The sequence below is a fragment of the Streptococcus pseudopneumoniae genome (assembly GCF_001073085.1).
In the GTDB taxonomy this organism is placed as follows: Bacteria; Bacillota; Bacilli; order Lactobacillales; family Streptococcaceae; genus Streptococcus; species Streptococcus pseudopneumoniae_M.
This window is the reverse complement of sequence record NZ_JVFV01000041.1, coordinates 1-55,757: the sequence shown is the minus strand read 5'-3', so window position 1 is coordinate 55,757 and position 55,757 is coordinate 1. Positions and strand designations below refer to the sequence as shown.

Below are 55,757 nucleotides of genomic sequence, written 5' to 3'. Positions count from 1 at the left end.
GATGAACCATTGCGCAATAGCTTGACTGAGTATTTCCGTGTTGATAATCTTGAAAATATTGATGAAGTTAAACGTGCAGTTGCCTTTCTCTTTTATAAGCATGGTCCAATTGACCGCATCGAATCTCACAATGAATACTGGCTAGAGTTGGATGCTGCTCTTCGTGAACAATTTAATGTCTTTGGTGCCAAACCAGACGACCTCAAAAAGACCAAGTTCAAGTCTGAAATGAAGAAACTCTTCAAAAAAGCTGGAGTTCCAGTGGTTCCAGGTGCTGTCATTGAAACTGATGCAGATGTTGACAAAGCTGTGAAAGAAATTGGCCTTCCGATGATTGACAAACCTGACAATGGAGTGGGAGCGGCAGCAACCTTCAAGCTTGAAACAGAAGAGGATATCCATCATTTCAAGGCAGAGTGGGACCATTCAACCGTTTATTTCTTTGAAAAATTTGTCACCTCTAGTGAAATCTGTACCTTTGATGGTTTGGTAGATAGAGATGGAAATATCGTCTTTTCTACGACCTTTGACTATGCCCATACACCGCTTGATCTCATGATTTACAAGATGGACAATTCTTATTATGTTCTTAAAGATATGGATCCAAAACTTCGTAAATATGGTGAGGCTATTGTCAAGGAATTTGGTATGAAAGAACGATTCTTCCATATCGAGTTCTTCCGTGAGGGTGATGATTATATTGCCATTGAGTATAACAACCGTCCAGCGGGTGGCTTCACCATTGATGTTTATAACTATGCCCACTCTTTTGATTTGTACAAGGGCTATGCAGCGATCGTTGCGGGTGAGCCATTCCCTGCTTCACAATTCGAGCCCCTGTACTGCTTGGCAACATCTCGTCGCGCCAATGCCAACTATGTTTATTCAGAAGAAGACTTGCTTGCCAAATACGGTCAGCAATTCAAGGTCAAGAAAATCATGCCTGCAGCCTTTGCTGAATTGCAAGGAGACTTTCTCTATATGCTAACGACACCAAGTCGTGAGGAAATGGAGCAGATGATTCAGGACTTTGGACAACGTCAAGAATAATCAAAATTTTGACCTAACAAACCTAGTTTGTTAGGTCTTTTTTTAAGAACCAAAATAAAAGCGTTTTCCCGCAGTATTCTTTTAGAAAATCTGTTGCTAAAAGGCTTAAAAATTGATAGAATAGGGATTGTCTAAAAAATATTAAGGAGAATCTATCAATGGATTTCGCATGGGCAGTCAAATATGCCACTGAATTTTTGGGAACAGCCATCTTGATCATCTTGGGAAATGGTGCAGTTGCCAACGTTGAACTTAAAGGTACGAAAGGTCACCAAAGTGGCTGGCTCGTTATCGCTGTTGGTTACGGTATGGGGGTTATGATCCCTGCCTTGATGTTTGGTAATGTTTCTGGTAACCACATCAACCCAGCCTTCACTCTTGGTCTAGCAGTTAGCGGACTTTTCCCTTGGGCACAAGTAGTACCATACATCGTTGCACAAGTCTTGGGAGCAATCTTCGGACAAGCCTTGGTTGTTGCAACTCACCGTCCATACTACTTGCAAACTGAAAAAGCAAACAATATCTTGGGAACATTCTCAACAATTTCAAGTATTGACCAAGGTACAAAAGAATCACGCTTTGCAGCAACAGTTAACGGTTTTATCAACGAGTTTGTTGGTTCATTCGTTCTCTTCTTTGCAGCACTTGGTATGACAAAGAACTTTTTTGGTGCTGAAGTTCTCCAATACATGAAACAAATGGCTAGCCAATCTGGCCAAACACTTGACTTATCACAAATCGCTGTGAAAGCACAAGTGGCACCACATACAACTGCAGGTCTTTCTGTAGCTCACTTAGGACTAGGTTTCTTGGTTATGGCATTGGTTGCCTCTCTTGGTGGACCTACAGGGCCAGGTTTGAACCCAGCTCGTGACCTTGGACCACGTCTCCTTCATGCCTTCCTTCCAAAATCAATCCTTGGTGAACACAAGGGAGATTCAAAATGGTGGTATGCTTGGGTACCAGTAGTTGCACCGATTGCGGCTGGTATTACAGCAGTAATGCTCTTCAAGTTCCTTTATATGTAATCATTAAAAAACTGGGAATTCCCAGTTTTTTCTTGTTTTAAAAATGGAGTAACCTTCAGCTAATCAATGCTAAAATCGTCAGATTTTTTTCATTTTAATACTAAAGGTGAAAATGTGGCGAAAATATGGTAGAATAGAGTATTAAGTAATCGTTGAAAAGGAAGATTATGCGTAAAGAAATTGCACCCGAATTATATAATTACAATAAATTCCCTGGTCCCGAATTTCAACTGACTGGAAACAGAGTGGAAGCTGAAGATTTTGTTTTTACTCTAGTTGAAAATAGCAAGGATGCTTTTGATGCAACAGCTTTTACTCAACGTTTTTCAGAAGTTTTGACCAAGTTCGACTATATCGTAGGAGACTGGAGTAATGAGCAGTTACGCTTACGGGGATTTTATAAGAATGAACGAGCTGAAGAATCTTTAGAAAAAATCAGTCGCTTGCAAGACTACCTACTAGAGTATTGTAGCTATGGATGTGCCTATTTTGTTCTAGAAAATGAAGTTCCTAAACGAGCACCATTTGACCAAAAGATGCGCAAAAAAGAGGAAGAAAAGGACTCTCGCAAAGGGAAAAAGACTTCTCAAAGTAAGAAAAAAAATCATACAGATAAGAGAAATAGACGCCGTTCAAAAGAACAGAAATCTCAGAAAGAAGATAAGGGGCAACGTCATTTCGTTATCCGTAAGAAGGACTAGAAAATAAGGAGAAAAGATGAAACCGTCGATTTATAGTTTAACACGTCAAGGAATGCAAGAGTGGGTCTTGGAGCAAGGAGAAAAGAAATTCCGTGCTGATCAAATCTGGGAATGGCTTTACCGTAAACGTGTTCAATCATTTGAAGAAATGACCAACTTGTCTAAGGATTTGATTGCCAAACTCAATGATCAATTTGTGGTAAATCCTTTGAAACAACGCATTGTGCAAGAGTCAGCCGATGGTACTGTCAAGTACCTCTTTGAGTTGCCAGATGGTATGCTAATTGAGACAGTGCTTATGCGTCAGCACTATGGTTTATCAGTCTGTGTAACCACTCAGGTAGGATGCAATATCGGTTGTACCTTCTGTGCATCAGGCTTGATCAAGAAACAACGTGACCTCAATAATGGAGAAATTGTTGCCCAAATTATGTTGGTTCAAAAGTATTTTGACGAACGTGGACAAGATGAACGTGTAAGCCATATCGTTGTAATGGGTATCGGAGAGCCATTTGATAACTACAATAACGTCTTGAACTTTATCCGTACTATCAACGACGATAAGGGAATGGCTATCGGTGCTCGTCATATCACTGTTTCAACTTCTGGCTTGGCTCACAAAATCCGTGAATTTGCTAATGAAGGAGTACAGGTTAACCTTGCTGTTTCTCTTCATGCTCCAAACAATGAACTGCGTTCAAGCATCATGAAGATTAACCGTGCCTTTCCGATTGAAAAGCTCTTTGCAGCTATCGAGTATTACATCGAAACAACCAACCGCCGTGTAACTTTTGAGTATATCATGCTAAATGAAGTCAATGACGGAGTAGAACAGGCACTTGAGTTGGCAGAATTGCTTAAGAACATTAAGAAATTGTCTTATGTCAATTTGATCCCTTACAACCCAGTTAGTGAGCATGATCAGTATAGCCGAAGCCCTAAAGAGCGTGTCATGGCCTTCTATGATACACTCAAGAAAAAAGGTGTCAACTGTGTCGTTCGCCAGGAACATGGTACAGATATCGATGCGGCTTGTGGACAGTTGCGTTCAAATACCATGAAGCGTGATCGTCAAAAAGCAGTAGCTGAAGTAAATCCATAAGATGAATCGAAAAACATTACTAAGCTTTGGAGTGCTTTTATACAGTCTTAGTATCGTCTGTTTTTGCTTTACTCCCCAACCTCAACTTCCTACAGGAGTGGAAACTCCAGGTATTCAACATCTTGGACGCCTGGTTTTTCTTTTGACGCCTTTTAACTCCTTTTGGAAACTTGGAGAAGTAACCAGCCTTTTACAGCTGTTTTGGATTTTTTTGCAGAATGCCTTAAATATCCTCTTGCTTTTTCCATTGATTTTCCAGCTTCTCTATCTCAATCCTAGATTAAGAAAAACAAAGAAAGTGATTTTGTTAAGCTTTTTATTGAGCTTAAGCATCGAGTGCACACAGCTAGCTTTAGACTTTTTCTTTGATTTTAATCGGGTCTTTGAGATTGATGATTTGTGGACCAATACTTTGGGTGGCTACCTAGCTTGGATCCTCTATAAACTACTACATAAACACAAGATAAGGAATTAAAATGAGTATCTTAGAAGTTAAAAATTTGAGTCACGGTTTTGGTGACCGTGCGATTTTTGAAGACGTGTCCTTCCGTCTCCTTAAAGGTGAACACATCGGATTAGTTGGTGCTAACGGTGAAGGAAAATCAACCTTCATGAGCATCGTAACTGGTAAAATGTTACCTGATGAAGGTAAGGTGGAATGGTCTAAATATGTGACTGCAGGCTACCTTGACCAGCACGCTGTGTTAAAAGAAGGCCAAACCGTGCGTGATGTCCTTCGTACTGCTTTTGATGAGTTATTTAAGGCAGAAGCACGTATCAATGAACTCTACATGGAAATGGCAGAAGAGGGAGCTGATATTGATGCATTGATGGAAGAAGTTGGTGAACTTCAGGACCGTTTGGAAAGTCGTGATTTCTATACCTTAGATGCAAAGATTGATGAAGTGGCGCGTGCTCTTGGTGTCATGGACTTTGGGATGGATACGGATGTAACAGCCTTGTCAGGTGGACAAAGAACCAAGGTATTATTAGCGAAACTCCTCCTTGAAAAGCCAGATATCTTGCTTCTGGACGAGCCAACCAACTACTTGGATGCTGAGCATATCGACTGGCTCAAGCGCTATCTCCAGAACTATGAGAATGCCTTTGTTCTTATTTCACACGATATTCCTTTCCTCAACGACGTTATCAATATCGTCTATCATGTAGAAAATCAGCAGTTGACACGTTATTCAGGCGATTACTACCAGTTCCAAGAAGTCTATGCTATGAAGAAATCGCAATTGGAAGCAGCCTATGAACGTCAACAGAAAGAAATTGCGGATCTCAAGGATTTCGTAGCCCGTAATAAGGCGCGTGTTGCTACTCGTAACATGGCCATGTCTCGTCAAAAGAAATTAGACAAGATGGATATCATCGAACTCCAAAGCGAAAAGCCAAAGCCATCCTTTGAATTTAAATCTGCACGTACACCAGGTCGCTTTATCTTCCAAGCTAAGGACTTGCAGATTGGTTATGATCGTCCTCTTACTAAACCATTACATCTTACCTTTGAGCGCAATCAAAAGGTTGCGATCATCGGTGCCAACGGTATCGGGAAAACAACCCTCTTGAAGAGTCTTTTGGGGATTATTCCACCTATTGCTGGGGAAGTTGAGCGTGGTGACTACCTAGAACTTGGCTACTTTGAACAAGAAGTGGAAGGTGGCAATCGTCAGACACCACTGGAAGCAGTCTGGAATGCCTTTCCGGCACTCAATCAAGCAGAAGTTCGTGCAGCTCTTGCCCGCTGTGGCTTGACGACTAAGCACATCGAAAGCCAGATTCAGGTCTTGTCAGGTGGGGAACAAGCCAAGGTTCGTTTCTGTCTCCTGATGAATCGTGAAAACAACGTTTTAGTGCTGGACGAGCCGACCAACCACTTGGATGTGGATGCTAAGGATGAGCTCAAACGAGCTCTAAAAGAGTATAAGGGCTCAATCCTTATGGTTTGCCACGAACCAGACTTCTATGAAGGCTGGATGGATCAAATTTGGGATTTCAATGAGCTAACATAAATAGAGAAACTCGCAAAACTAGAATAGGAAAAAGCCAAGTCTGTGTGACTTGGCTTTTTGGCTAGTAATTCAAATAGGTTTCAATATCAGATTTTTGGATTTCTTTACCGTAGTGACAAATAGGGCAAGAAACGAAATAAGTTTTTCCGTAAGGAAAGAGTGGAATCCAGTAAAGAGTAAACTTACGTCCAGTTTCTGAAATTTCCCAAGTGTCGGTATTGTTACAGTGACCACACTCGATAGTGGTTTGAGTATGTCCTAAGACCTTTTGGTAACCTTTCGAACCCCAGAATAAAATCATTGTCTCATCTCCTTATTTTGGGGTCATCCTATTTTTTACTGAAATCGTAGTCCTTAACAATTTCGATACTGTCAATAGTGATAGCAGTAGTTGGTTTGTCTTTTTCGTCTTTTTCAGCCTTGGCAATCTTGTCAACAACATCCATACCGTCGATGACTTGACCAAAGACAGGATGCTTACCGTCTAGACTAGGATTTCCACCTTCTTTGTAGGCTTCGATAATTTTCTTTGGATAGCTACTTGTAGGGAGTTTGGCAGAAATATCCGTCGTATTTTGGTTGATGAAGAACTGGCTACCGTTTGAATTTGGTTGACCAGTATTGGCCATAGAGAGAGAACCACGAATGTTATAGAGATACGGAGAGATTTCGCTCTTGAAACCAGTTCCCTGGTCTTTAGTCTTATCCTTATCATGCCAGATGGATTCACCACCAGTACCATCCCCTTTTGGATCACCAGTCTGGACCATGAAGCCATCGATCACTCGGTGGAAGGTAACACCATTATAGTAGCCTTCTTTTGCGTGAGTTAGGAAATTTTCAACCGCAAGTGGAGCTAGCTTTGGAAAGAGTTTGATACGGATATCTCCTTGACTGGTGTGGAGAATGACTTCAGCTTCGTCTTCAGCAACTTCCTTAGAGAGTTGTGGGAAGTTAGCATTCTCATTTGTCAAGGCGTCTTTGAGATCCTTGGCAGATTGGGCAGCTGCTTTGGAACTTTCTTCAGCAGCCAAGCTAGAATCTACATAGTCATCCCCTCGGAGACTACGTTGGATACTGCTACATCCAGCGAGGGCAAAAGTTGAGATTAATAGAAGTGTTGCTATTTTTTTCATGGTAATCCTTTCAAAAATCATTTCTACCATTGTACCCTAATTGAAAGTGGATTTCAAATATTCAATTGTGATCATTCCGATAGTACATACAATTTTATGGCCTTACTTACCCCATTTTGATCATTAGAATCTGTTACTTTATTTGCACAGACTTTAACATCTGTAGGAGCATTTCCCATTGCAACACCAAGTCCAGCGGTCTCTATCATTGGAATGTCGTTATAATTATCTCCAATACTCATAATTTCAGTGAGTGATAGTTGATAATAGTTGGCTAATTCTAACAGAGCTTGTTTTTTTGAGACTTGATTATGTGTGACTTCAAGATAGTTATCCTTCGAAAGGTAAAAGTCAGTTTGAGGGAAATCTATTGTTGCTAATGTCTCTTTAAGTTTCTGGATGGTAGCTGCGTTATCTATTAGTAAAAGTTTATGAATAAGATTCTTTTCTTCCTGAAGAAAATCTGCTAGTGAAGTAACTTTTGGGCTCTCTCCAGTAATCTGTGCTTCAATTTCTACCCATTTATCTAAAGCATTTACGTACCAATTTTTTCCAGAATAAACATTAATTGAAACTGTCGGAAATTCTTTTGTTAAAAAATCATGTAGTAAGAGTAATTCCTTTTTATTAATAGTATGCTGACTCAGAATTTTATCTCCTATACTAATGAGAGCACCATTATAACTTGCCATTGGAAAACTTGTAATCCCCAGTTCTTTCGAAATTGGCGCTATACCGAGAGGAGATCTAGCAGAAGCTAAAACAAAAGGAATTTCACTTTGTTTCAAAAGTGGCATAAGCTCTAGTAAATGAGAGTCTAATTGGTGATTTTGGTCTAAAATGGTACCATCGATATCACTCATGATTAATTTTATTACTGACATATGTTTCTCCTTTTTAAAATAGAATAGTTGTTTTACCATCTAAAGATTGTTGAATTTCTATGTCGGGTTCTTTGTCTGTAATCCAATAATCAAAATCAGTAAGTTCGGAAAGAATATAATGAGAGTGTTTGTTTATCTTGCTGGTTTCAGCTAACAAGACGCGAATTTTACTGGTTTTAAATGCTCTTTTTTTCATTAGAACATCTTCTTGATCCTCAAAGCTAACTTGTCCGTCTGAAAGACTAGCTGCACCAAAAAATGCTAAGTCAAATTTAATTCTATTCAAAGATTCGGATTCTTCTAATGAGTAATAGAAACGATTCTTTTTATGAAATCGTCCACCGATAATGTGAAAAACGACATTTTCATTTTCTCCTAAGACCAGTGCATTATCCAATGAATGGCTGAAAATAGTAACTTTTTTATCTGTTATTTTTGCTAACTCAAGTACAGTTGTTGAAACATCATAGAAAATTAATTGTGAATCAGAAATAAGTTGGGTAGCTAAATGGGCAATTTTCTCTTTTTCTTTGGAAGACTGTTCTGCTCGACCTTTATAACCAAGAATCCTTTGCTTTGGGATTGGCAATAAACCTCCATGAGTTCTTTTTGCTCGTTTCTCCTTTGCGAGAATAGCAAAATCTCTACGGATGGTATCTTTGGAAACATGGAAATGGTCAACCATTTCTTTTGCTGATAGACTTCCTCTATCCTCTAAAAGTTTAATGATTTCTTCTAATCGTTGTTCTTGGTACATATGAATTCCCTCTTTTAATACTAATATACCTCTTTCGTAAGTGATTGTCAATAAATGTAATGATTTATAAGTGTTTTAAATGATTTACAAAAAAATCAACCTGACTTGGTTGATTAAAGATTCTTCTTAGGATGGCGGTCAATGATTGCTTGATGGTCTTTGAGAGCTTGTTCACCTTTTGGAGTTAGTTTATAACCGCGAATCGAAAAGTGACCAGCTAATTCTTCTTCTGAAAATGGTCATGAAGGGCTTGATTCAGGTCGGTAGCCTTCATTTTAGAAAGTCCAGTAACTCCCTTCTTCTTCAGGATATTCTTTTTCATGGTGCTATTTAGATGGTCAAGTAAGTCAAAGGCGGTTTCGATGGTAGCATATCCTTTTTCAATAAGTTTTTCTAAATGTTTTGGTGCATCAATTCCATAAGTATACTCAAAATACTTTGGAAACCAGGTCTAAAGAAAGCTCGTAAAGCATCACAATTTAGTAAACGTTAAAACTTATTTACATTTATTGAAAGCATTTCGTATCAAAAATACGGGATGCTTTTTCTCTTCCCCCAAAATTTTTGTAACTAGGTGATACTTAAAATTGATACAAATTTGGTTGTTCTTGATAAATCTAAGCAACAATAAGTGATCAAGTGAAAAGGGAGGAATTTGAAAGAAAATGTATCTTTGATAGTAGTCATTTATTGTGAAATATGTTAAAATTTATTAATTAGATGGATGAATATTTCTAAAGTTAAATAAGATATGACAGATACATTTTTTTAGTGTATCTTGTTTGTACTCAAAGTATGAAATGAATATCTAATATTTAAGATTAATAAATATTATACGATGAGATGGAATGCTACAAAATGAAAGGCGATGTAATCTGATGAAGAAAGATAGATTAATTGCATTGACAGATGCGGTTCTAGCAATTATTATGACCATTTTGATTTTAGAGTTAGAAAAACCAACGACACCAAGTCTTCAAGCTTTTTGGGATTTACGGCAAAATTTCTTTGCTTATTTTCTTTCCTTTTTCTGGTTGGGATCGTTATGGATGGCACTAAATACATTGTGGGAAAAGGTTGAGAAAATTTCTCAACAAATTGTTTGGTGGAATTTATTTCTTTTATTTTTTGTTTCATTTATGCCCTATGCTACTGGAATAGTTAGTAGTCATTTCATGAATCATACGGCACAGCTCTTTTATGGACTGATCGTTATTGTTTCAACGGTAGCAAACTGGTTTTTACATAAAGTAATTGATAAACCCAATATAGATCAGAAAGAATTACTTGAAGCTACCGCACAATATAGAAAGTTATTGATACCTGACCTAATAATTAAAGGAGTGGGATTGATTCTATCCTTAATTGTCTATCCTCCGATTATGATGTATAGTGTTTTAATTGCGGCATTTTACATCATAACTTTAAAAACACTATCTGAAAAAAGAGTGAATAACTAAAAAATGGTGACCAAAGTTAGGTGTATTATTTTAATGATTACAGAACTAAATTATTCCCCTATTTAGAATCTATTAATTCATGTTTTATAATTTAATTAGTAGATATCGTTCTTAAAATCCTTGATATTTCGCTGTTTTTAGTCCAATTAAAATCTATACTTTCCAAACCAGATCTTAAGAAAGCTCGTAAAGCTAGCCAGTTCTCTAAACGTTAAGAACTAGCTACAATACAGCATTTACAACACTTCATGGTTCACACCATTTAATTGAAAGTTATTTAAATTAGATGAAAATTTGTTTTCTGAAAAAGTGGGAAAACATTGATTTTAAGCGGATTTTGAATCATATTCGAATGGGAGTTTTTAAAATCATGTTTCGGTTGTAAAAGTGCCAAACTGGACTCTCCATAGGAGGGGATATCACCTGCCAGGAGATTGTCTTCTAATAATTCCATATTTCGCTTGGAAACAGGCTTGGGATTTAGTAGCCAAGCCTCTATATCACGATCAGGAGAGATATAAGGCTTAACCTGATGGTCTTTGTAAATGTTCTCTAGACTAGTATTCATAAAATTTCTCTTTCTAATTTATCTCTATTAGTCTAACAAATTTCTAAAAAATTTAAAAATTTTAAAGTCTGTCAAGTTTTTTTCTTGACACCTCTTAGAAATCTGCTATAATAGAACATGTGCTAAATAGCTCAGCTATTTCACCGAACTAAAAAAATAAAAGAAAAGAGATATTAAAAATGGCAGTAAAAATCCGTTTGACTCGTATGGGTTCTAAGAAAAAACCTTTCTACCGTATTAACGTAGCAGATTCACGTTCACCACGTGACGGACGTTTCATCGAAACAGTTGGAACTTACAACCCACTTGTTGCTGAAAACCAAGTAACCTTGAAAGAAGACCGCGTTCTTGCATGGTTGGCTGATGGAGCTCAACCTTCAGATACAGTACGCAACATCCTTTCAAAAGAAGGCGTATTGAAGAAATTCCACGATTCTAAATTCTCTAAATAATTCTAAAGTAGGTTGACAGATGGATACGATTGAAAATCTCATTATTGCGATTGTGAAACCCTTGATTTCACAACCAGATGCCTTAACTATCAAGATTGAAGATACACCAGAATTTTTGGAGTATCATTTGGATCTTGACCAAAGCGATGTGGGTCGTGTGATTGGTCGTAAGGGTCGCACTATCTCTGCGATAAGAACGATTGTCTACTCTGTCCCAACTGAAGACAAAAAAGTAAGAATCGTTATTGATGAAAAATAAGAAAAGCGGGACAAGGTCTCGCTTTTTTTGCAAGGAGTAGGATATGAAGGATTTAACAGTTAGACAACTAGAGGAATACTTACTTGATCATTACCAACAATCTAGAACAGAAGAAGGACTTTTTATCAAGTTGGTAGAAGAAGTTGGGGAAGTAGCTGAAGTTTTAAATGGACGTTCAGGTAGAAAAGAGGGTGTCCAAGATTCAAACGAGGAATTGGCAAAGGAGTTGGCAGATATCATTCACTACACAGTGGCGATTGCAGCTATTAATCATATTGACCTTACCAAGACGATCTTTGAGAAAGACAAAAAGGCAGCTATCAAATATCAGCATGAACGAGATTTGGAAGGATATTTAGAAGCCGAAGGTCAGAACTAGCTTTTTTCTCAAACTTGTGAAAATCCCTGGAACGTGATAAAATAAAGGATAAGGGTATATAATAAATCATTGTATAGAATGAGTGGTTTCTTTATGAAGAGGTTTGAAGTATCTACAGAAATTGGCAGTCTCTTTGTTACTTATCAAAAGCAAAAGAAAGTGCTAGTTTGTTTAAGTGGCGCAGGTTTGTTACCAAGTTATGAAAATTTTTTACTTATACTTGAAAAACTTCCTCCTACAATTGGTTATTTGACAATTGATTTTCCGAACACAGGTAGAAGTCCGATTCATGACCAAGCTGGAAAAAATCTGGATAATCTTGCAGATGCAGTTTATGAAGTACTTGAAGAATTGGCGATTTCTGAATATATACTTTGTGCACATAGTTTGAGTGGAATTGTAGCTTGCAAATTACTCAACAAACCAATTAAGTGTCAGGCTTTAGTAGCGCTTGAACCGACCACTAAAAAAGTTATGTTTGCTGATTTTTCAGAAAATCTTTATCCAGAAATGGAAGAGCAAATGAGACTGATTGAAGAATTTGGTCCTGAACTTTATTTTAAGAACTTAACTCAATCCACATTTAATCCTGAAACTAACAAAGAAATCTGGAAATTAATGCAAGAAAAAGGCTTAGAGTTGGAAAATCAAGATCCAGAATTTCAGATATCTGGAGAAATTACTGAGGAAGATTTTGAGAATTTGTCGATAGAATCTCATATCCCTGTATATATTTTTTGTCAGGCTTATAGAGAAAAAGAGTACAGAGAATCAGAATATTGGACTTCCAATACTAAACTTATTTTAGGAGGGAATCACCATTATTTACAGTGGTCCGAATCAGAGAAAATTGTAGATATTATTAAAAAATTGTAAGAAGAAAATGGAGATAAGGAAATTACAGGAGATCAAATGAACTATTTTAACGTTGGAAAAATCGTCAATACACAAGGTTTGCAAGGTGAGATGAGAGTCTTATCTGTGACGGATTTTTCGGAAGAACGCTTTAAAAAAGGTGCAGAGCTGGCCTTGTTTGATGAGAAGGATCAATTTGTTAAAACAGTGACTATCGCAAGTCACCGTAAGCATAAAAACTTTGATATTATCAAATTTAAGGATATGTATCACATCAATGATATTGAAAAATATAAGGGCTACAGTTTGAAGGTTGCGGAAGAAAACCTTAATGACCTAGATGAGGGTGAATTTTACTATCACGAGATTATTGGACTAGAGGTCTACGAGGGTGATAACTTGATTGGAACCATTAAGGAAATTCTTCAACCAGGGGCCAATGATGTTTGGGTAGTTAAGCGTAAGGGAAAACGTGATCTGCTTTTACCATATATCCCACCGGTTGTGCTTAATGTGGACATTCCCAATAAGCGCGTGGATGTAGAACTCTTAGAGGGGTTAGACGATGAAGATTGATATTTTAACCCTCTTTCCAGAGATGTTCTCACCGCTAGAACATTCCATCGTTGGAAAGGCCCGTGAAAAAGGACTTCTTGACATCCAGTATCATAATTTTCGTGAATATGCTGAAAAGGCTCGTCATGTCGATGACGAACCCTACGGAGGTGGTCAAGGGATGTTGCTACGAGCGCAACCGATTTTTGATGCCTTTGATGCTATTCAAAAGAAGAATCCGCGCGTGATTCTTTTGGATCCTGCTGGTAAGCAGTTTGACCAGGCTTATGCTGAAGATTTAGCACAAGAAGAGGAACTCATCTTTATCTGTGGTCACTACGAGGGCTATGATGAACGCATTAAGACCTTGGTAACAGATGAGATTTCCCTAGGTGATTATGTGCTAACTGGTGGTGAACTGGCAGCAATGACCATGATTGATGCGACGGTTCGCTTGATACCAGAAGTAATTGGGAAGGAAACCAGTCACCAAGATGATAGCTTTTCATCTGGGCTCCTTGAATATCCTCAGTACACTCGTCCCTATGATTATCGAGGTATGGTGGTTCCAGAAGTGCTTATGAGTGGGCATCATGAGAAGATTCGCCAATGGCGTCTCTATGAAAGTCTCAAAAAAACTTATGAGCGTAGACCAGATTTGTTGGAACATTACGAATTAACAGCAGAAGAAGCTAAAATGTTAGCGGACATTAAAGAAAATACAAATTAAAAGGAGAAGCCTATGCAAGTCATTAAACGTGATGGACAAGTTGCCGACTTTGATCCAGATAAAATCTATCAAGCCATTCTCAAAGCTGCTCAAACTGTTTATGTTTTGACCGATGATTTACGTCAAAATCTAGCTCAGGTAACAAAGAAAGTTGTCTTGGATCTAGAAGAGGCAAAAGTGGAGCGTGCGACGATCAGCATGATTCAATCAATGGTTGAACATCGCTTGCTTGGTGCAGGTTACATCACCATTGCTGAACACTATATCTCTTACCGTTTGCAGCGGGATTTAGAGAGAAGTGGTTACGGAGAACATATTGCTGTTCACCTTCATTTTGAACAAATCCGTTAATAGAAAAGAGTGAGATGAAGAAAACTCATCTCACTCTTTCTTAAATCGATTTTTTTGGGCAGTTTGGACAGTTGAGGGAACAAAACTTATTTTTTGAATATCTGGGATTCGAATAATGCGGGTCACATTTTTTGCAAAATTTTTAACGATAATTTGCTGGCGGTCCGTATCAAATTTGATGATATCCCCTGTAAAACTTGTATCTGAAAAAATAATGTGGACAGCAGTTTTTTTCAGGAGTGCCTCTTTAATGGCACTTGTCAGGGAGTCAGCTTTGGAATGATCTGGTTCTTCTCGTCCGTTGAGAAATCCTTGGAATTTTTGTTGAATATGTTTAAATAAATCTTTCATCGGAGCCTCCCTTCTTTTTACCATTATTATATACAATTTTAAAAAAATCTACAAGATTTTACGAATAATCAAGTGAAGACAATTAAAAGGAGAATACAATGGCAGAATTTACATTTGAAATCGAAGAACACTTACTTACGCTTTCAGAGAATGAAAAAGGTTGGACCAAGGAAATCAATCGTGTCAGCTTTAATGGAGCACCAGCAAAGTTTGACATTCGTGCTTGGAGTCCAGACCACACTAAGATGGGGAAAGGAATCACCCTCTCAAACGAGGAGTTTCAAGTGATGGTCGATGCCTTTAAGAATCAATAAGCAATCATGTAAGAATAATCCAAAAGAAGCTGGGAAAAACCCGGCCTCTTTTTATTTGCTTGAAAAATAGGATTGAGTACGGAGACGTTGAAGGAGTGCTCGACCGATAAAACTGATGGCAAGGATTTTTGCAAGATCAGGAATGATAAAGGGAAGTACACCGACAGCTAGTGCTTTATCAAAAGGCATACCAGCAAGGAAGTGGAGGCTGAGAATACCACCAACAAAGACAAGGGAATCTCCCAAGAGATTTGCAAGAAAGATACGAATATAGCCACTTTTCTTATGGATAAGATAGGACGTAAGTCCAGCATAGACAAGGTCAAACCAAAGATAGCCAGCGCTTGGACCTACCAAAACATGAAAACCAGCTCCCCCACTAGCAAAGACAGGAAGACCAATGGCGCCAAGTAATAGATAAAGTCCAACAGAGAGGACAGCTTCTCTAGGTCTAAAAACAGTAGCAATGAGTCCGATAGCAAAGTTTTGTAGAGTAAATGGTACTGGTCCAATTGGGATACTGATTTGGGCTAATACTGCAATCAGAGCAGCTCCAATAGCAGGAATAGCGTAAATATGTGCTTTTTTCAAAATAGTTAACCTCTTTTTTTATTTATAGTAACTATTATACTGGAAGGGGGAAGATTGTCAACCTATTTTAAAAATAAAGGTTACAAATTTGTAACGGCCGATTGAGACAAAAAAGCCGGCTAGTTTTTTTCAGAACACAGATAGATCTTATCCGTAATAAAAAAAGTCCCCTTATGGAGCTTGGTTACCATATAGTGAAAATTCTTGGGAATCCTGATGGGATGCTATTTTTAAGTGTTTTATAATTTGCTCTAATAAAAGAAAAAGATTGAAGAAAATGGTCCTAAATAGGTTTTTCTTCAATCTGAGTGACCAAGATGGTCTCTTTTTGTATTAACGCATGGTCACAAATTCTTCCGATCCTGTTGGATGGATAGCAACTGTAGCATCAAAATCAGCTTTTGTAGCTCCCATCTTGATAGCAACTGCAAAACCTTGAATCATTTCGTCGACGCCGTAGCCGATACCATGAAGACCAACTACCTTTTCGTTCTCACCAGCTGTAACTAGCTTGAAGCGAGCTTCCTGACGGTGGCTGGTAACTGCAGAATACATAGATGCGAATTTTGAAGTATAGACTTTGACATTTTCTTCGCCGTACTGTTTGATAGCCTCTTCCTCAGTTAGACCAACAGTTCCGATAGCTGGGTGAGAGAAGACAACAGTTGGAATAGTCGTGTAGTCCATTTTGGCATTGGTTTTGCCGTTGAAGAGTCTTTCGGATAGGGTACGGCCAGCCTTGATAGCAACAGGAGTTAGTTCCTTTTCACCTGTGACATCTCCAAGTGCGTAGATACCTTCAACGACAGTATTTTGGTATTCATCAACCTGGATAAAGCCGCGTTCATTGAGGGTAACACCAGCTTTTTCGAGTTGAAGTCCTTCAACATTTGGACGGCGACCAGTTGCCCAGATAACTTGACTGGCAGTATGAGTGCTGCCATCTTCGAAATAAATGGTAATACCTTGTGCAGTTTCTTCAAGTTTTGCTGGAACCTTATGGGTGTGGAGGTTTAATCCAGTATTTTCCATTTCTTGAACCAAGCTCTCAACAATATAGCTATCAAATCCACGAAGTGGACGCTCACGACGGACGAATAAATCAGTCTGTACACCAAGGGTATGGAGCACGCCAGCTAATTCGACAGCAATGTAACCTGCTCCAAGAATGGCTACTGAATCTGGCAATTCTTCCCAGGCAAAGACATCATCAGAACTACCACCTAGTTCAGCACCAGGAATGGCAGGGATATGAGGATGGGCCCCAGTTGCAATCACGATATGCTTAGCACGGATCAACTCACCATTGACACTGACTGTATGAGCATCAACGAACTCGGCGCGTCCTTCAATTAAATCAACTCCGTTACGCTTAAAGCTTCCATCGTAAGAAGAGCGAGCACGGTCAATATAGGCTTCACGATTCTTACGAAGCCTTGCGTAATCAAATTGATTCCCAGTACTTGTAAAACCATAGTCAGGTCCATATTTGTGGATACCCTCTGCGATTTGAGCACCGTACCACATGATTTTTTTAGGGACACAGCCGAGGTTGACACAAGTTCCACCTAATTTCTTTTCCTCAATAACTGCCGCCTTAGCGCCATGCTCACCAGCACGATTCATGGTAGCAATACCCCCGCTACCTCCTCCAATGGCGATAATATCGTATTCTCTCATAGAAAGCTCCTTTGTTGTTTTCTAGTCATATTCTATCTTTTTTTGAAGGTCAATGCAAAAATCTGCTACGTTTAAAATTTTTAAGAAAATGCTTGCAAAAATAAAAAAGAAAGTGTATTATATAACTAATACAACAATAAAAGATTTTAGCAAATGTTTTTGGATAATGAGAAATAAATTGTCCATTTTTAGGATATATGCTATAATCTTAACATATATATTTATAAAAGGGGTATTGCTATGAAAAGAAAGTCAAAAGCTAAGAAATGGCCTTTATTTACTGCTATTGGAGTGGCGTCAGTACTTGTAGTGGGAGCAGCAGCTGTTCTTCTATTGAGACAACCAAATCAAGCTGCAGCAAAAGATGAAACTGCTAAGATAGTCCTTGCCAAAGAGGGGTCTGTGGCATCTTCAGTTCTTTTATCTGGTACAGTAACTGCTCAAAACGAACAATACATCTATTATGATGCAAGCAAGGGTGACTTGGATGAGGTCTTGGTTTCTGTTGGTGATCAGGTCAGCGAAGGACAGGCTCTCGTCAAGTATAGTAGCACAGAAGCCCAGGCTGCCTATGATGCTGCCAGTCGTGCTGTTGCTAAAGCTAACCGTCATATCAATGAACTGAATGAGGCTCGAAATACCGCCGCAGCAACACCGAGCCTTCCGCAAGCAGGTCTAGAAGGAGCAACTGGACAAGCGCCAGCTCAGTCATCCGGTTCTGCCACAGCTGCTATTGATTCTCAAATCAGCGATGCTCGTGATGTGCGTGCAGATGCAGAAGCGCAACTCGAAAAAGCTCAAGCCCAGTTGAATGCTGCTACGGTATTGAGTACGGTAGAGGGAACAGTTGTTGAAGTGAATCGGAATGTTTCAAAATCTCCAACAGGAAATAGTCAAGTTTTGGTTCATATCGTAAGTAACGATAACTTGCAGGTCAAGGGAGAGCTTTCTGAGTACAACCTTGCCAATCTATCTGTAGGCCAAGAAGTCACTTTCACTTCCAAGGTTTACCCAGATAAAACTTGGAATGGTAAGATTAGCTATATTTCAAATTATCCAAAAAATAACAGTGAAGCAAGTAGTAGCTTAGCTGCTTCAAACACAGGTTCAAAATACCCATATACAGTCGATGTAACTAGCGAAATTGGTGATTTGAAACAGGGCTTTACAGTCAGTGTCGAAGTGAAAAGCACTAGCAAAGCATTGATTGTTCCGATCACCAGCGTAGTCATGGAAGAAGATAAAAACTATGTTTGGATCCTTGATGAAAATCAAAAGGCCAAAAAAATTGAAGTTGGTTTGGGCAATGCAGATGCAGAAAATCAAGAAATCACATCTGGTCTGACAGATGGAGCAAAAGTCATCAGTAATCCGACAGCTTCCTTGCAAGAAGGAAAAGAGGTGAAGACTGATGAAGCAACTAATTAGCCTCAAAAATATCTGTCGTAGCTATCGCAATGGTGATCAAGAACTTCAAGTCCTTAAAAACATTAATCTAGAAGTTCACGAGGGAGAATTTGTAGCAATCATGGGACCATCAGGTTCTGGTAAGTCCACCCTCATGAATACCATCGGTATGTTAGATACACCTACAAGTGGTCAGTATTTTCTAGATGGAAAAGAAGTAGCTGGTTTAGGTGAAAAACAATTAGCCAAGGTTCGAAATCAGGAAATCGGCTTCGTCTTTCAACAATTCTTTCTCTTGTCCAAGCTCAATGCTCTTCAAAACGTAGAATTACCCTTGATTTATGCTGGAGTTTCAGCTTCAAAACGTCGCAAATTAGCAGAAGAGTATCTAGAAAAGGTTGAGTTGACAGAGCGTAGTCATCATTTACCTTCGGAGTTGTCAGGTGGTCAGAAGCAAAGGGTTGCCATTGCGCGTGCATTGGTCAATAATCCTTCGATTATCTTGGCAGATGAACCTACTGGAGCCTTAGATACTAAAACTGGAAATCAGATTATGCAGCTTTTGGTTGAATTAAACAAAGAAGGAAAAACCATTATCATGGTTACGCATGAGCCTGAAATCGCTGCTTATGCCAAACGTCAAATCGTCATCCGTGATGGTGTCATTTCGTCTGATAGTGGCCTAGTAGAAAAGGAGGAAAACTAAGATGCAGAATCTGAAATTTGCCTTTTCATCCATTATGGCCCACAAGATGCGGTCCTTCTTGACCATGATCGGGATTATCATCGGTGTATCCTCCGTTGTCGTGATTATGGCCTTAGGTGATTCAATGTCTCGTCAGGTCAATAAAAATATGACCAAGTCCCAGAAAGATATCCATGTCTTTTTCTCACCTACCAAGAGTAAGGACGGTTCCTTTACACAAAGACAATCTGCCCTGACCTTGTCTGGTGGTCGAGAAGAAGATTTTGTTGAACCACCAAAACCTCAAGAAGCATGGGTCAAGGAAGCTGCTAAGCTCAAGGGAGTGGATAGCTACTATGTGACCAACTCAGCCAATGTGACCTTGACTTATAAGGATAAAAAGGTCGAACACGCTAACATGACGGGTGGGAATGTCACCTATATGGATGCGGTCGAAAATGAAATCATTGCAGGTCGTGGCCTTAGAGCGCAAGATTATAAGGATTTCGCAAGTGTGATCATCCTAGATGAAGAACTAGCCAATAGCCTTTTTGGTTCAGCAAAAGATGCGCTTAATCAGATTATTGAAGTAAACGAAATTAGTTACCGTGTTATTGGTGTTTATGCAAGTAAAGAAGCCAAGGCAGTCAAAGCCTTTGGAGTCGGAGGACTACCAATCACGACCAATATTTCCTTAGCAGCTAATTTTAACACAGATGAGATTTCAAATATTGTCTTCCGTGTCAATGATACTAGCTTAACCCAGACTTTGGGACCAGAGTTGGCAAGAAGAATGACAGAGATTGCAGGTCTTCAACAAGGGGAATATCAGATAGCTGATGCAACGGAAGCCTTCAACGAAGTGCAACAAATGTTTGGCTTCATAACAACGATTATTAGTGCCATTGCGGGGATTTCCCTTTTTGTCGGTGGTACTGGTGTTATGAACATTATGCTTGTTTCGGTGACAGAGCGTACTCGTGAGATTGGTCTACGTAAAGCACTAGGAGCAACACGGGCTAATATTCTGGTTCAGTTTTTGATTGAATCCATGATTTTAACCTTGTTAGGAGGGGTCATCGGTCTTGTGCTAGCTGCAGGGGTGACTATGCTTGCAGGTGTCCTTCTTCAAAACATGATTGCAGGAATCGAAGTTGGAGTATCCATCCCAATCGCTCTCTTTAGTTTAGCTGTCTCAGCTGGCATCGGTATGATATTCGGTGTTCTACCAGCCAATAAGGCTTCTAAACTGGATCCGATTGAAGCACTTCGATATGAATAAGATAATCAACAGGAAAAACAAGATGGACATTAGTCTATCTTGTTTTTGTATGGATTTCCTTATCGAAAATCATTAAAAATGTGATATAATGAAGTGTTAGAAAAACAGGTTTCATTTGCCTGGAAAGGAAATATTATGTCTGAAAAGAATTTTTATATTACAACGCCGATTTACTATCCATCTGGTAAACTTCATATCGGTTCTGCCTACACTACCATCGCTTGTGATGTCTTAGCTCGCTACAAACGCCTTATGGGCTACGATGTCTTTTATTTGACAGGTTTGGATGAGCATGGTCAAAAGATTCAACAAAAAGCAGAAGAAGCTGGCATCACACCACAAGCCTATGTTGATGGTATGGCAGTTGGAGTTAAAGAACTCTGGAAATTATTGGATATCTCATACGATAAATTCATCCGTACCACAGATGACTACCATGAAAAAGTAGTGGCTCAAGTTTTTGAACGCTTGCTTGCTCAAGATGATATTTACTTGGGTGAATACTCTGGTTGGTATTCAGTTTCAGATGAAGAATTCTTTACAGAAAGTCAGCTTGCGGAAGTTTTCCGTGATGAAGCTGGAAATGTAACGGGAGGTATCGCTCCATCAGGTCACGAAGTGGAGTGGGTATCAGAAGAGTCTTACTTCCTTCGCCTCAGCAAATACCAAGACCGTTTGGTAGAATTTTTCAAATCACATCCTGACTTCATCACTCCGGATGGTCGTCTCAATGAAATGTTGAAAAACTTTATCGAGCCTGGTTTGGAAGATTTAGCAGTATCTCGTACAACCTTTACCTGGGGTGTACCAGTTCCATCAAATCCTAAACACGTAGTCTACGTTTGGATTGATGCCCTTCTTAACTATGCGACAGCTCTTGGTTATGGTCAAGATGAACACGCTAACTTTGATAAGTTCTGGAATGGAACAGTCTTCCACATGGTAGGAAAGGATATTCTTCGTTTCCACTCAATCTACTGGCCAATCCTTCTTATGATGTTGGATATCAAATTGCCTGACCGTTTGATTGCCCACGGTTGGTTTGTCATGAAAGACGGCAAGATGTCTAAGTCTAAAGGGAATGTCGTTTATCCTGAAATGTTAGTAGAGCGTTATGGTCTCGATCCACTTCGTTACTACCTCATGCGTAGCCTTCCAGTTGGTTCAGACGGAACCTTCACTCCAGAAGATTATGTAGGCCGTATCAACTATGAATTGGCAAATGACCTCGGAAACCTCCTCAACCGAACGGTTTCAATGATTAACAAGTACTTTGATGGTCAAATCCCTGCCTATGTAGAAGGTGTAACTGAGTTTGACAATGCTCTTGCTCAAGTAGCAGAACAATCAATCGCTGACTACCACACCTATATGGAAGCAGTTGACTACCCACGTGCCCTTGAGGCAGTTTGGACTCTTATCTCACGTACCAACAAATACATCGATGAGACAGCTCCATGGGTACTGGCTAAGGATGAAGCTCATCGTGACCAATTGGCCAGTGTTATGAGTCACTTGGCAGCCAGCCTTCGTGTCGTAGCCCACTTGATTGAGCCATTTATGATGGAAACCAGTCGTGCAGTCTTGACTCAACTTGGTCTAGCAGAAGTTTCTAGCCTTGAAAATTTGAGTTTATCTGATTTCCCTGAAAATGTCACTGTAGTTGCCAAAGGAACACCTATCTTCCCACGTCTGGATATGGAAGAAGAAATCGCCTATATCAAGGAACAAATGGAAGGTAACAAGCCAGCCGTCGAAAAAGAATGGAATCCAGATGAAGTTGAACTCAAACTCAACAAGGATGAAATCAAATTTGAAGACTTCGATAAGGTTGAAATCCGTGTTGCTGAAGTAAAAGAAGTTTCTAAAGTAGAAGGTTCTGATAAGTTGCTTCAATTCCGCTTGGATGCTGGAGATGGTGAAGATCGCCAAATCCTCTCAGGAATTGCTAAGTACTATCCAAACGAACAAGAATTGGTCGGCAAGAAAGTACAAATCGTTGCTAACCTCAAACCACGTAAAATGATGAAAAAATATGTCAGCCAAGGTATGATCCTCTCAGCTGAACATGATGGCAAATTAACCCTTCTCACAGTTGATCCGTCTGTACCAAACGGAAGTGTGATTGGATAAAATCTAAAAGGACCAGTTTAAGCTGGTTCTTTTCTTTTGTGAGATAGCAGTTGATAAAAGTGTCATTCTGCTTTATAATGAAGAAAAACGGAGGAAGTTGCCATGAAATACATTCCATTTGGTCAAGAGAAAAGAGAATTGTCCGAAATCGTCCTAGGCATGATGCGAATCAGTGACAAGTCGGTTAAAGAAGTTGAGGAACTGGTTGAAACAGCCCTATCTGTCGGAATCAATGCCTTTGACTTGGCAGATATCTATGGTCGTGGTCGGTGCGAAGAATTACTGGGTCAAGTGTTAAACAATCGTCCTGACCTGCGAGAAAAGATGTGGATTCAGTCCAAGTGTGGCATTCGCATAGAAGAATTTACCTATTTTGATTTTTCAAAAGATTATATTTTGGAGTCAGTAGACGGGATTCTACAACGATTGCAGGTTGATTACCTAGATAGTTTGCTTCTCCATCGCCCAGATGCCTTAATGGAAGCTGATCAAGTGGCAGAGGCCTTCGATATCCTTCACAAATCAGGTAAGGTTCTAGACTTTGGTGTGTCCAACCAAAATCCCATGATGATAGAGTTGCTGAAGAAAGAAGTCAAACAGCCATTAACGATCAATCAATTACAACTAAGTGCAGCATTCACTCCTGGTTTTGAGGCAGGTTTCCATGTCAATATGGAAGGGGACAAGGCTGCTGTGCGTGATGGTAGCGTCTTTGAATACTGCAAACTAAACGATATGGTCATTCAGGCCTGGTCAGTTTTGCAGTTTGGCTATTTTAAGGGCAATTTTGTTGGCAAAGAGCAATTTCAAAATCTAAATGAGGTTCTAAATCGATTAGCCTTAAAATACGGTGTGAGCCCATCAGCTATTGCTATCGCTTGGGTGTTACGCTACCCAGCTAAGATGCAGGCAGTAGTAGGAACAACTAACCCTAAACATTTGATAGAAGCAAGTCAATCAAGTAATGTTAATCTAACTCGAAAAGAATGGTATGAGATTTACCTCGCAGCAGGGAATGATTTGCCATAGGAAAAAATGCATTTTAAGAAATCACAGTCAAAAAGCCGTTGGAAAACGGTTTTTTGTTATAATGAAATTAAGATTCATAGATAACAAAGGAGAAAAACATGACATTTGAAGAAATTTTGCCTGGACTAAAGGCTAAGAAAAAATATGTACGAACTAGCTGGGGTGGAGCTGAAAACTATGTCCAGCTCTTTGATACTATCGAGCAAAATGGCGTCGCCCTTGAAGTGACACCCTATTTCCTCATCAACGTATCTGGTGAAGGGGAAGGTTTTTCTATGTGGAGTCCAACTCCTTGTGATGTCTTAGCGACGGATTGGGTGGAAGTCCATGACTAAACGTGTATTGATTACAGGTGTTAGCTCAGGGATTGGTCTGGCTCAAGCTCGACTCTTTTTAGAAAAAGGTTGTCAGGTTTTTGGAGTGGATCAGGGTGAAAATCCTGATTTACAGGGTGACTTTCACTTTTTACAACGTGATTTAACGCTTGACTTGGAACCAATTTTTGACTGGTGTCCTCAGGTTGATGTTCTCTGCAATACAGCTGGAGTTTTGGATGACTACAAACCTTTACTAGAACAAACAGCCCAAGAAATCCAAGAGATTTTTGAAATCAACTATGTGACTCCAGTGGAGTTAACCCGCTATTATTTGATGAACATGTTTGAAAATAAGCGAGGGATCATCATCAATATGTGTTCCATTGCCTCAAGTCTAGCAGGCGGGGGTGGTCACGCCTATACCTCGTCCAAACATGCCTTAGCAGGATTTACCAAGCAATTAGCTCTAGACTATGCTGAAGCTGGTATCCAGGTCTTTGGGATTGCTCCTGGTGCGGTTAAGACTGGTATGACCGCAGCTGATTTTGAACCAGGTGGACTAGCTGACTGGGTAGCTAGTGAAACACCCATCAAACGCTGGATTGAGCCAGAAGAAGTGGCTGAAGTTAGTCTCTTTTTAGCAGGTGGAAAAGCAAGCGCCATGCAGGGGCAAATTCTCACTATTGACGGTGGATGGTCTTTGAAGTAGCATAGTTGGTATTCTGTGAATATGTAGAGGTAAGCTATGAAAAGAGATGAGTTTGGATTTGTCTTGCCCAATCTCTACTATCGTTTTTTATCAGAGTGGGAAGAGATTGCCCCCTATGAAATTGGAGATACCGGTATCTGTTTGTATGCCAAGGAAGATCTAAAAGAGCGTAATGAAACTTATCAGATTGAGGAAGTAGAGCCAGATTACTTTATGATTGGACAGGAAGGAGATTTGGCCTACTTTATTAAGAAAAATGCAGATGATTGCATTTATGAAAATGACTTGGGTGCTTTAGGCTCCTTAGAAATGCAAAAAGTTGCTACAAACGTTTATGACTTTATTGATAAGAGTTTAGAGGAAGAGTTGTAAAACTGGGAGGGAGAAATCATGTTTAGAGTGCTAGATGCAGATTCACCGATTTCAAAAGAAGATTTTTTACAATTTGAGGAGATTCTTGGGAAGAAATTATCGGAAGCCATGAAGGATTTTTACCTTAAGTACAACGGAGGCCAGCCCCAAGTAAGGGGTGTCCACGATGATCGTCATATCTTTCCTTTCAATTCCTTTGATTCACTTGATGAGATGAGAAAGTCTCTGAATTGGTTTGACGATGAGGTTTTGCCTGAAGGATTTAAGGCAACAGACCTTCTTCATTTCGCCTATGATCCTGGATCAGGCAACTATGCTCTTTCTTTAAGGGCAGAAGATTATGGCAAGGTGTACTTCTATGTTCTAGAAGAAAAAGCTGAGTTGTATAGTCAATGGCCATCTTTTGAGGATTTTTTAAATTCCTTTGTTGAAGAGTGAGACTAAAAAGGAGAAGGGATGCGGAAACACCAAGAACTTTCACTAGAGCAGATTATTGAGCAGGTGCGAGCGGATCAACTAACTTCAGATGATTTTTGCCTCTATGGCAAGGAGGATGGAGAACTGGCACTAGATAGGCTCTATTGGATGTCAGATTATCCGGATGTCGTGGAAGACCGTGATATTTACCCTGCTGATGTAGTGGAGCAAGATCTCCAGCTAGTCTACTATGGAGAGCAGTTGATTGATGTTCTCACGGTTGCACTTGAGGAAAAGCCAGATGCAAGTCCCCAAGACTTGGTCGAGGCTTTGAAATATTATCAGCAGCATGATAGTTTTATGCCCTTTGAACCCTAGTTACAAAGCTAGAATGTTGCAGTTCCATTGATAATAAAAAAAGGAGTTAAGAAATGATAGATTACGAAAACATAAATGAAAATATTGCCCCTTTTAGCCTGCTTGTATATGATGAGGATCCTAAAAATGTTCGCGGGTCGTTTATTTATTACCCAGATGGAGAATACAGACAGGAAGTGTTTGACACTCGAGAAGAGGAGGGATTTGAAGGAAATGGCTACGATTGGGCATCGCTAGCTTTGGTATTTTTGGAGGAAAAAATGCCTGAATTAAGCGATGCAATAGACTTTGATCCTGAAGGAAGTATGTTTTGTGCCTATTCTTCCAAGGTGGACGCCTTGGCTAAATTCGCTTTAGGATTTAAAGAATTTTGTGATGATATCGAATCTATGAAAGACTTGTTCAGTAGAGCAGAGTTGGATTAGTTGACTAAAATCTCTTTAAATTATTTTAAAAAAGAATAGAAAGGATTTCAGATGAAGCTATCAGAAGTAGTTGAGCTAGTGGAAAATCATCCAGACCTACATCCCTATTTAGATAAAATATTAAAAAAGAATAAGAAGACCCAAGTTAGTTATCTCGAATCACTGAATCATCTGGCCTATTTACTTTATCTGGATGGTCAAGAGGAAATGGCTAAGGTATTATTAGATAGGATCATACAAGTTCCATTTGAAGGGAATTATAACAGCTGGACCTTTGTTGATAGCTCTCTAGTTTTATTGGCCTATCTGGAAAGAGAAAAAGAAAATCAGTTATTCGTCTATAAAAAACTCCTTTTATCTCCATTAGAACAAGGGGAGGAATCCACTCAAAACATAAGAAGGAGAGTTCATCAGAGATTTTTGAATGGTGATAGCTTGGAGCAAAAGCTTGCAAAAATCGAGCAAGCTTCAAGTCCTGAATCGGAAATGGAACGCCGTTTGCTATACTTGACAGATTTATTAAAAATTCACCTCTTTATTACTGAGTCAACTTGTGAAGAGACAGATATCCAGGCAAAAATTGAAGGGAATATGGAGATACTGAAGAAGTATATCAAGGATCATGAAATCTATAGCCTCTTTCCTTTTAAGGGATAAGGTGAGCTAGCAATCTTGGAGTTTAAGAAAGAATAGAATATGGAAATCAAAAAACACTTTGGGGTATACGGAGTCTGTCTTCAAGAGGGGAAACTGCTCTGTATTGTAAAAACAAGAGGCCCCTATCAACATCGCTTTGACCTACCAGGTGGTAGTCAGGAAATCGGTGAGGGATTGACAGAAACCCTCAAGAGAGAAGTTCTGGAAGAGACGGGGTATACGCTTATCCGTTATTGCAATCCTAGGATTTATGATGTGCTAGTTCATGAAGAAGGGCAAGACTTCGCCGTACATCATATCATGGCCTTTTATGATATCGTACTTGATTTAGAACGTTCTCAAAAATCACTTCCTCATGAAGTTCTTGATGGAAGTAACGATTCAGCAAATGCAATTTGGCTTCCTATCGAGCAGATTACCGAAGAAAATGCCTCTCCCTTAGTATTAAAGGTGAAGGCAGAGTTACGAGGATTTCCAGAATTGGACAAGACCTCTTACATGAATTGGAAGGTGAAAGATGAGAAACCAACTGGCTCTTAGTGGAGAACAAATTGTTGAAAAAGTTTATCCTCAACTATTTCACTATATCGGTATGATTCGTGGGGAATACTTGTTGAGAGAAATAAACCAAAACATACTATTACCAAATTGTCAGCAATTTGTAAAAGATTATTTAGAAACTATTTGCCATTTATACTCAGATGAAGAAGTCTGGTATCGATTTTCAGAGTTAACAAATGCAGAAGCAAATAGTCTAGACGGGACTAAAGAGTATTTTGACGAACGCCACCCCTTATTTGGATATAGAGGAACTAGGCGTTTACTGGCGTGTTTGGATGAATTTCAGGCTGAGGCACATGTCGTTACAGAAGTTTATCAAACCAATCCCAATCTGTCTGTTATTTTTCCTTTTGTCAATGATGCTGAACAGTTAAAACAAGCTATTAGAGTATTGCGCCAGCATGGTTTTACTGGAAAAGTTGGAACAATGATTGAATTACCGTCAGCTTATTTTGACTTGGACAGGATACTGGAAACTGGTATTTCAAAGATTGTAGTTGGAATGAATGATTTGACTTCTTTTGTTTTTGCCACTGTGAGAAATAGTCAATGGCATGATATGGAAAGTCTCATTATGTTAGAAATGCTGAGACAGATGCAGGATAAAGCAAGGATGAAAAAGATAGATTTCGCCGTAGCAGGATATCTGAATGCTTTTTTCATACAAAAAATGAATCAAATGGATATCAAGTGCATGATCCATTATAGTTCTATTCCAGAGATTTTTAATTTAAAAATTGACCATCTAGACCATCTCAAACGTGTAAAAGAAGAAAGTAAAAAAATACAAAGGAGCAACCTATGACACCTCAAGAAATGTGGAATGCCTACAAGCAAATCAACCCCTCTATCGGAGATGAGATAGATGCCTGGGCTTTTGGAGTGGAACCAGACCTTTTAGCGGATCTGGTCTTTAAAGGCGAAAAAACAGCAACAGCCTCAGCTTACGATCTTTACGCAGTAGAGGACGAACCCCTTCCCCAAGAAGGAACTTTTGATGTTATTTTAGACAGTAAGTATCAAGCTGTTTGCATCGTCGAAATTACAAAGGTTTCCGTTCAGCCTTTCCATCAAGTGTCAGCCGACCATGCCTACAAGGAAGGTGAAGGGGACAAATCTCTGTCCTATTGGCGTCAGGTTCATGAAGACTTTTTCAAAGACTGGTTAGGAGAAGCAGGTCTGGATTTTACACCTAACAGCAAGGTTGTTTTAGAAGAATTTCGCAAGGTCTACCCTCTGTAGCCTGCTATAAGGAAGAAAGTTTTGGAAATCACCGTCCAAAGCTTTTTTCTGACTAAAAATATGATAAAATAGGTATGTTTGAACTAGAGCGTTTGCTCAGAAATATAGAATAGGAGAAAATGATGCAAGCCGTAGAACATTATATTGAAAAATTTGTTCCTGAACATTATGATTTGTTTTTAGACTTGAGTCGTGAGACCAAGACTTTTTCAGGAAAAGTAACTATTACTGGTCAAGCTAAAAGTGACCGTATTTCCCTTCACCAAAAAGACCTAGAAATTGCTTCTGTTGAAGTAGCAGGTCAAGCTCGTCCATTTACAGTTGATAATGAAAACGAAGCTCTTCATATCGAACTTGAAGAAGCTGGTTCAGTTGAATTGGTTCTTGCTTTTTCAGGTAAAATCACAGATAACATGACAGGAATCTACCCATCTTACTACACAGTTGATGGTGTTAAGAAAGAAGTTTTGTCAACTCAGTTTGAAAGTCACTTTGCTCGTGAAGCCTTCCCATGTGTGGACGAACCAGAAGCCAAAGCAACCTTCGACCTGGCTCTTCGCTTTGACCAAGCAGAAGGTGAATTGGCCTTGTCTAACATGCCAGAGATTGACGTTGAAAACCGCAAGGAAACTAGTATCTGGAAATTTGAGACAACTCCACGTATGTCTTCTTACTTGCTAGCTTTCGTTGCTGGTGATTTGCAAGGGGTAACTGCTAAAACAAAAAATGGTACTTTGGTAGGTGTTTACTCAACCAAGGCGCATCCACTTTCAAACCTTGATTTCTCACTAGATATCGCTGTTCGCTCAATCGAATTTTACGAAGATTACTATGGAGTTAAGTACCCAATCCCTCAATCTCTCCACATCGCCCTTCCTGACTTCTCAGCTGGTGCTATGGAAAACTGGGGTCTTGTGACTTATCGTGAAGTTTACTTGGTTGTGGATGAGAACTCAACTTTTGCCAGCCGTCAACAAGTAGCCCTCGTCATTGCCCATGAGCTTGCTCACCAATGGTTTGGTAACCTTGTGACTATGAAGTGGTGGGATGACCTCTGGCTCAATGAAAGTTTTGCTAATATGATGGAATACGTCTGTGTGGATGCCATCGAGCCAAGTTGGAATATCTTTGAAGATTTCCAAACAAGTGGAGTGCCAGCCGCTCTTAAACGTGATGCGACAGATGGCGTTCAATCTGTCCACGTTGAAGTTAGCCACCCAGATGAAATCAATACGCTCTTCGATGGTGCTATCGTTTATGCCAAAGGAAGCCGTCTCATGCACATGCTTCGCCGTTGGTTAGGAGATGCTGATTTTGCTAAAGGTTTGCATGCTTACTTTGAAAAACACCAATACGGAAATACCATTGGTCGTGACCTTTGGAATGCACTTGGACAAGCATCTGGTCGTGATGTAGCAGCCTTCATGGATTCTTGGTTGGAGCAACCTGGTTATCCAGTCCTTACTGCTACAGTTGAAAATGATGTGTTGAAGATTTCGCAAAAACAATTCTTTATCGGTGAACACGAAGACAAGAACCGTCTCTGGGTAGTGCCACTTAACAGCAACTGGAAAGGACTACCAGATACTCTAGAAACTGAAAGTATCGAAATTCCTGGCTATGCAGCACTTCTTGCTGAAAACAAAACAGCCCTTCGTCTTAACACTGAAAATACAGCCCACTACATAACTGACTATCAAGGTGAATTGCTGGATGCTGTTCTTTCAGAATTAGTAGAACTTGATAACACAAGCAAACTTCAAATCGTCCAAGAACGTCGTTTGCTAGCTGAAGCTGGGCACATTTCATACGCAGACTTGCTTCCAGTAGTGGATCAATTGGCACAAGAAGAATCTTACCTAGTTGTTGCTGCAGTTTCTCAAGTTATTACAGCCCTTGAACGTTTCATTGATGAAGGAACAGAGGCAGAAAAAGCCTTTAAAGCCCTTATTGCTAAATTGGCTCGTTACAACTATGACCGTCTTGGCTTTGAAGCTAAAGAAGGTGAATCTGATGAGGATGAATTGGTTCGTCAATTGACAATTTCCATGATGATTCGTTCAAATGACGGGGAAGCCAGTCAAGTTGCTAGCCAAATTTTCGCAGCCCACAAGGATAATCTTTCAGGACTTCCAGCAGCTATTCGTTCACAAGTTCTCATCAATGAAATGAAACACCATGAGACTAAGGAATTGGTCGCAACTTATCTCGATCTTTATACTCATGCGACAGATGCCGCCTTTAAACGCCAATTGGCAGCTGCTCTTGCCTACAGTACAGATGCGGATAATATCCAAACCTTGATTGCTTCTTGGAAGGACAAATTTGTGGTAAAACCACAAGACTTATCAGCTTGGTACTTCCAGTTCTTAGGTCATCAAGCAACCCAGGAAACAGCGTGGTCTTGGGCGCGTGAAAACTGGGCTTGGATTAAGGCGGCCCTTGGAGGAGATATGAGCTTTGATAGCTTTGTTATTCTGCCTGCCCATGTATTTAAGACAGAGCAACGCTTGACAGAATACAAGGCCTTCTTTGAGCCACAACTTTCTGACCTTGCCCTTAGCCGTAACATCGGTATGGGAATCAAGGAAATCGCAGCACGCGTTGAATTGATCAAGCGTGAAAAAGCAGCAGTTGAAGCAGCTGTAGCTCAATATGGAAATGCTTAAAATTCAAAGATTATAAAAGATATAAAAACTCAACTTTCTCTTGAAAAAACGAGGGAAGTTGAGTTTTTTTTAAGATATTTTTGCTATAATAGGTATAATAAGGAGGAATTTTTGATGATCAAGATTCTATTAGTGGAAGATGACCTAGGCCTTTCAAATTCAGTCTTTGACTTTCTAGATGATTTTGCGGATGTCATGCAGGTTTTTGATGGTGAAGAAGGTCTCTATGAGGCTGAAAGTGGCGTTTATGATTTGATTCTATTGGACTTGATGTTGCCTGAAAAAAATGGGTTCCAAGTTTTAAAAGAATTGCGTGAAAAAGGCATTTCGACTCCTGTTCTGATCATGACAGCCAAGGAAAGTCTTGATGATAAGGGACATGGATTTGAGCTTGGGGCAGATGATTATCTAACAAAACCATTCTATCTGGAAGAGCTCAAGATGCGTATTCAGGCGCTTCTCAAACGTTCTGGCAAATTCAATGAAAACACCCTCTCTTATGGTGATTTGACAGTTAATCTATCTACCAATGAGGTTAGAGTTAATGATACTGTTGTTGAACTATTAGGTAAAGAATTTGATCTTTTGGTTTATTTCCTCCAAAATCAAAATGTGATCTTACCAAAAACACAAATTTTTGACCGTTTGTGGGGATTTGACAGTGACACAACCATCTCCGTGGTAGAAGTCTATGTATCAAAAGTTCGTAAGAAATTAAAGGGCTCAGTCTTTGCTGAAAACCTCCAAACCTTGCGTAGTGTTGGGTATATTTTAAAACATGTTTAAAAAAATTAAAAAGAATTGGTATGAGGAGGATTTTAGTTACTTTATTCGTAACTTTGGAGTATTTACTCTGATTTTCTCCGCTATGACCTTGATTATCTTACAGGTTATGCACTCCAGTCTCTACACATCGGTGGATGAAAAACTCTTATCACTGAGCAAAAATCCTCAGGACGTTATTCAATTGGCGGTCAATCGTGCAACTGAGGACGTTAAGGATTTAGGTAGTGCCAATGTTGCTCCAGCTTCTGATAAAAAACCTACGGTTAGTTCTAATACGGAAGTAATTTTATTGGACTCTAGTTTAAATCAACTAGTAGCTGGAAATCGCTTTTTAGGTCTTGATAGGGTTACATTTAATAAAAAGGATTTGAATCACATTCGACAACTTCATGTTCAGAATAGCTATGGGCAGGATGAGATTTATCGAGTGATTCTGACTGAGATGAATATTGAATCTGTCTCGACCAATATTAAGTATGCAGCGGTTTTGATGAATACCAGTCAGCTAGAGCAAATCAGTCAAAATCATGAGCAGTTAATCGTAGTAGTCATGGCCAGCTTCTGGATTTTATCACTCATAGCTAGTCTTTATCTTGCTCGCGTTAGTGTCAAACCCTTGCTTGAAAGTATGCAGAAGCAGCAGAGTTTTGTCGAAAATGCCAGTCATGAGCTACGTACTCCACTTGCTGTTCTTCAAAATCGCTTGGAAACTCTTTTTCGAAAACCGGAAGCTACTATTATGGAATCTAGCGAGAGTATTGCTTCTAGTTTAGAAGAAGTTCGAAACATGCGCTTTTTAACAACCAATCTCCTAAATTTAGCCCGCCGTGATGATGGTATCAATCCTGAACTAGGAGAAGTACAGCCAGACTTCTTTAACACAACCTTTACCAACTATGAGATGATCGCATCTGAAAATAACCGCGTTTTTCATTTTGAAAATCGCATCCATCGGACCATCATAACAGACAAGCTTCTTCTTAAGCAACTGATGACTATCTTGTTTGACAATGCTGTCAAGTATACCGAAGAAGAAGGAGTTATTTATTTTGTCATCGCTGCGACAGAGCGTAATCTCTATTTGTCAGTAGCTGATGATGGAATTGGTATTTCTGCAGTAGATAAAAAGAAAATTTTTGATCGCTTTTACAGGGTTGATAAGGCTCGTACTCGGCAAAAAGGTGGTTTTGGGTTAGGCTTATCCTTAGCCAAACAGATTGTCGATGCTCTTAAAGGAACCATCAGTGTCAAAGATAACAAACCTCATGGTACGATTTTTGAAGTAAAGATCGCTATTCAAACACCATCCAAGCGTAAAAATAAATAAGAAAAGGCTGTGACTTAGAAAGCGGTAGACCAAGTATCGCTTTTCTAGTCGCAGCTCTTTAGCTATCGTAGAAAAAATAGGTCGGGACAAAAATCCCGACCTTTTGAATCTAATATAATTTCTTCTTAATCATTGAACGTTGAACGTTTGATGCTGCTAAACTCAAGGCAATTGCTAGGCTAAAAGCTAAGACTGTATTGAACTTGAGGGCTAAAAAGATAAAGCTAAACAAGGCCAAAAAGACGCAAAAACAAGCAATGTTTACAAAGAAAAGAACTTCCTTCAAACTAGCAACGGAAGCGGTTTCTGGAACATAGTCTTGGTATAGCGTTGTTTGAGTTTCCTCTTCTTCAAACTCATACGGTTGATATTTTCTTACGGGCATGATTCTCTCCTTAACAGTACTCTTTCATTTTACCATTTTTCAAGAAAAAAATTATTACAGTAAGGTTACAAAAATAATAAGTAAATTTATCATTTTAGGGAATAGCTGATTTTTCAGAAATGTGGTATAATTTTTCTTATGGAAAAGATTATTATTACAGCAACTGCTGAAAGCATTGAACAAGTAAAAGAATTACTAGAGGCGGGAGTTGACCGCATCTATGTCGGTGAGAAAGATTTTGGACTTCGCCTACCAAAGACTTTTTCTTATGATGAACTGAGAACCATCGCTGGTCTGGTTCATGATGCCGGTAAGGAATTGATCGTAGCGGTCAATGCTCTTATGCATCAGGATATGATGGATCGTATCAAACCCTTCCTTGATTTCTTGGAAGAAATTAAAACAGACTACATTACTGTTGGAGATGCGGGTGTCTTTTATGTTGTCAATCGTGATGGTTATTCTTTTAAAACCATCTATGATGCCTCAACCATGGTAACTAGCAGTCGTCAGATTAATTTCTGGGGACAAAAGGCTGGCGCTTCTGAGGCAGTATTGGCTCGTGAAATTCCATCAGCTGAACTCTTTAAAATGCCTGAAATCTTGGAAATTCCTGCTGAAGTTTTGGTTTACGGTGCTAGTGTCATCCACCACTCTAAGCGTCCACTCCTGCAGAATTACTATAATTTTACTCAGATTGATGATGAAAAAACACGTCAACGCGACCTCTTCTTAGCAGAGCCTAGTGATCCAGATAGTCACTACTCAATTTTTGAAGACAATCATGGAACTCACATTTTTGCTAATAACGACCTTGATTTAATGACCAAATTGCCAGAACTAGTAGAGCATGGATTTACCCACTGGAAACTGGAAGGTCTCTACACTCCAGGCCAAAACTTTGTAGAAATCGCAAAACTCTTTATCCAAGCGCGCAATTTGATTCAAGAAGGGAACTTTACTCATGACCAGGCCTTCTTGCTTGATGAAGAAGTTCGCAAGCTCCATCCTAAAAATCGTTTCTTGGATACTGGATTTTATGACTATGACCCTGATATGGTTAAGTAAACATCACAAAACCCGAAATAAAATGTTCGGGTTTTTCTAGTACAAGGATGAATTTGAAGCGTATTCATGATATAATAGAAGTAGCTCTATTTGGAGGTGTATAAGTGGAAAATCTGAAAAAAATGGCAGGGATTAAAGCTGCCGAGTTCGTCAAAGATGGTATGGTTGTCGGGCTTGGAACAGGCTCAACTGCCTACTATTTCGTAGAAGAAATAGGTCGTCGTATCAAGGAAGAAGGCCTACAGATTACAGCTGTAACGACTTCTAGTGTGACCAGCAAGCAGGCAGAAGGACTCAATATTCCTCTTAAGTCAATTGATCAAGTGGACTTTGTAGACCTGACAGTTGATGGTGCAGATGAAGTAGACAGTCAGTTTAACGGCATCAAAGGCGGTGGTGGGGCCCTTCTCATGGAAAAGGTTGTCGCAACTCCATCTAAAGAATATATCTGGGTAGTTGATGAAAGTAAGCTAGTAGAGAAACTCGGTGCCTTTAAATTACCAGTAGAGGTTGTTCAATATGGTGCCGAACAGGTCTTCCGTCGATTTGAGCGAGCTGGCTATAAACCGAGCTTCCGCGAAAAGGATGGCCAACGTTTTGTGACGGATGTGCAAAACTTTATCATCGATTTGGCCTTGGAAGTGATTGAAGACCCAATTGCTCTTGGACAAGAATTGGACCATGTCGTTGGTGTCGTCGAGCATGGCTTGTTTAACCAAATGGTGGATAAGGTCATCGTTGCTGGACAAGAGGGCGTTCAGATTTTAACTTCAACAAAAGCAAAATAAAAAGGAGACACACTATGCCAAAATTTAATCGTATTCACTTGGTGGTACTCGATTCTGTAGGAATCGGTGCGGCACCAGATGCTAATAACTTTGTCAACGCTGGTGTTCCTGATGGTGCATCAGACACGCTTGGACACATTTCAAAATCAGTAGGTTTGAATGTTCCAAATATGGCAAAACTTGGTCTTGGGAATATTCCTCGCGAAACACCATTAAAGACAGTTCCAGCTGAGAGCAATCCAACAGGTTATGCGACTAAGCTTGAAGAGGTATCTCTAGGTAAAGATACCATGACTGGTCACTGGGAAATCATGGGGCTCAATATCACTGAACCTTTCGATACTTTCTGGAATGGATTCCCAGAGGAAATCCTTACTAAAATCGAAGAATTTTCAGGACGTAAGGTTATTCGTGAAGCCAACAAACCATACTCAGGAACAGCTGTCATCGATGACTTCGGACCACGCCAAATGGAAACTGGGGAATTGATTATCTATACTTCAGCTGACCCTGTTTTACAAATTGCTGCCCATGAAGACATCATCCCTTTGGATGAACTCTACCGTATCTGTGAATACGCTCGTTCTATTACCCTTGAGCGTCCTGCCCTTCTAGGTCGTATCATTGCTCGTCCATATGTTGGTGAGCCTGGAAACTTCACACGTACGGCTAACCGTCGTGACTTGGCTGTATCTCCATTTGCCCCAACTGTTTTGGACAAGTTGAACGAAGCTGGTATCGATACCTATGCAGTTGGTAAGATTAACGATATCTTCAATGGTGCAGGTATCAACCACGATATGGGTCACAATAAGTCAAATAGTCATGGAATTGATACACTATTGAAGACTATGGGACTTCCTGAATTTGAAAAAGGGTTCTCCTTCACAAACTTGGTAGACTTTGATGCTTTATATGGACACCGTCGTGATCCACACGGCTATCGTGATTGTTTGCATGAGTTTGATGAGCGCTTGCCAGAAATTATGGCAGCAATGAGAGAAGACGATCTTCTTTTGATTACTGCTGACCACGGAAATGACCCAACCTATGCTGGTACTGACCATACTCGTGAATATATTCCACTTTTAGCATACAGTCCATCCTTTAAAGGCAATGGATTAATTCCAGTTGGACACTTCGCTGACATCTCAGCAACGATTGCAGAGAACTTTGGTGTTGAAAAAGCCATGATCGGTGAAAGTTTCTTAGATAAATTAGTTTAAGATGATTCGCTACGCTCTACTTGTTAGGGGAATTAATGTCGGTGGAAAGAACAAGGTGGTCATGGCTCAATTGCGTCAAGAATTGACGGAGTTGGGATTAGAAAATGTAGCAACCTACATCAATAGTGGCAATATTTTCTTTAATAGCATTGTGCCTAGAACTAAATTAATAGAGAATTTACAGGCTTTCTTTGAAAGACGCTATCCATTTATTCAGAGTTTTTCCTTGCTGAGTCTTGAAGACTATGAAGCAGAGTTGAAGAATCTACCAGCTTGGTGGACCAAAGATTTAGCACGAAAGGATGTTCTCTTTTATACTGAGGGACTGGATATCAAGCAAGTCATTGAGAAAGTCGAAAGTATGGAACTGGTAGATGAAGTGCTTCATTTCGGGAAACTGGGAATATTCTGGGGCAAATTCTCAGAAGAAACCTATAGCAAAACAGCCTATCACAAGTACCTGCTTAAGATGCCTTTCTATCGTAATATTACTATTCGAAATGCAAAAACTTTTGACAAAATTGGTCAATTTTTAAAACATAAAGAAGGAGATACCTAATGACATTATTAAATAAAATAAATGAAACAGCAGCATTTTTGAAGGGCAAAGGAATCGAAGCTCCTGAGTTCGGCTTGATTCTTGGATCAGGACTTGGAGAACTTGCTGAAGAAATCGAGAATCCAGTTGTAGTAGACTATGCAGATATTCCAAACTGGGGTCGTTCAACAGTAGTCGGTCACGCTGGTAAATTGGTATATGGAGAACTTTCAGGTCGCAAGGTCTTGGCTCTTCAAGGTCGTTTCCATTTCTACGAAGGAAATCCTCTCGAAGTCGTGACTTTCCCAGTACGTGTGATGAAAGTTCTCGGATGTGAAGGTGTCATTGTAACCAATGCAGCTGGTGGTATCGGCTTTGGTCCTGGTACTTTGATGGCTATCACTGACCACATCAATATGACAGGCCAAAACCCTCTAATCGGTGAAAACTTGGATGACTTCGGTCCACGATTCCCAGACATGTCAAAAGCCTACACTCCAAAATATCGTGCTACAGCTCATGCAGTTGCTGAAAAACTTGGTGTTAAACTTGATGATGGTGTTTATATCGGTGTAACTGGTCCAACGTATGAAACCCCAGCTGAAATCCGTGCATATAAGACACTTGGTGCAGATGCGGTTGGTATGTCCACTGTTCCTGAAGTTATCGTGGCAGCTCACTCTGGCTTGAAAGTTCTTGGTATTTCATGTATTACCAACTTTGCGGCTGGTTTCCAAGAGGAACTTAACCACGAAGAAGTAGTAGAAGTTACCGAACGTGTCAAAGGAGACTTCAAAGGATTGCTGAAAGCTATTCTTGCAGAATTGTAAGACTATGAGAGTACGACTCCAAAGTATGCCCTATGGACTGAGAGTGCTTCTAGCCACTTTATCATTAGGAATAGGGACGGGTCTGGTCGGAATTGCCTGTCATTATCTACTAGAAGGGGTGCAAGGGCTGGCCTTTGGCCAAGATAAGTCGGATTTACTCCAGCAATTTCAAGAAGCTGGAGGTCTCCGTAGATTTTTGGTCTTATGTGTGACTGGGTGCTTTGCAACTGCCTTCTGGCATATCCTGCAAAAGCGTTATAAGATTCTGTCTATTCGCCAGCAAATTGACTTAGCTGGAGACAGGGAACCAGCGCCCTTAGCCCACCTCCTTCATGCAGGGATGCAGGTTGCGATTGTCGGAGCAGGTGCATCGGTCGGAAAAGAAGGAGCACCACGTGAGGTTGGGGCTCTTCTAGCTGGTCGCTTGGCGAAAGGTTTTTCTCTAGCCCTCAAAGAGCGAAAAGTCTTGGTCGCCTGTGGTGCTGGAGCTGGTTTAGCTGCGGTCTATCAAGTTCCCTTTGCCAGTAGCTTGTTCGTCTTTGAGATCTTAGGACTCGCCTACAGTTGGCAGAACCTTCTACTGGTTTTGACCAGCACTTATCTGGCCACCTGGGTCGCTCAGTCCATCGTTGGTCAGGAGGCTATTTATCACCTGTTCGCAGTCTCATGGTCGGCTAGCAGTTTCTTACAGGCTATTGTGATTGCTTTCTTGGTCACTCCCTTGGCTCTGGTCTTTGCTTTCCTCGCCAAGCGGGCTAGTCACAAACGGCGGAAGGATGGGACGGTCCTTTGGGCTCTTCCGCTAGCCTTTCTAGCGCTGGGGAGCCTAGTAGCCTTTTTCCCTATTTTTATGGGAAATGGCCAGGTACTGGCGCAAGCCCTCTTGTCTAGTCAGCTGATTCCTTATCTTCCACTGATTCTTGCAGTGAAGGGGCTTCTGGTTTATCTCCTCTTGCGCAATGGTGCCTATGGGGGAACCTTGACACCATCATTTGCCCTTGGGATTGGATCTGGCTATCTAGTGACCTTGCTTTTGACAGTCCTTGGGATTCATCTGGATCCAGCTATAGGGATGTTACTTGGAGCGACCGTCTTTTTAGGAACGACCTTAGACGCTCCTCTGACAGCCATTGCCCTGAGCCTTGGATTTACTGGCCAAACTTGGAGTTTGACAATCCCGCTTGTACTTGCGGCTGGTCTGTCTTATGTGATTCGAAAGAGATGGGAGAAGAAACGATGAAGGTACATTTTGTACTGCATGAAAACTTTGAAGTGCCGGGCGCTTATCTAAAATGGGCGCAGGAGCGTGGCCATCAAGTGACCACGACCAAAGTCTATGAGAATGAAGCTCTACCAGAGACAGTGGATGAGATCGACTTTTTGATCGTCATGGGAGGACCTCAATCGCCAGATGAAGATCGAGAAGCTTTTCCATACTACGATCCTCAGGCAGAGATCGAGTTGATTCAAAAAGCCATCAAGGCAGATCGTTATATTGTTGGGGTCTGTCTTGGTGCCCAGCTCTTGTCTGTTGCTTATGGCGCGGAGTATGAACACAGTCCTGAGCTCGAGATTGGTGTTTATCCTGTGACCTTGACACCGGATGGTCTAGCAGATCCGCATGTCCGCTTGTTGGGAGAAACTCTTGAAACCGGTCATTGGCATGGCGATATGCCAGGATTGACAGAGGATGCTGTCGTTCTTGCGACGACCAAAGGGTGTCCTCGTCAGATGATTCGCTTCAGTCCTAAACACTATGCCTTCCAAGCCCACTTGGAATTTGATCCAGAAGCAGTCAATCTCTTGATTGCTGCAGACGGGGAAGATGTTATAGAAAAACAAAGTCAAAAATTGACCTTTGTTCAAAAACCTGAAGCCATTCGTGCTTACGATTATCGAGAAATGAATGCCAAACTATATGAATTTTTGGATTCATTAACAAAATAAATATAAAAGAAAGGTAGAGCATGTGTTCAGATTTGAACATGAGCGGAAAGCTCTCCTAATTACTCAATAAAAAAAGAAAGGATGGGTTAACCGTATTCGCTGAACTGAATACGGGCGGAGAACTGTGTAAAAAAGATAAACTGTCTAGCATCTGCGATGCGTCGTCAGTTTCCTATTTTTACTTTGTTCTCTGTCGCCTGTCTTGTATATCAAAAAGAAAGGTAGAGCGTGTGTTCAAATTTGAACACGAGCGGAAAGCTTTTCTAAAAACAAAAATGAAAGGAAGGGTAGTTCGGGTTTGAATTGAAGCCGGTCTAATCTTCTCAATACTATCAAAATTAAGAAAGAAAGGAATTGAACCCACCCTAAAAGCAGTGGGGAAAAGATAGTTGGTCTAGCGAGCATCGCTCACTGCGCCCAACTTCTATTTTCCCTTCGCTTTTTGACGGGTTTGGTATCTTTCCACGTATCACTTTTAGAATAAAGAAAGGTAGAGCATGTGTTCAGATTTGAACACGAGCGGAAAGCTCGGAAAATAGATAATCTGACTGAGAAATCAGGATTTCTCGTCAGATTCCTAATTTTCAGTCGCTTTCTGGTCGCTCTTTGTATCATAAACTATGTCTATCCATATTGCTGCTAAGCAAGGTGAAATTGCTGATAAAATTCTTCTTCCTGGGGATCCTCTTCGTGCGAAATTTATCGCTGAGAATTTCCTTGAAGATGCTGTTTGCTTTAACAAAGTCCGTAACATGTTTGGTTACACAGGTACTTACAAAGGTCACCGTGTATCTGTTATGGGAACAGGGATGGGTATGCCCTCAATCTCTATTTATGCACGTGAATTGATCGTGGACTACGGTGTGAAAAAATTGATCCGTGTCGGAACGGCTGGTTCTTTGAATGAGGACGTTCACGTTCGTGAGTTGGTCTTGGCACAAGCAGCTGCTACCAATTCAAATATCATCCGCAACGACTGGCCTCAATACGATTTTCCTCAAATTGCTAGCTTTGATTTGCTAGATAAAGCCTACCATATTGCCAAAGACCTCGGCATGACTACTCACGTCGGAAATGTTTTGTCATCAGATGTCTTCTACTCAAACTACTTTGAGAAGAATATCGAACTTGGTAAGTGGGGAGTAAAAGCGGTGGAAATGGAAGCAGCGGCGCTGTACTATCTTGCTGCCCAACACCATGTTGATGCTCTTGCTATCATGACTATTTCAGATAGTTTGGTTAATCCAGATGAAGATACAACTGCAGAAGAGCGTCAAAATACTTTCACAGATATGATGAAGGTTGGTCTAGAAACTTTGATTGCAGACTAAAGTTAGATTCCATTCATGTGATTACTCTTGTTCTCAAAATGATAAGCATGTTCATTGCTTCAATCTTCTAATAGATGAGAATAAGAACTTTGAAGAAAGCCTAATTGTGTCAAAGAACCGAGACTAGTCAGTTTAATATCTTAATCATAATCAAATAAAGTTGGAAGCCAAGTTGATAAGAGGTCAAGGCTTTCAACTTTTTAACTTGAAAATTCCTAGGAGTACAAAATGGATAAAATTGCACAACTACAGGAAATCATTGACCAAAGTCAAAGAATTGTCTTTTTCGGTGGTGCAGGAGTTTCTACAGAATCTAATATTCCAGATTTTCGAAGTTCTGATGGTGTTTATAGTCTTAAGTTGGGACGCCATTTTTCTGCCGAGCAATTGGTTTCACGCACCATGTTTGAACGCTATCCAGAGGACTTTTTTGATTTCTACAAAAAATATCTCGTCTATCCAGATGCCAAGCCAAATTTAGCACATAATTATCTAGCGTCGTTAGAAAAAACAGGTAAATTAAAAGCAATTGTGACGCAAAATATTGATAGCTTGCATGAAATGGCGGGTTCTGAAAATGTTTTGAAACTGCATGGTAGTGCAGATCGAAATTACTGTTTGGGCTGTCATCACTTTTATGATTTGGATGATTTTTTGGCACTTGAAGGTCCAGTTCCCCATTGTTTATATTGTGGTAAAGTGGTCAAACCTGATGTAACCCTTTATGAGGAATCGCTAGATATGGACGTATTTAGTCGAGCAGCTCGAGCCATTCAGCAAGCAGATTTATTGATTATTGGAGGAACTTCCTTAGTCGTTTATCCTGCAGCTAACCTCATCAATTATTTTTCAGGGTCAAATCTTGTCGTTATCAACAAGTCCAGCACCCCTCAAGATAGCCAAGCTGATTTAGTTATCGAAGGTAAGATCGGAGAAGTTTTTTCTAAATTGAGACAATAAAAAACTGAAAGAAGTAGAACTATACTTCCTTCAGTTTTTTTGTATCACGCCTCAGAAACTATGAACAAGATTCTCTCCATTTATCGGGGAATCTCAAATTTGATTTATAAATTGATTAAGCTCTTTTTGATTGCTGATGATTGTGACTTTATCAGCATACTCACGACAAAGCTGGTTGTACTGTTTTTGGTGAGAAAAAGTTCGTCCATCCCAGAGAATCCAACGGATAAATTCCCAATTGAATTGCTCGGGGCATCCCGCTGCCATACTTTCTCTAACTTTTCCTCTGTACTTTAAATACCGCTTAAAGGCTCTTAGCAGACAATTCCACGCAGAGAAGTTTAAAAAGATGATCTGGTCAGCTTGCTCCATTCTTTCCTCATAGCAACACCAAGAGTAGTTGCCATCAATGATCCAATCTTTGTGTTTGGTAAGGAAAGTCTCCATCTCCTTAAGCATCCAGTCACGGTCACTGTCCTGCCAACCAGGCTGAAATTGAAGGGTGTCCATATGAAGTTTTGGAATAGAGTAGTGCTTGGCCAGTTTTTCTGCAAGAGTAGATTTACCTGATCCTGAATATCCGATGATAGATATTTTCATAATGACCTCCAGAAAAATGTGTACAAAAAAAGCTCCGAGGAGCTCATTTTGTATGCAGTTAAAGATTAACCAAGTTTAGCTGCAAGACGTGCTTTATCACGGCTAGCTTTGTTTTTGTGGATCAAACCTTTAGTTTCTGCTTTATCGATAGCTGAGCTGGCAGCACGGTAAAGTTCTTCAGATGGGTTTGCTTCAAAAGCTTTGATAGCAGTACGCATAGCTGATTTTTGAGCTGAGTTCTTTTCGTTTTGTTTAACGTTCAATTCAGCGCGTTTGATAGCTGATTTAATGTTTGCCAATGTTCTTACCTCCATTTTTACTAACTATACCATTATATCTGAAAACTTACGTTTTGACAAGGGAAAATTATTTTTTTAAGTAAATTTCATCAATTTCGTGATTTTTAGATTTATGGAGAATGACCTCGGCTCGATTTCGTGTCGGTTCAATGTAATTTTGGAGATTGGTGAGGTTAATACTGGTCCAAACTTGGTGAGCAAAATCCTTGACTTCACTAAGAGGAAGTTGAGTGAAACGGTAGTAATAGTTGCCTGGATCATCTTGAGCAAAGCTAAGGAGTTTTAAGAATCGATCCAAATACCAACTTTCAATGTCTTCGACAGCGGCATCGACATAGATTGAAAAGTCAAAGAAATCAGTAATATAGAGACGGGCATTATGTGGATTTTGGAATACGTTGATTCCTTCAACAATGACAAAATCAGCAGCTTCTACTCGTTGTTTTTGACCTGGCACGATATCATAGATTTCATGGGAATAAACAGGTATATCAACATCCTGCCCATTTTTAAGTTGGTCTAGGAAATTGAGCAAAGCTTCCATGTCGTAACTCTCAGGAAAACCCTTGCGGTTGAGAATGTCTTGCTCAATTAAGACACTATTTGGGTATAAAAAACCATCTGTAGTAACTAGTTCAACACTTGCTCCAGGAACGATACGAGACAGCAAAATTTGCAAGAGCCGACTAGTAGTTGACTTACCTACGGCAACACTTCCTGAAATTCCAATAATAAAGGGCTGTTTTTTGCTCTCTCTTTGAAGGAAAATGCCTTTTGAGAAGGCAAGGTCTTCTTTGGAACGTTTGTAAATCTGAATCAGATGTGCCAGTGGCAGATAGATATCTGTAACGTCTTGAAGGCTAATCTGGTCATTGAAACTCTTAATAGAATCTAACTCTTCCTCGGTCAAGGGAGGAGTTGTTTTGCGATGCAAGGATTGCCAAGTTTCGCGGTTTATCCTTTCAAAATGTAAAAATTCGTTGGTCATTTATTTTCCCCTAGATATTTTGTCTATCATACCATAAAAAGCTAAAAAAATAAAGCGGTTTCTTGAATGTGGTAAGTCAGTAGTATATACTATAAGTAGATAGAGAATGAACAATTTATTGATGAAGTAGGAGCTGATTTCTCCTGATTTTATCAGCTAATAAAGAGAGATTTTTAGTTCACAACTTATAGGAGGTGTACTATGAAAATCATAAAAAGTTACATATTGGAACTCTGTTTTATTTTAAGTTTTGCTTTACCTTTTATAAAAGGAGTAAATGTGGATAATGGTAGACGTTGTGTGGAAATTTATTACGGTTTTACATTTTTAATGGATTATTCCATTGTAACAACTATTTTCATTTGTTCACTCCTCATTGCATGGTTGTTAAGGAAAGGTTGGACAAAATTCCTTGCTGCTGGTAGTTATTTATTTTTGATTTTGTGGATTGCTACAGAGGGTTATTTATTTCGCATGTCAATAGAAGATTTGATACGCCTGTGGACAAGTTTGGAAATCCTGACACAAACTTATCAGTTGGGCTTTTATCTAAACATCTTGTTGGGAATCCTGTTGATAATTAAGTATTTGAAGGTAAAGCAATAGTAATCAAAATGCGTCTGATTTTAGACAATAAATTTGTTGTTTTATCCTGACTGTGATACCTTGTAGCTCCCAATGACTTGTCATTCGTTTCCAATAATTGATTGAGATTGAAGAATAGCGCTTTCTTTGTTAAAATCTAAGAGGGAAAACCTATAAAGGAGAACTAAGATGAAAGCTAGATTAAGAGAAAAAACGCTGGTTTTTATCAGCCTATTTGTAGTTGTTTTATGGTTATCACCAAACTGGGTGAATTTCTCCTTTTCAATAGGACCTTACTCCTATAACTGGACCACTTTTGTTCTTTTTATTTTATTGCCCCTCGTAGGTCTTGGCTACCTTGTGTTAGCTTTCTTTAAAAGAAAGTGGTGGCTCTTCTTTTTTGGTTTAGCTTGTATCTTTGCTTTTCCGATTACTATGGCAGTAGGGAGCTTTTTACTAGGTCCCTAATCCTAATCAGAACTTATATTATTTTTGAAAAAATACAATGTGATTTAAGGACTTGATACCTTTGCAAACGATTTACAAATAACTTATTTTTATGGTAAAATAGTATCATGAGTAAAATGTATTATGCAGAAAATCCAGATGCAGCCCATGATGTTCATGAGCTTAGAGTTGAGCTACTTGGGCAAAAGATGACCTTTTTGACAGATGCTGGTGTCTTTAGTAAAAAAATGATTGACTTTGGAAGTCAGTTGTTGTTAAGATGCCTTGATGTTGAAAAAGGTGAAAAAATTCTTGATGTTGGTTGTGGCTATGGTCCAATAGGCTTGTCTTTGGTCAAGGCTTATGGTGCCCAAGCAACTATGGTGGATATCAATAATCGTGCCCTGGATTTAGCCCAGCAAAATGCAGTAAAAAACAAGGTTCAAGCGACTATCTTCCAGTCTAATATTTATGAGCAGGTAGAGGGACAATTTAACCATGTCATTTCGAATCCGCCCATACGTGCAGGCAAGCAAGTAGTTCACGAAATCATCGAAAAAAGTATAGACTTTTTAGTAGATGGTGGAGATTTGACGATCGTTATCCAGAAAAAACAAGGAGCCCCAAGTGCCAAAAGTAAGATGGAAGACGTATTTGGCAATTGCGAGGTTGTAAAGAAAGATAAGGGATATTACATCCTTAGAAGTGTAAAAGAATGAGAGCAGTAGATCTAATCCAGAAAAAAAGAGACGGACAAGAACTCAGTTCCAATGAAATCCAATGGCTGATTGAAGGTTATGTTGCAGGAACTGTTCCTGATTACCAGATGTCAGCCTTTGCTATGGCTGTTTATTTCCAAGGCATGACCACTAGAGAGATTTCTGACTTAACCATGAACATGGTCAAGACAGGTCAGGAGTTTGATTTGTCTGCTATTGAAGGTATCAAGGTTGATAAACACTCTACGGGTGGTGTTGGTGACAAGGTAACTTTAATCCTAGCACCCTTGGTAGCCAGTTTTGATGTCCCAGTTGCTAAGATGAGTGGTCGAGGTTTGGGACACACAGGTGGAACAATTGATAAATTAGAGTCCATTAAAGGATTTCAAGTAGAGCGAAGTCAAGATGATTTTATCAAACAAGTCCAGAATATTGGGGTTTCAGTTATTGGGCAATCCGATCAACTGGTTAAGGCTGACAAACTTCTCTATGCCCTTCGAGATGTAACTGCGACCGTTGATACTATTCCACTGATTGCTAGTTCGGTCATGAGTAAAAAAATTGCAGCTGGAGCTGATGCTATCTTACTTGATGTAACAGTGGGTGAAGGTGCCTTTATGAAGACAGTTGATGAGGCACGCCAACTGGCTCAAACCATGGTAAACCTTGGTAAGGCTGTAGGTCGTAAGACAGTAGCAGTTATTACTGATATGAGTCAACCTTTGGGACGTGCCATTGGTAATCGTTTAGAAATCCTAGAAGCTCTGGAAATTCTTCAAGGTAAAGGCCGTCAAGATATTAGCCACTTTATCTGTGAGTTGGCCCAGATTATGTTATCATTAGCAAATGTTGAAAAAACTATTGAGGAAGTAAGGCAACATCTTGAAAATGGGCAGGCCCTCAAGAAATTTGAAGAGATGGTTCTAGCTCAGGGTGGAGACCTAGAAGACCTCTATCGTCCAGTAAAAGTTGACCATGTAGTTGATATTCCTGCTCAAGAAGACGGACTTATCGCAGAACTTCCAGCCATGGAGTTTGGTCTTTTTGCTATGAGATTGGGTGCTGGTCGTGCCGTTAAAACAGATGCTCTTGACTATGAGACAGGGATTGTTTTTGAGAAGAAAGTTGGAGAATCAGTCAAAAAAGGTGAAATTGTCGCAAAAGTATATGCAAATGGCAAAATTTCTCCGGAACTAGTTACAGATTTCCAAAAATATGTTAAAATTAAAATGAGTGATGAAGTGATAAAATCGCGTGAAATCATCGAAATTATCTCCTAATTTAAGGAAAATCCGAAATGAAATTAAATAAATATATTGATCATACGCTTTTAAAGCAAGATGCGACCGAACAACAAATCGATCGTTTGCTATCTGAAGCAAGAAAGTACGATTTTGCCAGTGTTTGTGTCAATCCTTGCTGGGTTTCGAATGCAAAAACTGCACTCGTAGATACTGATGTCAAGGTTTGTACAGTAGTAGGATTCCCTCTTGGAGCTACAACTTCAGCTGTCAAAGCTTATGAAACCAAAGAAGCAATCCAAAATGGTGCTGATGAAATTGATATGGTTATCAATGTTGGTGCACTCAAATCAGGAAATGCTGCATTAGTTGAGTCAGATATTCGAGCTGTTGTTGAAGCAAGCGGAGACAAACTGGTTAAGGTTATTATCGAGACTTGTTTGTTAACTGATGAGGAGAAAGTTTTGGCTTGCCAACTCGCTCAAAAGGCAGGGGCAGACTTTGTCAAGACATCAACAGGCTTCTCAACAGGTGGTGCAACCCTACCGGATGTTCAATTAATGCGCCAGACAGTTGGACCTGATATGGGGGTTAAGGCTGCTGGTGGAGCTCGTTCTTATGCAGATGCAGTCGCCTTTGTTGAAGCTGGAGCTACTCGTATCGGAACATCTTCTGGTGTAGCAATCTTAAAAGGAGAGTTAGCAGATGGCGACTACTGAGTTGATTGACTTAGCGATTAAGACTAGTAAAAACGCCTATGTACCCTATTCACATTTTCCGATTGGTGCTGTTTTGGTTGCCAAGGACGGTAGTGTTTATACAGGATGCAATATTGAAAATGCTAGCTACCCCTTGACCAACTGTGGTGAGAGAACAGCTATTTTTAAAGCTATCTCCGAAGGACAACGTGAGTTTTCAGAGTTGATTGTTTACGGTCAAACTGAGAAACCTATTTCTCCTTGTGGAGCTTGTCGCCAAGTTATGGTCGAATTTTTTGAACAAGATCTAAAGGTGACTCTAGTTGCCAAAGATAAATCGACGGTCGAGATGACGGTCGGGGAATTACTTCCATACTCATTTACAGACTTGCATTAGTCTGCGTCACTCTTTGAGTGACAAGGTCCTTGTGGCCAATCAATCCATACTTGCAACTTCGTTGCGCATCTTATTTAGGAGGTTCAGTAATGAACAAGAAACAATGGCTAGGCCTTGGTCTAGTTGCAGTAGCAGCATTTGGACTTGCTGCATGTGGTAATCGCTCTTCTCGTAACGCAGCTTCTTCATCTTCTGATTTGAAGACTAAAGCAGCTATCGTTACAGATACTGGTGGTGTTGACGACAAATCATTCAACCAATCAGCTTGGGAAGGTCTTCAAGCTTGGGGTAAAGAACACAACCTTTCAAAAGACAATGGTTACACTTACTTCCAATCAACAAGTGAAGCTGACTACGCTAACAACTTGCAACAAGCAGCTGGAAACTACAACTTAATCTATGGTATTGGTTTTGCACTTAAAAATGCAGTTGCAGATGCTGCAAAAGAACATACAGACTTAAACTATGTTTTGATTGACGATGTGATTAAAGATCAAAAGAATGTTGTAAGTGCTACTTTTGCTGATAACGAAGCAGCTTACCTTGCAGGTGTGGCTGCAGCTAAAACTACAAAAACTAAACAAATTGGTTTTGTAGGTGGTATGGAATCTGAAGTTATCTCACGTTTTGAAGCTGGTTTCAAAGCAGGTGTTGCCTCTGTTGACTCATCTATCAAGGTTCAAGTAGACTATGCTGGTTCATTTGGTGATGCTGCTAAAGGTAAAACTATCGCTGCTGCTCAATACGCAGCTGGTGCAGACGTAGTATACCAAGTAGCTGGTGGTACTGGTGCGGGTGTATTCTCAGAAGCTAAATCTTTGAATGAAAGCAAAAACGAAGGCGAAAAAGTTTGGGTTATCGGTGTAGACCGTGACCAAGCAGAAGAAGGTAAATACACTTCTAAAGATGGTAAAGAATCAAACTTCGTACTTGCTTCTACTTTAAAACAAGTTGGTACAGCTGTAAAAGACCTTGCCAACAAAGCTGAAAAAGGTGAATTTCCTGGTGGTCAAGTGATCGTTTACTCATTGAAGGATAAAGGGGTTGATCTAGTAACAACTAACCTTTCTGAAGAAGGTAAAAAAGCTGTTGAAGATGCAAAAGCTAAAATCCTTGATGGAAGTGTAAAAGTTCCTGAAAAATAATGGATGAAAGTCATTTCTTAGGGGAGCGGCCTGTGGCCGCTTCTTTAAGAATTGAGACAAATTGTTTTGTCTCAATAGAGCTTGCTAAATCTCTTTAGCAGGTTTTATTGAAATAAAATAAAACTCTGAAAGGAAGAGCACATGGCACACGAAAATGTCATTGAGATGCGTGAAATTACCAAAGTTTTCGGTGAATTTGTCGCTAACGACAAGATTAACCTTGAACTTCGTAAAGGTGAAATTCATGCACTTTTAGGAGAAAATGGAGCTGGGAAGTCCACTCTTATGAACATGCTAGCAGGGCTTCTAGAACCAACTAGTGGTGAAATTGTGGTCAACGGTCAAGTTGTAAAACTAGACTCGCCATCAAAAGCAGCTAGCTTAGGAATTGGGATGGTTCACCAGCACTTTATGTTGGTTGAAGCTTTCACAGTTGCTGAAAATATCATTTTGGGAAGTGAATTAACCAAAAATGGTGTCCTAGATATTGCTCGAGCAACTCGAGAAATTAACGAACTATCGGAGCGTTATGGTCTTGCTGTGGATCCTTCTGCCAAAGTAGCAGATATCTCTGTTGGCGCTCAACAACGTGTTGAAATCCTAAAGACACTTTATCGTGGTGCCGATATTCTTATCTTTGATGAACCAACTGCCGTTTTGACGCCATCAGAAATCGATGAGTTGATGGCCATCATGAAGAACCTTGTCAAAGAAGGCAAATCAATCATCTTGATTACCCATAAGTTGGATGAGATTCGCGCAGTATCTGATCGTGTTACAGTTATCCGCCGTGGTAAGTCTATCGAAACAGTTGAGATTGCTGGTGCGACTAACGCTGACTTGGCAGAAATGATGGTAGGGCGTTCAGTTTCCTTCAAAACTGTGAAGCAGGCACCTCAACCAAAAGAAGTTGTACTGTCCATTAAAGACTTGGTTGTTAATGAAAACCGTGGCGTTCCTGCTGTTAAAAATCTCTCACTCGATGTTCGAGCTGGTGAAATTGTCGGAATTGCCGGTATTGATGGGAATGGTCAGTCTGAATTGATTCAAGCTATCACAGGACTTCGTAAGATTGAATCTGGTAGCGTAGAGTTGAAAGGCCAATCTATCGTAGGTTTGCATCCTCGCCAAATCACTGAACTAAGCGTAGGTCACGTTCCTGAAGACCGTCACCGTGATGGTCTGGTTTTGGAAATGATGATTTCTGAAAATATCGCTCTTCAAACCTACTATAAGGAACCTCTTAGCAAAAAGGGAATTTTAAATTATACGAATATCATTGACTATGCAAAAAAATTGATGCAGGAGTTTGATGTTCGTGCTGCTAGCGAGATTGTTCCAGCTTCGGCCCTTTCTGGAGGAAATCAACAAAAAGCAATCATCGCTCGGGAGATTGATCGAAATCCTGATCTCCTCATCGTCAGCCAACCAACTCGTGGTTTGGACGTCGGTGCCATTGAGTACATTCACAAACGCTTGATTCAAGAACGGGATAATGGAAAAGCTGTCCTTGTAGTCAGCTTTGAACTAGACGAGATTCTAAATGTCTCAGATAGAATCGCTGTTATTCATGATGGTAAGATTCAAGGGATCGTAACACCAGAAACAACCAACAAGCAAGAACTTGGTGTCTTGATGGCTGGTGGTGAATTGGAAAAAGGAGAAGAGTGATGTCTAAAAAATTACAACAAATTTCGGTTCCCTTGATTTCTGTTATCCTTGGAATCTTGCTTGGAGCCATCGTCATGTGGATTTTTGGCTACGATGCTATTTGGGGTTATGAAGAGTTGTTCTACACAGCCTTCGGTAGTGTTCGTGGAATCGGTGAAATTTTCCGTGCCATGGGACCATTAGTCTTGATTGCTCTTGGATTTGCAGTTGCGAGTCGTGCTGGCTTCTTTAACGTTGGTCTTCCAGGACAAGCACTCGCTGGTTGGGTTATGAGTGGTTGGTTTGCTCTTTCGAATCCGGATTTACCACGTCCATTGTTGATTCTTGCGACAGTTGTCATTGCGCTGGTTGCTGGAGGAATTGTTGGCGCCATTCCTGGTATTTTAAGAGCTTATCTTGGAACATCTGAAGTTATCGTAACCATCATGATGAACTACATTGTTCTCTATACAAGTAATGCCTTTATCCACTCTTTCCCTAAAGATATCATGCAAAGTACAGACTCATCAATCCGAGTAAGTGCAAACGCAACTTATCAAACACCTTGGCTTGCTGAGTTAACAGGAAACTCTCGTATGAATATTGGGATTTTCTTTGCCATCATTGCAGTTGCAGTTATCTGGTTCTTGCTTAAGAAGACAACTCTCGGTTTTGAAATCCGTGCAGTTGGTCTCAATCCAAATGCTTCTGAATACGCAGGGATTTCAGCGAAACGCACCATTATTCTATCAATGATTATCTCAGGTGCTCTTGCAGGTCTAGGTGGAGCTGTAGAAGGACTCGGTACCTTCCAAAACGTCTATGTTCAGGGTTCATCATTGGCAATCGGATTTAATGGTATGGCGGTAAGTCTACTTGCTGCAAACTCACCGATTGGAATTCTCTTTGCAGCCTTCTTGTTCGGAGTGCTTCAAGTTGGAGCCCCTGGTATGAATGCAGCACAAGTACCATCAGAGCTTGTAAGTATCGTTACAGCCTCAATTATCTTCTTTGTCAGCGTTCACTACATCATCGAACGCTTTGTCAAACCAAGAAAACAACTTAAAGGAGGTAAATAAGGATGTCGATTACAACAATGTTAACCCTTATGGTTTCTTCAATGTTGATTTATTCAGCACCACTTATTTTCACAAGTATCGGAGGCGTTTTCTCTGAACGTGGTGGAGTTGTTAACGTTGGACTTGAAGGAATCATGGTTATGGGTGCCTTTTCTGGAGTTGTGTTTAATCTTGAATTTGCACAAGATTTGGGAGCATTAACTCCTTGGTTGGCTTTGCTAGTTGGTGGATTAGTTGGAGCTATCTTTTCACTGATTCATGCAGTAGCTACAGTTCATTTCCGTGCTGACCATGTTGTCAGTGGTACCGTACTTAACTTGATGGCGCCAGCCTTGGCTGTTTTCTTAGTCAAAGTGCTTTATAACAAGGGACAAACGGATAACTTAACGCAAACTTTTGGACGTTTTGATTTCCCTCTTTTGGCTAATATCCCAGTTATCGGAGATATCTTCTTCAAGTCAACAAGTTTACTTGGTTACCTAGCAATTGCCTTCTCATTCTTAGCATGGTTTGTCCTCTTTAAAACTCGCTTTGGACTTCGCCTCCGTTCAGTTGGTGAACACCCACAAGCAGCAGATACTTTGGGGATTAATGTCTACAAGATGAGATATCTTGGAGTTGTGATTTCAGGTTTCCTTGGAGGAATCGGTGGAGCTATCTACGCTCAGTCAATTTCCGTTAACTTCTCAGTTACTACCATCGTTGGACCTGGATTTATCGCACTTGCTGCTATGATTTTCGGTAAGTGGAATCCTGTTGGAGCTATGCTTTCAAGTCTCTTCTTCGGATTATCTCAAAGTTTGGCAGTTATCGGTTCTCAACTTCCTTTCTTGCAAGGAGTTCCAGCCGTTTACTTGCAAATTGCACCATATCTCTTGACCATCGTCGTTCTAGCAGCCTTCTTTGGTAAAGCAGTTGCACCGAAGGCAGATGGTATCAACTATATCAAATCTAAATAAACAAAAAAGCGTCTGAGACAAAATAGTTCTCAGCCACAAAAAAGCTAGAGGTTCCGGCTCTTTGTCAACTGTAGTGGGTTGAATAAAAGCGGCTAACATCTGGAGAGGACAATTGTTGACCTCTCCATTTTTATATTCAGAGCGATGAAAATTCGTTTCTTAAAGTTATCAAAGTTCCGGAAGTCAAAGGCATTTCGTTTAATAAGTTTGATGAGATTATTAGTAGCTTCCAATTTGGCGTTGGAATAAGGTAATTGAAGGGCGTTGTTAATCTTGTCTTTATTCTTGAGAAATGTCTTAAAGACAGTCTGAAAAAGAGGATGGACCTGTTTTAGATTGTCCTCAATGAGTCCGAAAAATTTCTCGGGCTCTTTATTCTGAAAGTGAAAAAGCAATAGTTGATAGAGTTCATAGTGAGATTTTAAGTCTTCGGAATAGCTTAAAAGCTTGTCTAGAATCTCTTTATTCGTCAAGTGCATACGAAAAGTAGGGTGATAAAAACGTTTATCGCTGAGTTTACGACTATCCTGTTGAATGAGCTTCCAGTAGCGTTTGATAGCCTTGTATTCATGAGAATTTCGTTCAAATTGATTCATAATTTGGACACGCACACGACTCATAGCACGGCTCAAGTGTTGGACAATATGGAAACGATCTAGAACAATTTTAGCACATGGGAGTGAAACAGTCTGGGAGACTGTTTCAGCCTGAGCCTAGAAATCCGAAAGCGAAGCTGTTTAGCCAAGTCATAATAAGGACTAAACATATCCATGGTAATGACTTTCACCTGATAACGGACAGCTCGATCGTAGCGAAGAAAGTGATTTCGGATGACGGCTTGAGTTCTACCTTCAAGAAGGGTGATGATATTGAGTTTGTCAAAATCTTGAGCAATAAAACTCATCTTCATCTCCCGATTAAAACAGTCACTCCCCTGACTGTTTCAACATCCCAGGACATAATCTCAGGAAGTCGGCTAAAGTCATGCTTAAAATGAAAGTCATTGAGCTTACGAATGACAGTTGAAGTTGAAATGGCCAGCTGATGGGCAATATCGGTCATAGAAGTCTTTTCAATCAACTTTTGAGCAATTTTTTGGTTGATGATACGAGGGATTTGGTGATTTTTCTTGACGATAGAAGTCTCAGCGACCGTTATTTTCGAACACTGATAACACTTAAAACGTCGCTTTCTAAGGAGAATTCTAGTAGGCTGTTTCAAGGTAAGGAATCTTAGACGGTTTTTGAAAGTCATATTTCTTCATTTGACTTCCGCAATCAGGGCAAGACGGGGCATCATAGTCCAGTTTAGCGATGATTTCCTTGTGTGTATTCTTATTGATGATGTCTAGAATCTGGATATTAGGGTCTTTGATATCGAGTAGTTTTGTGATAAAATGTAATGGTTCCATATGATTCTTTCTAATGAGTTGTTTGATCGCTTTTCATTATAGATCTTATGGGATTTTTTTCTGCAACAAAATAAGCTCCATAATATCCATAGGGATTTACCCACTACAAATATTATAGAGCCTTTTTTGTGTTTTCGATTGTAAAATTTGGGCTCTTAGTTGAAGCTATTGTCGATTGTCTTTTTCGTTTCTCATAAAAGTCAGCGATATGGCAGGGATTGGTAGACTGAAAGCGACGAATATCTCCCAATTCGCCAATGATAGATGTCGCTGTGGTTTCTGCGATGCCAGGAATTAACCGTAAGATATCATACTCTGGTAAAGGCTGAGCTAGAGCTACCATGTCGTTTAAGACAACTTGTCTGCGTTCAGAAAGACGAAGCCATTCTTGGGCATAGTAACGAACCTCTTCAAGCATTGGAGAGGTTTTCTTGACCGCACAAAAAGATTGTTTAGCGAGTTTTATAAGTTTATCAGTCAGGTAAGCAATACGCTTTTCAGAGATGCGTTTGGAAGTAGATTGACGGATAATCTCACACAAGTCACTTTGAGATAGGCTTAATACAAACTCTTTGCATGGGAAAGCCATCACTAAGTTCCAATATTGTTCTCCAGTTGGTGTGGATAAGAGATTTTCCCATTCAGGAAAGGTGACTTGAAGGACCTTGTGCAGACGGTTTTTAGCTCGAACAAGATCTTCAGTCATATTTTGATAGAAACGGCTTAAATCAGGCAGGTGTTGATAAATTTCTTCCTGCACGCAAGTTGGTTTACGATTGTGCACAAGCTGAGATTTAGCCAACTTTTCAGCGTCAATTTTATCTGTTTTACGAACTCGCAGACTGTCCA

General features: G+C 39.9%; 63 protein-coding genes and 3 pseudogenes (1 of these 66 running past the window's edge). 52 read left to right on the top strand and 14 right to left on the bottom strand.

Features of this window, described 5'->3' with window-relative positions:
• From ADH90_RS08325 to ADH90_RS08300, 6 genes are all read left to right on the top strand, one after another.
• A protein-coding gene (locus ADH90_RS08325) for an ATP-grasp domain-containing protein (RefSeq protein ID WP_049530852.1) crosses the window boundary here: on the top strand, positions 1-1,050 show its 3' portion. The gene continues 117 nt to the left of window position 1, outside the view; only the last 1,050 of its 1,167 coding nucleotides appear in the window; its start codon lies off the left edge, out of view; its stop codon occupies positions 1,048-1,050.
• A gap of 158 nt (positions 1,051-1,208) precedes the next feature.
• The gene (gene gla / locus ADH90_RS08320) at positions 1,209-2,078 is read left to right on the top strand and encodes an aquaglyceroporin Gla (protein WP_049530851.1); all 870 of its coding nucleotides are present in this window, start codon (positions 1,209-1,211) and stop codon (positions 2,076-2,078) included.
• A gap of 167 nt (positions 2,079-2,245) precedes the next feature.
• Positions 2,246-2,779: a YutD family protein gene (locus ADH90_RS08315; RefSeq protein WP_049530850.1), complete on the top strand. Its 534-nt coding sequence runs from the start codon at positions 2,246-2,248 to the stop codon at positions 2,777-2,779.
• A gap of 16 nt (positions 2,780-2,795) precedes the next feature.
• Positions 2,796-3,881 (top strand): 23S rRNA (adenine(2503)-C(2))-methyltransferase RlmN, encoded by a 1,086-nt coding sequence (gene rlmN, locus ADH90_RS08310; RefSeq protein ID WP_045763788.1) that lies wholly within the window; start codon positions 2,796-2,798, stop codon positions 3,879-3,881.
• A 1-nt stretch (position 3,882) separates the two neighbouring features.
• Entirely contained in the window at positions 3,883-4,356 is a 474-nt protein-coding gene (locus ADH90_RS08305; RefSeq protein ID WP_049530849.1) for a VanZ family protein, read from the top strand.
• Between the two features lies 1 nt (position 4,357).
• On the top strand, positions 4,358-5,899 hold the full coding sequence (locus tag ADH90_RS08300; RefSeq protein ID WP_049530848.1) for an ABC-F family ATP-binding cassette domain-containing protein: 1,542 nt from the start codon (positions 4,358-4,360) through the stop codon (positions 5,897-5,899).
• 61 nt (positions 5,900-5,960) lie between these two features.
• Here the strand turns inward: ADH90_RS08300 and ADH90_RS08295 are convergent, their stop codons facing one another.
• From ADH90_RS08295 to ADH90_RS08280, 4 genes are all read right to left on the bottom strand, one after another.
• Positions 5,961-6,200 (bottom strand): zinc-ribbon domain-containing protein, encoded by a 240-nt coding sequence (locus tag ADH90_RS08295; RefSeq protein ID WP_080979303.1) that lies wholly within the window; start codon positions 6,198-6,200, stop codon positions 5,961-5,963.
• 28 nt (positions 6,201-6,228) lie between these two features.
• Positions 6,229-7,035, bottom strand: coding sequence for a peptidylprolyl isomerase (locus ADH90_RS08290; RefSeq protein WP_000717397.1), 807 nt, complete (start codon positions 7,033-7,035; stop codon positions 6,229-6,231).
• Positions 7,036-7,106: 71 nt separating this feature from the next.
• Positions 7,107-7,919 carry an HAD family hydrolase gene (locus ADH90_RS08285; RefSeq protein ID WP_049530847.1) on the bottom strand — a complete coding sequence of 271 codons (813 nt, stop codon included), beginning with the start codon at positions 7,917-7,919 and terminating at the stop codon, positions 7,107-7,109.
• Positions 7,920-7,932: 13 nt separating this feature from the next.
• Entirely contained in the window at positions 7,933-8,676 is a 744-nt protein-coding gene (locus ADH90_RS08280) for a DeoR/GlpR family DNA-binding transcription regulator (protein WP_049530846.1), read from the bottom strand.
• 878 nt (positions 8,677-9,554) lie between these two features.
• On the opposite strand from ADH90_RS08280, the gene ADH90_RS08270 reads away from it, so the two are divergent.
• On the top strand, positions 9,555-10,136 hold the full coding sequence (locus ADH90_RS08270) for a TMEM175 family protein (protein WP_049530867.1): 582 nt from the start codon (positions 9,555-9,557) through the stop codon (positions 10,134-10,136).
• A gap of 368 nt (positions 10,137-10,504) precedes the next feature.
• Here the strand turns inward: ADH90_RS08270 and ADH90_RS08265 are convergent.
• Positions 10,505-10,704: pseudogene (locus ADH90_RS08265) on the bottom strand (hypothetical protein).
• A 179-nt stretch (positions 10,705-10,883) separates the two neighbouring features.
• Between ADH90_RS08265 and rpsP the strand changes: the two are divergent.
• From rpsP to ADH90_RS08230, 7 genes are all read left to right on the top strand, one after another.
• Positions 10,884-11,156: a 30S ribosomal protein S16 gene (rpsP, locus tag ADH90_RS08260; protein ID WP_000268760.1), complete on the top strand. Its 273-nt coding sequence runs from the start codon at positions 10,884-10,886 to the stop codon at positions 11,154-11,156.
• Between the two features lie 19 nt (positions 11,157-11,175).
• Entirely contained in the window at positions 11,176-11,415 is a 240-nt protein-coding gene (gene kphA, locus ADH90_RS08255; protein ID WP_000379617.1) for an RNA-binding protein KphA, read from the top strand.
• Between the two features lie 43 nt (positions 11,416-11,458).
• Positions 11,459-11,794: a MazG nucleotide pyrophosphohydrolase domain-containing protein gene (locus tag ADH90_RS08250; protein ID WP_049530845.1), complete on the top strand. Its 336-nt coding sequence runs from the start codon at positions 11,459-11,461 to the stop codon at positions 11,792-11,794.
• A gap of 93 nt (positions 11,795-11,887) precedes the next feature.
• A complete protein-coding gene (locus ADH90_RS08245) occupies positions 11,888-12,670 on the top strand; it encodes an alpha/beta fold hydrolase (RefSeq protein ID WP_049530844.1) in 783 nt (260 codons plus the stop codon).
• Positions 12,671-12,706: 36 nt separating this feature from the next.
• Positions 12,707-13,225 carry a ribosome maturation factor RimM gene (rimM, locus tag ADH90_RS08240; protein ID WP_049509146.1) on the top strand — a complete coding sequence of 173 codons (519 nt, stop codon included), beginning with the start codon at positions 12,707-12,709 and terminating at the stop codon, positions 13,223-13,225.
• A complete protein-coding gene (gene trmD / locus ADH90_RS08235; protein ID WP_000686938.1) occupies positions 13,215-13,934 on the top strand; it encodes a tRNA (guanosine(37)-N1)-methyltransferase TrmD in 720 nt (239 codons plus the stop codon). Before rimM ends, trmD begins: the two co-directional genes overlap by 11 nt.
• Before the next feature lie 12 nt (positions 13,935-13,946).
• Positions 13,947-14,285 carry an ATP cone domain-containing protein gene (locus tag ADH90_RS08230; RefSeq protein WP_001196044.1) on the top strand — a complete coding sequence of 113 codons (339 nt, stop codon included), beginning with the start codon at positions 13,947-13,949 and terminating at the stop codon, positions 14,283-14,285.
• Positions 14,286-14,315: 30 nt separating this feature from the next.
• Here ADH90_RS08230 and ADH90_RS08225 read toward each other — a convergent pair whose 3' ends face one another.
• Positions 14,316-14,636, bottom strand: a complete 321-nt coding sequence (locus ADH90_RS08225; RefSeq protein ID WP_045763778.1) for a hypothetical protein — start codon at positions 14,634-14,636, stop codon at positions 14,316-14,318.
• Positions 14,637-14,734: 98 nt separating this feature from the next.
• Here ADH90_RS08225 and ADH90_RS08220 point away from each other — a divergent pair, with 98 nt between their 5' ends.
• The gene (locus tag ADH90_RS08220; protein WP_000807425.1) at positions 14,735-14,950 is read left to right on the top strand and encodes a YdbC family protein; all 216 of its coding nucleotides are present in this window, start codon (positions 14,735-14,737) and stop codon (positions 14,948-14,950) included.
• Positions 14,951-15,001: 51 nt separating this feature from the next.
• Here the strand turns inward: ADH90_RS08220 and ADH90_RS08215 are convergent, their stop codons facing one another.
• On the bottom strand, positions 15,002-15,541 hold the full coding sequence (locus ADH90_RS08215) for a biotin transporter BioY (RefSeq protein ID WP_049530843.1): 540 nt from the start codon (positions 15,539-15,541) through the stop codon (positions 15,002-15,004).
• Positions 15,542-15,874: 333 nt separating this feature from the next.
• Positions 15,875-17,221, bottom strand: a complete 1,347-nt coding sequence (gene gor, locus ADH90_RS08210) for a glutathione-disulfide reductase (protein ID WP_049530842.1) — start codon at positions 17,219-17,221, stop codon at positions 15,875-15,877.
• A 240-nt stretch (positions 17,222-17,461) separates the two neighbouring features.
• On the opposite strand from gor, the gene ADH90_RS08200 reads away from it, so the two are divergent.
• The 18 genes from ADH90_RS08200 to ADH90_RS08115 all read left to right on the top strand — a co-directional run bounded on the left by ADH90_RS08200 (position 17,462) and on the right by ADH90_RS08115 (position 33,617).
• Positions 17,462-18,649, top strand: a complete 1,188-nt coding sequence (locus tag ADH90_RS08200; RefSeq protein WP_049530840.1) for an efflux RND transporter periplasmic adaptor subunit — start codon at positions 17,462-17,464, stop codon at positions 18,647-18,649.
• Complete coding sequence (locus ADH90_RS08195; RefSeq protein ID WP_045615203.1) at positions 18,633-19,334, top strand: ABC transporter ATP-binding protein; 702 nt, start codon at positions 18,633-18,635, stop codon at positions 19,332-19,334. Before ADH90_RS08200 ends, ADH90_RS08195 begins: the two co-directional genes overlap by 17 nt.
• A gap of 1 nt (position 19,335) precedes the next feature.
• A complete protein-coding gene (locus ADH90_RS08190) occupies positions 19,336-20,595 on the top strand; it encodes an ABC transporter permease (protein WP_049530839.1) in 1,260 nt (419 codons plus the stop codon).
• A 135-nt stretch (positions 20,596-20,730) separates the two neighbouring features.
• Positions 20,731-22,728: a methionine--tRNA ligase gene (metG, locus tag ADH90_RS08185; RefSeq protein ID WP_049530838.1), complete on the top strand. Its 1,998-nt coding sequence runs from the start codon at positions 20,731-20,733 to the stop codon at positions 22,726-22,728.
• Between the two features lie 102 nt (positions 22,729-22,830).
• Positions 22,831-23,757: an aldo/keto reductase gene (locus ADH90_RS08180; RefSeq protein WP_049530837.1), complete on the top strand. Its 927-nt coding sequence runs from the start codon at positions 22,831-22,833 to the stop codon at positions 23,755-23,757.
• Between the two features lie 98 nt (positions 23,758-23,855).
• On the top strand, positions 23,856-24,092 hold the full coding sequence (locus tag ADH90_RS08175; protein ID WP_049530836.1) for a DUF2829 domain-containing protein: 237 nt from the start codon (positions 23,856-23,858) through the stop codon (positions 24,090-24,092).
• A complete protein-coding gene (locus tag ADH90_RS08170; protein WP_049530835.1) occupies positions 24,085-24,783 on the top strand; it encodes a 3-oxoacyl-ACP reductase in 699 nt (232 codons plus the stop codon). Before ADH90_RS08175 ends, ADH90_RS08170 begins: the two co-directional genes overlap by 8 nt.
• Positions 24,784-24,819: 36 nt before the next feature.
• Entirely contained in the window at positions 24,820-25,155 is a 336-nt protein-coding gene (locus tag ADH90_RS08165; RefSeq protein ID WP_049530834.1) for a hypothetical protein, read from the top strand.
• An 18-nt stretch (positions 25,156-25,173) separates the two neighbouring features.
• Entirely contained in the window at positions 25,174-25,593 is a 420-nt protein-coding gene (locus ADH90_RS08160; RefSeq protein WP_049530833.1) for an SMI1/KNR4 family protein, read from the top strand.
• Positions 25,594-25,611: 18 nt separating this feature from the next.
• On the top strand, positions 25,612-25,950 hold the full coding sequence (locus ADH90_RS08155) for a DUF7716 domain-containing protein (RefSeq protein ID WP_049530832.1): 339 nt from the start codon (positions 25,612-25,614) through the stop codon (positions 25,948-25,950).
• A gap of 53 nt (positions 25,951-26,003) precedes the next feature.
• Complete coding sequence (locus tag ADH90_RS08150) at positions 26,004-26,375, top strand: Imm51 family immunity protein (protein ID WP_053092376.1); 372 nt, start codon at positions 26,004-26,006, stop codon at positions 26,373-26,375.
• Between the two features lie 51 nt (positions 26,376-26,426).
• Positions 26,427-27,032, top strand: a complete 606-nt coding sequence (locus ADH90_RS08145; RefSeq protein WP_049530831.1) for a DUF6707 family protein — start codon at positions 26,427-26,429, stop codon at positions 27,030-27,032.
• A 39-nt stretch (positions 27,033-27,071) separates the two neighbouring features.
• On the top strand, positions 27,072-27,572 hold the full coding sequence (locus tag ADH90_RS08140) for an NUDIX hydrolase (protein ID WP_049530830.1): 501 nt from the start codon (positions 27,072-27,074) through the stop codon (positions 27,570-27,572).
• The gene (locus tag ADH90_RS08135; RefSeq protein WP_049530829.1) at positions 27,550-28,398 is read left to right on the top strand and encodes a putative PEP-binding protein; all 849 of its coding nucleotides are present in this window, start codon (positions 27,550-27,552) and stop codon (positions 28,396-28,398) included. Before ADH90_RS08140 ends, ADH90_RS08135 begins: the two co-directional genes overlap by 23 nt.
• On the top strand, positions 28,395-28,835 hold the full coding sequence (locus tag ADH90_RS08130; RefSeq protein WP_049530828.1) for an ASCH domain-containing protein: 441 nt from the start codon (positions 28,395-28,397) through the stop codon (positions 28,833-28,835). The genes ADH90_RS08135 and ADH90_RS08130 overlap by 4 nt, the downstream gene beginning before the upstream one ends.
• A 122-nt stretch (positions 28,836-28,957) precedes the next feature.
• A complete protein-coding gene (locus ADH90_RS08125) occupies positions 28,958-31,504 on the top strand; it encodes a M1 family metallopeptidase (RefSeq protein ID WP_049530827.1) in 2,547 nt (848 codons plus the stop codon).
• A gap of 114 nt (positions 31,505-31,618) precedes the next feature.
• The gene (locus ADH90_RS08120) at positions 31,619-32,290 is read left to right on the top strand and encodes a response regulator transcription factor (protein ID WP_000590624.1); all 672 of its coding nucleotides are present in this window, start codon (positions 31,619-31,621) and stop codon (positions 32,288-32,290) included.
• Positions 32,283-33,617: a sensor histidine kinase gene (locus ADH90_RS08115; protein ID WP_049530826.1), complete on the top strand. Its 1,335-nt coding sequence runs from the start codon at positions 32,283-32,285 to the stop codon at positions 33,615-33,617. Before ADH90_RS08120 ends, ADH90_RS08115 begins: the two co-directional genes overlap by 8 nt.
• Before the next feature lie 109 nt (positions 33,618-33,726).
• On the opposite strand, the gene ADH90_RS08110 is transcribed toward ADH90_RS08115, so the two are convergent.
• Positions 33,727-34,002, bottom strand: a complete 276-nt coding sequence (locus ADH90_RS08110) for a DUF3270 family protein (protein WP_049530825.1) — start codon at positions 34,000-34,002, stop codon at positions 33,727-33,729.
• A gap of 138 nt (positions 34,003-34,140) precedes the next feature.
• Here ADH90_RS08110 and ADH90_RS08105 point away from each other — a divergent pair, with 138 nt between their 5' ends.
• The 9 genes from ADH90_RS08105 (at position 34,141) to ADH90_RS08065 (ending at position 42,690) form a co-directional block, all read left to right on the top strand.
• Positions 34,141-35,070 (top strand): peptidase U32 family protein, encoded by a 930-nt coding sequence (locus ADH90_RS08105; protein ID WP_049530824.1) that lies wholly within the window; start codon positions 34,141-34,143, stop codon positions 35,068-35,070.
• Between the two features lie 104 nt (positions 35,071-35,174).
• Positions 35,175-35,858 carry a ribose-5-phosphate isomerase RpiA gene (gene rpiA, locus ADH90_RS08100; protein WP_049530823.1) on the top strand — a complete coding sequence of 228 codons (684 nt, stop codon included), beginning with the start codon at positions 35,175-35,177 and terminating at the stop codon, positions 35,856-35,858.
• Between the two features lie 14 nt (positions 35,859-35,872).
• Positions 35,873-37,084, top strand: coding sequence for a phosphopentomutase (locus ADH90_RS08095; protein ID WP_049530822.1), 1,212 nt, complete (start codon positions 35,873-35,875; stop codon positions 37,082-37,084).
• 1 nt (position 37,085) lies between these two features.
• Positions 37,086-37,643 (top strand): DUF1697 domain-containing protein, encoded by a 558-nt coding sequence (locus tag ADH90_RS08090; protein WP_049530821.1) that lies wholly within the window; start codon positions 37,086-37,088, stop codon positions 37,641-37,643.
• A complete protein-coding gene (locus tag ADH90_RS08085; protein ID WP_049530820.1) occupies positions 37,643-38,452 on the top strand; it encodes a purine-nucleoside phosphorylase in 810 nt (269 codons plus the stop codon). Before ADH90_RS08090 ends, ADH90_RS08085 begins: the two co-directional genes overlap by 1 nt.
• A gap of 4 nt (positions 38,453-38,456) precedes the next feature.
• Positions 38,457-39,692: a chloride channel protein gene (locus ADH90_RS08080; RefSeq protein WP_049530865.1), complete on the top strand. Its 1,236-nt coding sequence runs from the start codon at positions 38,457-38,459 to the stop codon at positions 39,690-39,692.
• Positions 39,689-40,399 carry a glutamine amidotransferase-related protein gene (locus ADH90_RS08075; RefSeq protein ID WP_049530819.1) on the top strand — a complete coding sequence of 237 codons (711 nt, stop codon included), beginning with the start codon at positions 39,689-39,691 and terminating at the stop codon, positions 40,397-40,399. The genes ADH90_RS08080 and ADH90_RS08075 overlap by 4 nt, the downstream gene beginning before the upstream one ends.
• A gap of 620 nt (positions 40,400-41,019) precedes the next feature.
• Positions 41,020-41,730 carry a purine-nucleoside phosphorylase gene (gene deoD / locus ADH90_RS08070; RefSeq protein WP_049530818.1) on the top strand — a complete coding sequence of 237 codons (711 nt, stop codon included), beginning with the start codon at positions 41,020-41,022 and terminating at the stop codon, positions 41,728-41,730.
• A gap of 228 nt (positions 41,731-41,958) precedes the next feature.
• Positions 41,959-42,690, top strand: a complete 732-nt coding sequence (locus ADH90_RS08065; protein WP_049530817.1) for an NAD-dependent protein deacylase — start codon at positions 41,959-41,961, stop codon at positions 42,688-42,690.
• A gap of 93 nt (positions 42,691-42,783) precedes the next feature.
• Here ADH90_RS08065 and ADH90_RS08060 read toward each other — a convergent pair whose 3' ends face one another.
• The 3 genes from ADH90_RS08060 to coaA all read right to left on the bottom strand — a co-directional run bounded on the left by ADH90_RS08060 (position 42,784) and on the right by coaA (position 44,577).
• Entirely contained in the window at positions 42,784-43,290 is a 507-nt protein-coding gene (locus ADH90_RS08060) for a DNA topology modulation protein (protein ID WP_049530816.1), read from the bottom strand.
• A gap of 65 nt (positions 43,291-43,355) precedes the next feature.
• Positions 43,356-43,604 carry a 30S ribosomal protein S20 gene (gene rpsT, locus ADH90_RS08055; RefSeq protein ID WP_029689628.1) on the bottom strand — a complete coding sequence of 83 codons (249 nt, stop codon included), beginning with the start codon at positions 43,602-43,604 and terminating at the stop codon, positions 43,356-43,358.
• Positions 43,605-43,656: 52 nt separating this feature from the next.
• A complete protein-coding gene (gene coaA, locus ADH90_RS08050) occupies positions 43,657-44,577 on the bottom strand; it encodes a type I pantothenate kinase (RefSeq protein ID WP_049530815.1) in 921 nt (306 codons plus the stop codon).
• 201 nt (positions 44,578-44,778) lie between these two features.
• On the opposite strand from coaA, the gene ADH90_RS08045 reads away from it, so the two are divergent.
• The 10 genes from ADH90_RS08045 to ADH90_RS08000 all read left to right on the top strand — a co-directional run bounded on the left by ADH90_RS08045 (position 44,779) and on the right by ADH90_RS08000 (position 53,497).
• Positions 44,779-45,183: a hypothetical protein gene (locus tag ADH90_RS08045; RefSeq protein WP_049530814.1), complete on the top strand. Its 405-nt coding sequence runs from the start codon at positions 44,779-44,781 to the stop codon at positions 45,181-45,183.
• Positions 45,184-45,351: 168 nt separating this feature from the next.
• On the top strand, positions 45,352-45,630 hold the full coding sequence (locus tag ADH90_RS08040) for a hypothetical protein (protein WP_049530813.1): 279 nt from the start codon (positions 45,352-45,354) through the stop codon (positions 45,628-45,630).
• A gap of 107 nt (positions 45,631-45,737) precedes the next feature.
• Positions 45,738-46,328, top strand: a complete 591-nt coding sequence (locus ADH90_RS08035) for a class I SAM-dependent methyltransferase (protein ID WP_006147335.1) — start codon at positions 45,738-45,740, stop codon at positions 46,326-46,328.
• Positions 46,325-47,608, top strand: coding sequence for a pyrimidine-nucleoside phosphorylase (locus ADH90_RS08030; protein WP_049530810.1), 1,284 nt, complete (start codon positions 46,325-46,327; stop codon positions 47,606-47,608). The genes ADH90_RS08035 and ADH90_RS08030 overlap by 4 nt, the downstream gene beginning before the upstream one ends.
• Before the next feature lie 17 nt (positions 47,609-47,625).
• The gene (gene deoC / locus ADH90_RS08025) at positions 47,626-48,288 is read left to right on the top strand and encodes a deoxyribose-phosphate aldolase (protein ID WP_049530808.1); all 663 of its coding nucleotides are present in this window, start codon (positions 47,626-47,628) and stop codon (positions 48,286-48,288) included.
• Positions 48,275-48,664 carry a cytidine deaminase gene (locus ADH90_RS08020; protein WP_049530806.1) on the top strand — a complete coding sequence of 130 codons (390 nt, stop codon included), beginning with the start codon at positions 48,275-48,277 and terminating at the stop codon, positions 48,662-48,664. Before deoC ends, ADH90_RS08020 begins: the two co-directional genes overlap by 14 nt.
• An 89-nt stretch (positions 48,665-48,753) precedes the next feature.
• Positions 48,754-49,809: a BMP family lipoprotein gene (locus ADH90_RS08015; protein ID WP_049530804.1), complete on the top strand. Its 1,056-nt coding sequence runs from the start codon at positions 48,754-48,756 to the stop codon at positions 49,807-49,809.
• 141 nt (positions 49,810-49,950) lie between these two features.
• A complete protein-coding gene (locus ADH90_RS08010) occupies positions 49,951-51,480 on the top strand; it encodes an ABC transporter ATP-binding protein (protein WP_049530803.1) in 1,530 nt (509 codons plus the stop codon).
• The gene (locus tag ADH90_RS08005) at positions 51,480-52,538 is read left to right on the top strand and encodes an ABC transporter permease (RefSeq protein ID WP_000038693.1); all 1,059 of its coding nucleotides are present in this window, start codon (positions 51,480-51,482) and stop codon (positions 52,536-52,538) included. The genes ADH90_RS08010 and ADH90_RS08005 overlap by 1 nt, the downstream gene beginning before the upstream one ends.
• A 2-nt stretch (positions 52,539-52,540) precedes the next feature.
• Positions 52,541-53,497 (top strand): ABC transporter permease, encoded by a 957-nt coding sequence (locus ADH90_RS08000; RefSeq protein ID WP_049509105.1) that lies wholly within the window; start codon positions 52,541-52,543, stop codon positions 53,495-53,497.
• A gap of 92 nt (positions 53,498-53,589) precedes the next feature.
• Here the strand turns inward: ADH90_RS08000 and ADH90_RS10945 are convergent.
• Together ADH90_RS10945 and ADH90_RS07975 are read right to left on the bottom strand one after the other, a co-directional pair.
• Positions 53,590-54,908 (bottom strand): annotated as a pseudogene (locus tag ADH90_RS10945) (ISL3 family transposase).
• A 154-nt stretch (positions 54,909-55,062) separates the two neighbouring features.
• Positions 55,063-55,757 (bottom strand): annotated as a pseudogene (locus tag ADH90_RS07975) (IS110 family transposase); the annotation flags it as partial.

Bases quoted from the DNA above. Each gene is read 5' to 3' on its own strand.
- gla (WP_049530851.1), top strand. From the start codon at position 1,209: ATGGATTTCGCATGGGCAGTCAAATATGCCACTGAATTTTTGGGAACA.
- ADH90_RS08315 (WP_049530850.1), top strand. From the start codon at position 2,246: ATGCGTAAAGAAATTGCACCCGAATTATATAATTACAATAAATTCCCT.
- rlmN (WP_045763788.1), top strand. From the start codon at position 2,796: ATGAAACCGTCGATTTATAGTTTAACACGTCAAGGAATGCAAGAGTGG.
- ADH90_RS08305 (WP_049530849.1), top strand. From the start codon at position 3,883: ATGAATCGAAAAACATTACTAAGCTTTGGAGTGCTTTTATACAGTCTT.
- ADH90_RS08300 (WP_049530848.1), top strand. From the start codon at position 4,358: ATGAGTATCTTAGAAGTTAAAAATTTGAGTCACGGTTTTGGTGACCGT.
- ADH90_RS08295 (WP_080979303.1), bottom strand. From the start codon at position 6,200: ATGATTTTATTCTGGGGTTCGAAAGGTTACCAAAAGGTCTTAGGACAT.
- ADH90_RS08290 (WP_000717397.1), bottom strand. From the start codon at position 7,035: ATGAAAAAAATAGCAACACTTCTATTAATCTCAACTTTTGCCCTCGCT.
- ADH90_RS08285 (WP_049530847.1), bottom strand. From the start codon at position 7,919: ATGTCAGTAATAAAATTAATCATGAGTGATATCGATGGTACCATTTTA.
- ADH90_RS08280 (WP_049530846.1), bottom strand. From the start codon at position 8,676: ATGTACCAAGAACAACGATTAGAAGAAATCATTAAACTTTTAGAGGAT.
- ADH90_RS08270 (WP_049530867.1), top strand. From the start codon at position 9,555: ATGAAGAAAGATAGATTAATTGCATTGACAGATGCGGTTCTAGCAATT.
- rpsP (WP_000268760.1), top strand. From the start codon at position 10,884: ATGGCAGTAAAAATCCGTTTGACTCGTATGGGTTCTAAGAAAAAACCT.
- kphA (WP_000379617.1), top strand. From the start codon at position 11,176: ATGGATACGATTGAAAATCTCATTATTGCGATTGTGAAACCCTTGATT.
- ADH90_RS08250 (WP_049530845.1), top strand. From the start codon at position 11,459: ATGAAGGATTTAACAGTTAGACAACTAGAGGAATACTTACTTGATCAT.
- ADH90_RS08245 (WP_049530844.1), top strand. From the start codon at position 11,888: ATGAAGAGGTTTGAAGTATCTACAGAAATTGGCAGTCTCTTTGTTACT.
- rimM (WP_049509146.1), top strand. From the start codon at position 12,707: ATGAACTATTTTAACGTTGGAAAAATCGTCAATACACAAGGTTTGCAA.
- trmD (WP_000686938.1), top strand. From the start codon at position 13,215: ATGAAGATTGATATTTTAACCCTCTTTCCAGAGATGTTCTCACCGCTA.
- ADH90_RS08230 (WP_001196044.1), top strand. From the start codon at position 13,947: ATGCAAGTCATTAAACGTGATGGACAAGTTGCCGACTTTGATCCAGAT.
- ADH90_RS08225 (WP_045763778.1), bottom strand. From the start codon at position 14,636: ATGAAAGATTTATTTAAACATATTCAACAAAAATTCCAAGGATTTCTC.
- ADH90_RS08220 (WP_000807425.1), top strand. From the start codon at position 14,735: ATGGCAGAATTTACATTTGAAATCGAAGAACACTTACTTACGCTTTCA.
- gor (WP_049530842.1), bottom strand. From the start codon at position 17,221: ATGAGAGAATACGATATTATCGCCATTGGAGGAGGTAGCGGGGGTATT.
- ADH90_RS08200 (WP_049530840.1), top strand. From the start codon at position 17,462: ATGAAAAGAAAGTCAAAAGCTAAGAAATGGCCTTTATTTACTGCTATT.
- ADH90_RS08195 (WP_045615203.1), top strand. From the start codon at position 18,633: ATGAAGCAACTAATTAGCCTCAAAAATATCTGTCGTAGCTATCGCAAT.
- ADH90_RS08190 (WP_049530839.1), top strand. From the start codon at position 19,336: ATGCAGAATCTGAAATTTGCCTTTTCATCCATTATGGCCCACAAGATG.
- metG (WP_049530838.1), top strand. From the start codon at position 20,731: ATGTCTGAAAAGAATTTTTATATTACAACGCCGATTTACTATCCATCT.
- ADH90_RS08180 (WP_049530837.1), top strand. From the start codon at position 22,831: ATGAAATACATTCCATTTGGTCAAGAGAAAAGAGAATTGTCCGAAATC.
- ADH90_RS08175 (WP_049530836.1), top strand. From the start codon at position 23,856: ATGACATTTGAAGAAATTTTGCCTGGACTAAAGGCTAAGAAAAAATAT.
- ADH90_RS08170 (WP_049530835.1), top strand. From the start codon at position 24,085: ATGACTAAACGTGTATTGATTACAGGTGTTAGCTCAGGGATTGGTCTG.
- ADH90_RS08165 (WP_049530834.1), top strand. From the start codon at position 24,820: ATGAAAAGAGATGAGTTTGGATTTGTCTTGCCCAATCTCTACTATCGT.
- ADH90_RS08160 (WP_049530833.1), top strand. From the start codon at position 25,174: ATGTTTAGAGTGCTAGATGCAGATTCACCGATTTCAAAAGAAGATTTT.
- ADH90_RS08155 (WP_049530832.1), top strand. From the start codon at position 25,612: ATGCGGAAACACCAAGAACTTTCACTAGAGCAGATTATTGAGCAGGTG.
- ADH90_RS08150 (WP_053092376.1), top strand. From the start codon at position 26,004: ATGATAGATTACGAAAACATAAATGAAAATATTGCCCCTTTTAGCCTG.
- ADH90_RS08145 (WP_049530831.1), top strand. From the start codon at position 26,427: ATGAAGCTATCAGAAGTAGTTGAGCTAGTGGAAAATCATCCAGACCTA.
- ADH90_RS08140 (WP_049530830.1), top strand. From the start codon at position 27,072: ATGGAAATCAAAAAACACTTTGGGGTATACGGAGTCTGTCTTCAAGAG.
- ADH90_RS08135 (WP_049530829.1), top strand. From the start codon at position 27,550: ATGAGAAACCAACTGGCTCTTAGTGGAGAACAAATTGTTGAAAAAGTT.
- ADH90_RS08130 (WP_049530828.1), top strand. From the start codon at position 28,395: ATGACACCTCAAGAAATGTGGAATGCCTACAAGCAAATCAACCCCTCT.
- ADH90_RS08125 (WP_049530827.1), top strand. From the start codon at position 28,958: ATGCAAGCCGTAGAACATTATATTGAAAAATTTGTTCCTGAACATTAT.
- ADH90_RS08120 (WP_000590624.1), top strand. From the start codon at position 31,619: ATGATCAAGATTCTATTAGTGGAAGATGACCTAGGCCTTTCAAATTCA.
- ADH90_RS08115 (WP_049530826.1), top strand. From the start codon at position 32,283: ATGTTTAAAAAAATTAAAAAGAATTGGTATGAGGAGGATTTTAGTTAC.
- ADH90_RS08110 (WP_049530825.1), bottom strand. From the start codon at position 34,002: ATGCCCGTAAGAAAATATCAACCGTATGAGTTTGAAGAAGAGGAAACT.
- ADH90_RS08105 (WP_049530824.1), top strand. From the start codon at position 34,141: ATGGAAAAGATTATTATTACAGCAACTGCTGAAAGCATTGAACAAGTA.
- ADH90_RS08095 (WP_049530822.1), top strand. From the start codon at position 35,873: ATGCCAAAATTTAATCGTATTCACTTGGTGGTACTCGATTCTGTAGGA.
- ADH90_RS08090 (WP_049530821.1), top strand. From the start codon at position 37,086: ATGATTCGCTACGCTCTACTTGTTAGGGGAATTAATGTCGGTGGAAAG.
- ADH90_RS08085 (WP_049530820.1), top strand. From the start codon at position 37,643: ATGACATTATTAAATAAAATAAATGAAACAGCAGCATTTTTGAAGGGC.
- ADH90_RS08080 (WP_049530865.1), top strand. From the start codon at position 38,457: ATGAGAGTACGACTCCAAAGTATGCCCTATGGACTGAGAGTGCTTCTA.
- ADH90_RS08075 (WP_049530819.1), top strand. From the start codon at position 39,689: ATGAAGGTACATTTTGTACTGCATGAAAACTTTGAAGTGCCGGGCGCT.
- deoD (WP_049530818.1), top strand. From the start codon at position 41,020: ATGTCTATCCATATTGCTGCTAAGCAAGGTGAAATTGCTGATAAAATT.
- ADH90_RS08065 (WP_049530817.1), top strand. From the start codon at position 41,959: ATGGATAAAATTGCACAACTACAGGAAATCATTGACCAAAGTCAAAGA.
- ADH90_RS08060 (WP_049530816.1), bottom strand. From the start codon at position 43,290: ATGAAAATATCTATCATCGGATATTCAGGATCAGGTAAATCTACTCTT.
- rpsT (WP_029689628.1), bottom strand. From the start codon at position 43,604: ATGGAGGTAAGAACATTGGCAAACATTAAATCAGCTATCAAACGCGCT.
- coaA (WP_049530815.1), bottom strand. From the start codon at position 44,577: ATGACCAACGAATTTTTACATTTTGAAAGGATAAACCGCGAAACTTGG.
- ADH90_RS08045 (WP_049530814.1), top strand. From the start codon at position 44,779: ATGAAAATCATAAAAAGTTACATATTGGAACTCTGTTTTATTTTAAGT.
- ADH90_RS08040 (WP_049530813.1), top strand. From the start codon at position 45,352: ATGAAAGCTAGATTAAGAGAAAAAACGCTGGTTTTTATCAGCCTATTT.
- ADH90_RS08035 (WP_006147335.1), top strand. From the start codon at position 45,738: ATGAGTAAAATGTATTATGCAGAAAATCCAGATGCAGCCCATGATGTT.
- ADH90_RS08030 (WP_049530810.1), top strand. From the start codon at position 46,325: ATGAGAGCAGTAGATCTAATCCAGAAAAAAAGAGACGGACAAGAACTC.
- deoC (WP_049530808.1), top strand. From the start codon at position 47,626: ATGAAATTAAATAAATATATTGATCATACGCTTTTAAAGCAAGATGCG.
- ADH90_RS08020 (WP_049530806.1), top strand. From the start codon at position 48,275: ATGGCGACTACTGAGTTGATTGACTTAGCGATTAAGACTAGTAAAAAC.
- ADH90_RS08015 (WP_049530804.1), top strand. From the start codon at position 48,754: ATGAACAAGAAACAATGGCTAGGCCTTGGTCTAGTTGCAGTAGCAGCA.
- ADH90_RS08010 (WP_049530803.1), top strand. From the start codon at position 49,951: ATGGCACACGAAAATGTCATTGAGATGCGTGAAATTACCAAAGTTTTC.
- ADH90_RS08005 (WP_000038693.1), top strand. From the start codon at position 51,480: ATGTCTAAAAAATTACAACAAATTTCGGTTCCCTTGATTTCTGTTATC.
- ADH90_RS08000 (WP_049509105.1), top strand. From the start codon at position 52,541: ATGTCGATTACAACAATGTTAACCCTTATGGTTTCTTCAATGTTGATT.